The following is a 57671-nucleotide window of genomic DNA, read 5'->3' on the forward strand; positions in this document are numbered from 1 at the left end:
CTGCCGCAAATTGCCGGCTTTGCGCTCATCTGGACAGCCTTGTTCTTCATCTCGCATCAGCAGAGCCGGCAGGTGGTACCGGCAAATCTTGAATTATCCACAACAAAGCGCACCGCCTGAGGGGAGTGACCCCAGGGCCCTGATGTACAACAAGATGCCTCCTAGCCACACGGCCGGGAGGCATCTTTTTTATGGAATAACCAGAGAAGAAGCTCTGTTAAGAATAGTAGACAGCTTGCTGGCGGCTAGCAATTAGTAGTCCAAATTAGGAGTAAGTACAATGGAGCTATAGCCCATCTGCTTCAGTTGTTCACGGGTCAAATACATTCTGCCTCCGGTAATGAAGCTGTTCGAGGGTGTAAGCACTAGACTTGCACTGCTGCCAGCCAGCTCATACCGGTAATCCGCTGCCTTATAGGATGACTCTTGCGGCTGCAGCCGGAGATTCCAGCCAAGAGCAGCGGCCAGAGGCTTAACGGGTAGCCAGGTTGCCCCCTCTTTGGCAAATGCCGCAGGAATTCCGATACTTGTACCATCCACATTAACGAAGTACTCATCCTCCTGTAATACCGGTACCTGGATAACAGGCAATTCATTCACTGCTATTTCCTGCGGAAGCTTCGACACCAGCGGGGGAGTGGTATACGGGAACAAAGCCTTCATTTCGCTATTGCCGTCCAGCAGTCTTGAGGTGCCGGTCTTCAGGTCATAGATCCATGGCAGGCGCTGGGGCTCGTTCTTGACGTATAGCAGTATGCCTTTTGCCCGGTTCCAGTTATATAGTGAGCCTTTCAGCAATTCTTTCCGCTCACCAGTGGCTGGATCATAGGTCCTGATCACATTCTGCTTCGCCGTCTCGAGATAGCCATTCTCCAGCAGGGTATGTCCATTCAGCCAGAAGGCGTCAAACCTTCTTTCGGTGGAATTGTAGATCGAGACAGCACGGGTTTGCATGTTTTTCAGGTAATAGTCACGAATCTTGGCAACGTGACCGCTATACGGCTTAACCCCCGGGACGAAGAGATAACGGGAACGTTCAAGGTATCCCCACTTGCCGTCAGGAGAAACCGTGTAGGGGGTTTTGCGGATAATGGTTTCTTTTTTCACATCATATACATAGCTTTGCTCCGGATCATCATAACCCGACAACCTTAGCAGCCCGCTGCCATCCTGAACAAAGGAATGGAAAGGCTCCTGCCATTTGGCATAGCTCCCATCCGCCTGTCTGGCAATAACTGCAGCATCGAAATGATCTCCATTTAACTGGCTGACAGAGTACAGCTCGATTCCCTTCACTTCATCCTGATAAGTGTCATATACTTGGACCTTGTCGGCAGCGTGAGCTGTAAGCGGAAGTATTAGAGCTATCAGTACAGAAGCCGTCATTCCCAGGCGAATTGTTGTTTTTAGAGCTCGATTCATTGCGGTCACCCTCCCCTTTTGTTAATAACTGTTAATATAGACTGCATTCATTGCTGGAAAGTTTCGCTAAGGTTCCGAACATGCGTGTATTCCAGTGATTACCTTTGCGTCCCTGAAGAAACTTTGTACAATAAGAGCTATCGACTCAGGTGCGGGATGTGAAACAGATGTACAGATATAACTTGTTCAGCAAAATCGTAGGGATTATGGTCATTATGCTCATCCCGATCACCTTTCTATATTTCTTCTCCAACAAAACGACCACCGATGTGCTGCGCAGTGAGCTGAACACATCGAATAATACCCAGCTCCGCTTTTTTCAGAATCAGGTGGAGACCCAGATGGAGCTGCTGTCCTCCTGGCCGATCCTGCTCATTCACGATCCGGATATTTTGACGCTGAAGGATATGGCACCGGAACAAGAAAATTTGAATCTGAAGGCGATTCAGCTTGTTAAGCGCATACAGACCAAAATCAGCATTCAGGAAAGCTCCTCCAATTGGAACAGCAAGCTGTCGCTCTATTCCCCTGCGGTCCGCCGGATGGTGACGGAGAATGATGCGCTGCCGTATAGTGACGACGAGCTCAGGGATGAGGTCAAATCCGGCTGGCAGGTGAATACCATAAAGGATCAGGGCGAAGAGCGCTTCCTGTTCTCCTGGTTTTCCTATACACCCTCCATGCCGCAGTTCACTCCCAGCCGGGCAGCGACGATTATGAAGGTGGAGTTCGACAGCCGGAATATTGAGGATATGCTGGATCAATTCAAGAGCGATGGCCGAAGAGATCCGTTTTATTATAAACAAGGTACAGGACTGATTTTGAACCGCACTGCCGACCGGGTTCTGGCGGAGCAGCTGGTGAAGCAGCTGGAGCCGAAAGAGCTGAGCGGAAGCGGGAACCGGACACTGGAGATTGGGAATAAGTCCTACAGTGTCAATATTGTCTATTCCTCCAAGATGGGATGGGCCCTTATTGACTATATGCCACTGTCTGATATTCTGCAGCCCATCCATACCTCCAATCGGCTGTTTTATTTCTCAGTCAGCGCTTTGCTGCTAATGAGCTGTCTTACCGCCTATTTATTGTACGTACAAGTGCAGGTGCCAGTCAGACAGCTGGTAGGCGGATTTCAAAAGCTCAAGCAGGGTGATTATTCGGTCCGTGTGGGGATCAAGGGCAGAAACGAGTTCAGTTTCCTCTCGATCCGGTTCAACGGCATGGTGGAACAAATGCAGGAACTGATTGAAAAGGTGCTGATGGAAAAGATCCATGTGCGCGAGGCCCGGCTGAAGCAGCTGCAGTCACAGATCAATCCCCATTTTTTCTACAATTGCTTCTCTTTCATTACAAGCATGGCGAAGCTGGACAATACGAAAGCGGTGGTGGGGATGTCCCATCATTTGTCCCGTTATTACAGGTACACCACCCGGCAAGAGCGGGAGATGGTCCCGCTGCCCGAAGAGGTGGAGTTCGTGACTCATTACCTGGAGATTCAGAACATGAGAATGAGCCGCCTGAAATACACCATCCATATTCCACCGCAAATGCGCAGAGTGGACATCCCTCCGCTTATGCTTCAGCCCTTGGTGGAGAATGCGGTGCTGCATGGCATAGAGCCTGCGGCACAGGCAGGGCAGGTGCGGATTACAGGCGTCTGCCAGGGCGGAAAAATGATGTTGACGGTTGAGGATGATGGACAAGGCATGACCCCGGAGGAGATCGCTTTACTGGAGCAGAAGCTGGTCCGGGCAATGGATGAAGAGATGGGCTGCGGGCTCTGGAATGTCCATCAGCGGATGCGTCTGCGCTTTGGTGAAGAGGCGGGGATTGCCTTCGCACCATCACCGCTGGGAGGTCTGCAGGCCACGCTGTACTGGCTGCTGCCCACGGATCATTCCGAGAAGGCTCTTAGGGAGGGACAAGAATGATTGAACTGCTGCTGGTGGATGATGAAACCTATGTAACCGAAAGCCTGGCCCGAACCATCCCCTGGGAGGTGCTTGGGGTGCGGGAGGTATACCAGGCCGCTTCTGCAACGGAAGCGCTGGAGATTCTGGAGCGGCAATCGATTGATATTATCGTTACGGACATTTCCATGCCCGGGATGGACGGGCTGCAGCTGATTGAGGCGGCAACCGCCCGCTGGCCGAATCTCCGCTGTATTCTCCTTACGGGGTATTCTGACTTTGGCTATGCCAAGAAAGCGATCCAGCTTCAAGCCATCGATTATATCCTAAAGCCGGTAAACGATGAGGAATTCATGCAGAGTGTCTCTACTGCCATAGAGTCTTTGAAGGATGAATGGGAAGCCCATGATAAGTATCATCAGCTGCTGTATACCCGGCAAGGGGATTTCAGTGTGCTCCGTGGCAAGCTGATGCACGATCTGTTGCTTGGGAAACAAATGTCTGAACGGTCGCTTGCCCAGAAGCTGGGGGCCTATGAAATCGGTTTTGAGCCCGGAGCTGAGGCCGTACTGCTGCTCATCCAGCTTGGAAGGCATTACTTGACGATGGACCCTAGTTCCATCTCTCTCATGGAATATGCCATCGGCAACATTGCCGAGGAGCTTTTTCACAGCCATTTCCGTGTGTGGTTCTGCAAAGCCCCTCATGATTGCCTGGTGCTGCTCGTGGAACCGAATGATGAAACCAAGCACGAGCTTGTATTGACAGGCAATCACGAAGCCAAACGTCATGAATGGTTACAAGAGGCAATTACGCGTTTTCAGGGAGCGGTCAGCAACTATCTGAAGGGAGAGATCTCACTGACCGTTACGGAATGGTTTATCTTTCCAGACGGAATGACCGCTGCATACCGCAGCGGACTAGGGTCCATGGTGTTGGCTTCGTCTGTGGATTCCGGTTCAGTGGTGTTTCTCAAGGATCGGTATTCACCGGAGCCGCTGGCTTTCAAACCGCTGGATAGCCTATACCGGCCGCCCACCCTGATTCATTTGCTGGAATCGAAGCAATGGGAAGCTGTCCGCAGCAAGCTTGAGGATGTGTTTCGCGACATGGAGCACACCTCTTTTTCCAGAGAACATTTGTATGAGGTATTCCTGTCTATTACCAGCGCATTTATGTACATTGCCCACAAAAGCGGCCAGTTCATGCATCAGATTGACGAGCTTGTCCTGGACCCGCTGCTGGCACAGGATCTTAGCTCATCCAGCGGGAGGCTTAGGGGATGGGCGTTTGAGCTGCTGGACAGACTTCGGGCAGAACTCTCGGAGAGCGATCAATACACGAAAAGCTATATCATCAAACAGGTGCATGCGCTGGTCGGAAGTCCGTCAGGCTATGAATTGTCCGTGAAGACAATAGCCGACCAAGTCTATCTCCATCCGGTATATCTGTCCAAAATCTATAAAGCCGAGACGGGTGAAGCACTCGGGGATTATATTATCCGCATGCGGATGGAACGGGCCTTGTATCTGCTGAAACATACGAATAAGAAGGTCTATGAGATTACTACGGAGCTAGGCTACCAGAACCCACAGTATTTCAGCAAAACGTTCAAAAAGCACTACGGGATGACACCAAATGAATTTCGAGAAGGATAAAGAAAAACAGCTTAATCAGGTTAGGGGGATATGGATGGGTGCGGACGGAAAAATCAGGTTGCTGGTACTGTTCCTGAGTGTCATGCTGGCGGTCGGTCTCGCAGGCTGTAAGGACAAGGATACCGGGGTTATCCCGCCGAATCCCAATTCAGACGTTATCTCCCCTGCGGCGGCTGCGAAGGACAATGCCTACAAGGCCAAGTATGACCCTGAAGTTACGGTCACTACTGTATGGGGGGTTGACCCGCAGCTGAAATTCAAGAACGGGGAATCCATTGAGCAAAATGTTGCCACACACTGGGCCAAAGAGATGTTCGGCATTAAGATCCAAACGCTCTGGTCCATCACCGACACCAATGGTGCATTCGGGACCAAACTGCGCCTTGCGTTGTCGTCAGGCCAGGAAATGCCTGATATTGTGACCATCGGTACAGCAGATACAGCGATTGCCCAGGATCTGATTGATTCCGGGCTGTATGCCGAGGTAGGAGAACTCTTCGATACCTATGCTTCATCTACCTGGAAGGAAGCGATGGCCCAGGACCCCAACGTGTGGAATCCCTACAGCCGCGGAGGCCGGAAAATGGGTCTGCCTGTTCTCGATTATGCATATAATCATGACTATATTTTGTGGTACCGCCAGGATTGGCTGGATAAACTGCATCTTCAGGTACCCGGCACCATGGAAGAGCTTGAGAAGGTCATGGAGGCCTTCAAAGTGCATAATCCGGACGGCTTGGCCCCCGATCAGGTTACTCCGCTAAGCATCGGCTTCAAATCGACGATGAATACATGGATGGGCGACCCTTCCTGGATCTTCGGCGCGTATGGCGCTCTTCCCGACCAATGGAACATCGGCCTGGGCGGCAAGCTGGAGTACGGCTCCGTGAACCCTGTGATCGCGCAGGGGCTTGCGAAGCTGAGAGAATGGCACAGCAAGGGCTACATTCCTCAGGAGGCAGCGCTCTGGGATGAGAACAAGACTGCGGAGCCTGCTGTTGCAGGCACAGCGGGCATTATCCCCGGCCCATACTGGATGAGTGGCTGGCCTTTGCAGGATACACTACAGAATGTTCCGGGTGCAGTTTGGACACCGGGTGTCATTCCCGCCGGACTGGATGGAACCGTCATGCGCCATGGCACACCGTTCTCCAACGGGGTTACGCTGATCAGCAAAGCCATGAAGCACCCGGAAGCCTTTTTTACTTATGAGAATTATCTGTTCGACAACTTCGCTGCTCCGGAGCCGGGGAGCGGGCTGGAGAATGGGCTGTTCGCAGGTTATGACTATGAGCTGAGCGCCAGCGGCAAGATGTTGCCCAGTGACAAAATTTCCGGCGGCTACGTGAACAGCATCCGATATCTGCTGGTCCGCGACGGAGCGCGTGTCCCTTACGCCCAGCTCCAGGCGATGCTCAATCTTGCGGATGGCAAGGAGCCGTCTACCCGGCTGGAGAAGGATATTGCGGTCAATTATGGCAAAAGTACTCCGGCAGCGGCCAAATTGCTTTTACAGCAGAAGGACAAATCCCACAAAGACATGTTCACCGGACCCGCAACGGAAACCATGAAATCGAGGCTAGACTATCTGAACAACCTGGAGAATGAGGTGTTTAGTGCGATCATATACGGAGAACAGCCGCTGACAGCTTTTGATGATTTTGTGGCGTCATGGAGAGCGGGTGGCGGCGAGCAAATCACCCGTGAAGTGAATGAATGGTACGATACTGTAAAGTCTGAAGAAAATGAAGCTGATACTGTACACTGAAGCTAAGCAAGGGGCTGTTACGTATTCCGCTTCTTTCCCAATAAACCTATAACGGCTGTACTTGTCCTTTGAGGACGGGGCAGCCTTTTTCATTTAAAGACAAGAGTTTATATGTTTCACGCTAAAAATTATTCTTCTCTTTCTAGCTGATACGGATGCCATCCTTATAGGGACGGCGTAGCCGTTTCCACTTGTACATTAAGTTTGAAGCAGGGAGTGAGTGGTGGTGTTCCCCCGCATACGATGAGGTCAAACCATAGTTTTGTGCAGTCCAAGAGTAAAAATAAGCCTTTTCTCCCATACTACCGTTATTCTTGCTCGTTGCCGCTTTACATCAGATCCTTTCAGGAGGTGTCCGCGCATGACTGCCCATCCGGCTCCCGCAATTTACATACAGCTCAAAAACCGGGTGACGGTACCCAAAGGCCAAAGTGTTCTGCTGCGGGATGTGGCATATTTGATAACCGATACGGAGTGGAGAGAGCCGCTGTATTCGCTCCTGCTGGTGGACCCTGTGCAAAGCGACGGTAATCTGATCCTGATAGACCTGCTGACAGTAATTCCGAAGATTCATGACCTCCTGCCGGGAGCAGATATTCAGCCGATTGGTGAGGGGCGGACCCTGGTGCAGATTGAAGGACCTGTAGAGTCGCGGAAACCGTCCATTGCTTTGTTTATCCTCGTCTGGCTGCTGCTGTTCTTCGGCTCGGCGCTGACGATTATGAATTTCCATGCCGATGTCAGCATGCTGGAGGTGCAAGTCAGGATTGTTGAGATGCTGACCGGCCGCAGGGATGAACATCCCTATGTGTTTCAGATTGCCTATTCGATGGGCATCGGGTTTGGCATGGTGATTTTTTTCAATCATCTCTTTAAGAAAAAGTGGAACGAAGAGCCGACCCCGCTTGAAGTGGAGATGTTCCTCTATCAGAAAAATATCGACCACTATGTAGTGAACGAAGAGTACAGCAAACTAAAACGCCGTGGAGATGAAGCCTCCGGGCATTCGGAGGAATGAACATGACCGCACAGCTGACGCTTGCGCTGAATCTGCTGCTTGGCATTGCCGGAGGCATTGCGGTAGGCGGCGGGGTGATCGCTCTTTTCATCGTGCTGGATATGGTACCCCGGCTGGCTCAGCTGACCTCCTCCTACGATAAAGTGCATTGGTATGAGGGGGCTATGGTGGGAGGATCGCTGCTTGGCACCATGTCTGATTTCTGGAATTGGCGGATTGCCGCCGGGCCTTTGGCGGAGCTTGCGGTAGGTCTGTTTGACGGGGTATTTGTCGGTATGCTGGCTGCAGCCCTGACCGAGGTGCTGAATGTGCTGCCTATACTGGCCAAACGTCTGCATATGACTCATTTGCTCTTCGGGCTGCTCATGGCAATGGTCTGCGGCAAGGTTGCGGGCTCTTTGTTCGATTGGTTTGTGTACCAACAGTAAAAGGGGGTTATGGAGTGGTAAGGTATGTTCACAGCGGATATTACATGGATGAGCCGCATGACAAGGAACAGGAGTCCGGAAAGGACGGTATGGAAGCAAGGAGTGAAGAAGAAGCAGGAACAACAAATATGGAAGCCTCAGCAGATCTGGGCACCGCTGAAGGAGACTCCCCAGGAGCGGGTGAAAGTGATACAGCCCGGACCGATGATACAAAGGGGTCAACAGCAAAAGACAAGGCAGACGCAGATGCTTCATCGCCTGGGGTCAACCAGACTCAGGATGCTGAAGCAGCGGAGGAACCCGGTACAGAAGAGCCCGAGAACGGTGGAAAGGGATTCCTGGCCTCTTTATTTGGAGACGACGAGACGTCAGAGGAAGCGGATGTAGCCCAGGCGGAATCCGGATCTTCTGGAACTGCAGAAGCTACTGCAGATACAGTAGGAAAAAGTGATTCGGGAGGGGAAGAGGACGCCGAAACACGTGCCGGTGTTGATGCGGTGGCAGGTGAAGGGACGGGGAGACAGGACACTGAAGCCTCTGACGAGCTTGGTACAGAGGGTCCGTCCACTGACAGTCCATCAGCTTCAGCTCTGACAGATGATGAAGCCGGCAATGCCAAGGGCAGTGTTGTGGACAGCGATGTGGATATTGGTGTGGACGCCGGGGCAACCGGATATAGCGACCATGATCTCGAACCATCGGATGGGGCAGGCACGCCGGGTCAAGAAGGAACGGCAAAAAGCGATGAACCTTCCATAACCGATGATTCCGCACAAGGCAGCACCACTGCCGATAAAAGCTCAGCCGGAGATGGTACGCAGGATGCTGAGGCATCGGAGGAACTGGGATCACAGGAGCCGGAGGGTGGTAAAAAGGGCTTTTTTGCCCGATTGTTCGGAGACGACGAGGAGTCTGAAGACGATGGATCAGAGACGGAATCGGATGATCAAGCTGCTCCCAAGCAGTCCGGGGAAGGGTCAGCAGGAGAAGTCCAGGCAAGCCAATCCGATCCAAAAGGAAAAAGTGCAAAGAAGAATAATGAGAATAAGGCCGAGGACAAGAAGAACGATGATCCCCGGCAGGAGAAACGCGATGATCCCCGGCAGGAGAAACGTGATGCGGAGCTGTCCGATTCTCTCGAGCAGTCTATCGTTTACTGGCAGGGTGATGATACGATCCCGCTTAGGCTGGAGGATACCAAAAAAACACTGACCGAAGTGATGGGTCTGGGTTCATCCTTTGATGTGGTATTCCGGGAGATGACCTTTGGCGGGCGCAAAGCGGCCTTGCTGTGCATCAGCGGGTTCGCCAAAGATACAATCATTGATGAAATCCTTAAGCGCTTGACGTATCTTACCCCTGAGAATATTTCCACGGATGTCCTGGCCAGCTTTATGACGGAATACATTCCTCACGTGCAGGTGGAGAAAGGGGAATTATTAAGCGAGAGCATCAACAAGGTCCTTTCGGGAATGAGTGTTTTTTTTCTTGAAGGTGAGACTGAAGTTATCATTATGGATACCCGTTCCTATCCCTCGCGCAGTCCTGATGAACCCTCTATTGAACGGGTCGTGCGCGGAGCGAGGGACGGATTCACAGAGACATTGCTGAGCAACGTTGCTCTGGTCAGAAGAAGGGTCCGCGATCCAGGTCTGAAGTATGAGATGCACCAGGTGGGCCGCCGGACAAGAACGGATGTCTGTATCGCCTATATTGACGATATCGTTGATAAAACTCAGGTGAAGGCTGTTACCGAAAAAATTAAGAGCGTGAATATTGACGGTATTCCGCTTGCCGACAAACAGCTGGAGGAAGCGATCGTCGATGGGGGGTGGAATCCCTACCCAATGGTCCGCTATTCAGAGCGTCCGGACGTTGTCGCATCCCATCTGCTGGAAGGCAGGGTGGTGGTTTTTGTCGACACTTCACCGAGCGTGATGGTTCTGCCGACAACCTTTTTTGATCTATGCCAGCACGCTGAGGAGAACCGGCAGACACCATTTATGGGGTCTTATCTGCGCTGGGTACGCTTCATTGGGATTTTCGCCTCATTGTTCCTGCTTCCGCTCTGGATGCTGCTCGTAATTCACCCTGAGCTGAAACCGGCAATGCTTGATTTCATCGGACCGCAGAAAACTGCCAAAATCCCGCTCCTTGCCCAATTTCTTCTTGTCGAGCTTGGGGTCGATCTGCTACGTATGGCAGCTGTACACACCCCGACTCCACTCGGCTCGGCGATGGGTCTCATTGCCGCCATCCTGGTGGGTGACATTGCCGTTCAGACAGGCCTCTTCGTCAATGAGGTGGTGCTGTATATGGCTGTCGCATCCATTGGTATGTTCGCCACTCCGAGTTATGAGCTGGGGCTGGCCAACCGGATTGTCAGGCTTGCGCTGCTGCTCGCCGTGGCCGCGTTCCAGGTGCAGGGCTTTATGATCGGCTCTACACTGCTGGTGATTCTGTTGACTACGCACCGTTCCTACAATTCTTCGTATATGTGGCCGTTTATACCGTTTAATGCAAAGGCTATGGGCGCGATTCTTCTGCGTCAGCCTGTACTCAGCTCCAAAACAAGGCCTTCCTTCAACAAAACCAGAGACAACACACGGATGGCGCCCGTTCAGAAGAAAGAGGACGAGTCGTAGTAAAATACAAATCAACTGCAAATTAGTCCATTCAATGGTGTTCCCTTTGTCTGCTATACTGAATACACTAAATAGACAGGGTGGAACAAGACTTTCCACAGAAATTGGAGGACTGTACAAATGTTTTTACACGGGACGAGCCGAATTAATGATGCCAATCATCTGGAGATCGGCGGATGTGATGTGACAGAATTGAAGGCGGAGTATGGTACCCCGCTATATATAGTGGACGAGCAATTGGTCCGGCGCCGGTGCCGCGAGTACATGGAGGCTTTTACCGCATCCGGGCTCGGATTTCAGGTTGCTTATGCCAGCAAAGCCTTCTCGGTCATGGCGATGTGCCGCTTGGCCGACGAAGAAGGACTGTCTCTGGATGTTGTGTCGGATGGGGAGCTGTATACCGCACTTCAGGCCGGATTTCCGGCAGAGCGTATCCATTTTCACGGCAACAACAAAACGCCGGATGAAATGGAGATGGCGATTGATGCCGGAATCGGCTGCTTCGTGGTCGACAATCTGGTGGAACTCAGCATGCTGCAGGCCATTGCACAGCGCAAGGAAGTTACAGTTAATATCCTGCTGCGGGTGACCCCGGGTGTGGAGGCACATGCCCATCACGCGTATGCTTCCACCGGCCAGACCGATTCAAAGTTTGGTTTCGATATTGGCAATGGCTCTGCGCAGGAAGCGGTAAGACTGGCTTCGGAGAAAAACAATCTCCACCTGCTGGGCGTTCATTCCCATATCGGTTCACAGATTTTTGAAACGGAAGGTTTCGAGCTTGCGGTAGAGCGGATTGCTGAATTTACACGGAAGGTAAAGGAAGAACTTGGTGTATCGTTCCCCGTAGTCAATCTCGGCGGCGGATTCGGGATTCGTTATGTGGAAGGTGATACACCGCTGAAGGTGTCTGAATATGTCGCAGCTATCACGGGTGCGGTGAAGACGCATTTTGCCGGAATTGGCGAGTCGCTGCCGCAAATCTGGGTTGAGCCTGGCCGCAGCATTGTGGGCGATGCCGGAACTACGCTCTACACTGTTGGCACGAACAAAGAGATTCCAGGCGTACGCAAATATGTTGCCGTTGACGGCGGAATGACTGACAATCCGCGTCCGGCGCTCTATGAATCCAAATATGAGGCGCTGCTGGCCAACCGTGCGGCTGAACCGAATGAAGAAACAGTATCCATTGCCGGCAAATGCTGCGAAAGCGGTGATATGCTGATCTGGGATGTGGAATTGCCGAAGGTGGAGAGCGGGGATCTGCTCGCCGTAGCCTGCACAGGCGCCTATAACTACTCGATGGCCAGCAACTATAACCGGATTCGCCGTCCGGCAGTGGTATTCGTGCAGAACGGGCAAAGTGATCTTGTGGTGCGGCGCGAGTCTCATCAGGACATTATTGCTAATGATGTGATCCCTGCTCGCATTGCGAAGCAGACGGTGATGAAGTAAGTTATTACTGCGGAGATTGTGTAGCAGAAATACAGCAGGCGGATTTCTCTTCCGTCTGCTTTGCTTTGTGCGTGATTTCATAGTAAACTTATAAAAGTGTTCACATCTGTAATTTCGAAAGGGGTATTTACATATGGCAAAGCAAGCGAAAATTACTCTTGAAAATGGCGGCGTCGTGCTGATCGATCTGTTTGAAAATGATGCACCTAACACGGTTGCCAACTTTGAAAAGCTGGCGAAAGACGGCTTCTACAACGGTCTGGTCTTCCACCGTGTGATTCCTGGCTTCGTAGCTCAAGGCGGTTGCCCAAATGGTACAGGCTCCGGCGGTCCAGGTTACACCATCAACTGTGAGATCAACCCGAACAAGCATGAACGCGGTTCGCTGGCTATGGCGCATGCCGGCAAAAATACTGGCGGAAGTCAGTTCTACATTGCCTATGCTCCACAACCACACCTTGATGGCGTACACACCGTATTCGGTAAAGTCGTAGAAGGTATGGACAAGGTAGATGCGTTCCAAGGGCGGGACAAAATGACTTCGGTGGAAATTATCGAAGCTTAATTTTCTTAAACGTTGTACGAGTTCAAAAAAGCAGATCTCTCAAAAGGGGGTCTGCTTTTTTTGCATCCCCTTGTCAGAAATACTATGCATACGTCGACAATCTTAATATATCATGATATATTATTATGTATAATCACGAAAAATCAGAGTCAGGAGATAGTGAAAGTCATGAACGAACCGACTTCTTCCAAGCCGATGTATGAGAAAATATTTGACGAAGTGAAGGAAAGCATATTGACTCAAGTCTATAGGCTTGGAGAACGCGTTCCTTCCGAAAAAGAGCTTGCTGAAACCTATAATGTAAGCCGAATTACCAGTAAAAAAGCACTGGAGCTGCTAGCAGCAGAGCATTTGATCGTCCGCAAGCCGGGCAGGGGGTCTTTTGTGGCTGATCCTGCCACTGAACCTCAGGAATTACCGGTGGGAGCAGGCAGCCGGGGCACTGCAATTAACACGGAGGAGAAAACCATAGGGCTGATCATAACGGACTTCGGCAACAGTTACGGGACCGGGCTGATCTACGGTATGGAACAGGCCTCGCGTGATAACGACTGTTTTCTGGTCTTGCGGAGAACCTTCGGAATTCCTGAGAATGAGGAGCAATCCATCCAGAAGCTGCTCAACCTGGGCGTGGATGGACTGATTATTTTCCCGGCACAGGGCGAATATTTCAACGCTGAGATTCTCAAGCTGGTCATTGGGCAATTCCCGCTGGTACTGGTAGACCGTCATTTGAAGGGTGTTGCCGCGGCATCGATCAGCTCGGATAATCTTCAGGCTGCGCTGGAAGCCACCGAATATTTGTTCGATCTGGGGCATACGCATATCTCGTTCCTATCCCCTCCGCCGGTAGATACAACGGCCGTCGAAGACCGGATAGAAGGCTTCATTCAGGCTCATGCCCAGCGGGGGATTATGGTGGACAAAGAGCTGTGGGTCAGCGACCTCACTTCGACACTTCCTAAGTTTTTTAACCCGGATAATATTGAAAGGGATATAGCGCGCCTGATATCTCATCTGGAGAGCCATCCTTCGATTACCGCCCTGTTTGCCATAGAGTACAATATTGCCCTGCTCGCCAAAACAGCAGTGGAACGCCTGGGGCTGAGAATACCTGAAGACATTTCGATTATTTGCTTCGACAGTCCGCCAACACATCTCGGAGGTGGCTATTCCTTCACCCATATGCGCCAGAATGAAGAGGAGATGGGGCGGATCGCTGTAGAAAATGTGCTAAGTCTTATGAACGGGCATTCCGTACCCAATAAAGTAATGCTGGAAGCGAAGCTGATCCCCGGCAGCTCAACCGGACCTGCGGCCCCGAACAAACGGCATTAGCCAGAAGACCCATTCAACCGGATGGGTTTTTTTGTGGTTTAGAAATGCTTGATGATTCAGGTTCTGTTACTGTTATTGGTATATCATTTCATTAAAAATATTGGTTGACATATTAATTGCATACCAATATACTATTTAATGTAAGCGCTTAATAAAAACATAAACTAGGGAGGTTATCCTGCTGAATACCTCAAAAGAAATACCTCATTCCATTCAGCGTCTGTCCGCTCGGGTCAGAGAGACGCTGCCGGACCGCCCTAAACTGGCAAGCATGTTCGAGCAATGTTTATCGAACACCTGGAATACCACAATTCAACGCCAGCGGGATGGAACGACTTTTGTCATTACCGGGGATATACCGGCCATGTGGTTAAGGGATTCTGCCGCTCAGGTCAGGCCTTTTCTAATCCTGGCCGCAGAAGATGAAGCCATAGCAGATATGATCGAGGGCTTGGTGAAACGCCAGTTTGCGTTTATCGAATTGGATCCTTATGCCAACGCGTTTAACCGAGAAGCGAACGGCCAAGGGCATCAAAAGGACCTGACGGTCATGAACCCGTGGATTTGGGAGCGGAAATACGAAATTGATTCCTTGTGTTATCCTGTCCAGCTCAGTTATCTGCTGTGGAAGAACACCGGCCGGATCACTCCGTTCGATGATGCTTTTGTAAAAGGGGTCTGGCGGATAATCAGCCTCTGGACCACAGAACAGCATCATGAACGTGATTCCGCATATACGTTTCAGCGAACGGATTGTCCACCCACCGATACCCTGGTCCGAGAAGGAAAGGGCAGCATGACCTCCTACACGGGAATGACGTGGTCCGGGTTTCGTCCAAGCGATGATGCCTGCGAATATGGCTATCTGATTCCGGCCAATATGTTCGCCGTCGTTATCCTGCGATATGTATGCGAAATTGCCGGAGAAGTGCTGAATAACCCGGAGCTTGCGGCAGCTGCACAACATCTGCTGGAGGAGATCGATGGAGGCATACAGCAATACGGGCTTGTGAACCATCCTGAATATGGAACTATGTATGCGTATGAGACGGATGGATTGGGCAGCGTGAACCTGATGGATGATGCGAATGTTCCGAGTCTGCTGTCGAGTCCTTATCTAGGCTATACTTCTGCTGATGATCCGGTCTATATGAATACACGCAGATTTATTCTGAGCAAAAGTAACCCCTACTACTTTTCAGGAACTGCTGCAGCAGGTATTGGCAGTCCCCATACCCCCAGCCGATATATTTGGCCTATTGCCTTGGCGGTACAGGGAATGACATCAGGCAGTGCCGAAGAGCGGCAATCCATGCTGGATCTGCTGGAACATTCCGATGCCGGCACCGGATATATGCATGAAGCCTTCCACGCAGACCATCCTGACGAGTATACCCGCCCCTGGTTCTCATGGGCCAATATGATGTTCTGTGAGCTGGTGCTGATGTGCTGCGGGATTGAAATTAAGCGGAGTTAAGGGAACGGCAACAAGGACATACCAAATAGTGTAAGGGGGATACAACAATGAAAAAATGGATGATTACGGCGCTTTCCCTGGTTATGCTCTCGGCCCTGACAGCCGGTTGCGGCGGGAATTCGGACAATTCCGGAACACCCGCAGCCAAAAACAGCGGAACAGACGCTGGCAGCAAAACCGAGAAGACAGAGCTTACCTTCTGGGGGGACTGGGGGGGAGAAGGCCAGAAGCAGTTCGAGACTATGGTCGACGCTTTTAACAAATCCCAGGATAAGATTCATGTGAAATACGTGCTGCAGCAAGATATGATCACTAAGTTTTTGACGGCTGCCACGAATGGCGGCTCCCCCGACGTACTGTTCTGGGACCGTTGGCGGACCTCACTCTATGCCCCCAAAAATGTGCTGCATCCTGTTGATGAGTATTTGACACGGGACGGCATCTCTAAGGATGATTTTTATAGCGAATCGCTGACGGAGCTCTCTTATAACGATAAATTGTACGGCCTTCCGCTTACGGTAGATGCACGGGCCCTCTTTTATAATAAGAAGCTGCTGGCAGAGGCCGGGCTTCAGCCCCCCACAACCTGGGATGAGCTGGAAACCGCAGCCGCGAAGATGACCAAATGGAAGGGCAACAAGCTTGAAGTCGCCGGCTTCTCGATGGCGGACCTGGGTCTGTTTAATATGTACCTCCAGCAGGCTGGCGGTACCATGCTGACCGAGGATGGGAAGACCAACTTTAATAATGATAAAGGCAAGCAGGTCTTGGAATTCTGGGACCGTTTGATGAACAAAGACAAGGTGTACAAAGTTGGCTTCGAATTGGGACTGGGAGAAGGGCAGGATGCCTTTGTTACCGGGAAGGTTGCTATGCTCTATTCCGGTCCATGGATGCTGAGCACCTACAATAAATATGGCAAAGACCTCGATTACGGTGTCGTTCCGCCTCCCGCAGGTCCGAACGGCGACAAGGGCAGTGTAATGGGCGGCTTCGGCCTCGTCATTCCAGAAGGCTCCAAGCATCATGATGAGGCATGGGAATTCATCAAATGGTGGACGGCCAACAAGGACAACGCTTTGCTCTGGGCCAAGACCAGTCTCAATCTGCCGGGCTTCAAGCCCTCCATGGAGGACCCGTTCTTCCAGAATGATCCGCTGTGGAAACCGTTTTTGGAAACGCTGGAATTTGCCAAAGTCCGTCCTTCGCATCCCGGCTACTCTGTAATGGAGACGGACGCTCTGGCACCTAATCTCCAGCTGAACCAGCAGAACAAGCTGAGTATTGAGGATACCCTGAAGAAATCCCAGGAGCAGGGGGACAAAATGCTCAAGGATAATGAAGTTGTAAAATAGACAGTTGCCAGCAGCAGGGGGATAACCCCCTGCTGCCATGGAGTCTTGCTGCATGATGAAGGGGGGAAGTTAGATGGCTTCCATGAGAAAGGTAGAAAGACACCAGGCGCGGACAGCTTATTTGTTCATCACGCCAACGGTGCTGCTGTTCGCGGTGTTTACAGTCATACCTGTAGTGATGGCCTTATACCTAAGCTTTACTAATTATGACGTGCTCAGTAGAAATGACTGGATTGGACTCGACAACTACCGGCGGCTGATCAATGATGATCTGCTATGGAAGACATTCCGCAATGTCTTTTTGTATTCGGTGATTTTTGTCTCGCTTAATATTCTGATTTCATTGCTCCTAGGGCTGCTGCTAAGCCGGGCGTGGCGCGGGGTCAAGCTGTTCCGCACCTTCTATTATCTGCCTACGCTGACTTCGGCTGTTGCAGCAGCAACCGTATGGATCTGGCTGCTGCATCCGGAATTCGGGCTGGTCAACGGTCTGCTCTCCTATGTCGGGATTACCGGACCTGCCTGGCTGTCTGAGACGAGAACGGCCATGCTGTCCATTGTCATGCTGACCCTGTGGCAGTCGGTCGGCTCCAATATGATTATTTATCTGGCCGGTCTGCAGGGAGTGCCGGATTATCTATACGAATCGGCGCGGCTCGACGGAGCAGGTAAACTGGACTGCTTCCGGTTTATCACCTGGCCGCAGCTCCGGCCAACCACTTTCCTTGTCAGCACTATGGCCATTATCGGTGCGCTGCAGCTGTTTGACCAGGCATTCGTTCTGACACAGGGTGGTCCGGCGAATGTTACCAAAACACCGGTCTATCTGATTTACCAGCAGGGCTTCAACCAGTTGCAGATGGGATATGCTTCAGCTCAGGCCTTTGTGCTGGCCATGGCTATTCTGGTGTTCTCACTAATCAACATGCGGATATCCAAAGCCGAAGAGCCGGTCGTATGAGCAGGATAGCCCGGAAAAAGGAGGTATACAGCCATGGGTGTTACCGGCGGCTCTGCAATGAAGCGGGGCTTTAACAAAACTGTGTATTATATCGTGTGTATTCTTATCGCTATAGCTATGTTACTGCCATTCTACTGGAGCGTACTGACGTCCCTGAAGCCGGATGATGAGATTTTCGCTATGCCCATTAAGTGGTTTCCGGATCATTTAACCTTTGAACATTACCGTAAAGCGTTTACGACTGTACCTTTTGCCCTTTATTTCTGGAACTCGCTGGTCCTGGCTTTAGCCGGTGTACTAGCTAATCTGTTCTTTGGCTCACTTAGCGGCTATGCCTTTGCGAAGCTGAAGTTCAGACTGAATAAGCCGATCTTCCGCGTGCTGCTCGCCGCCATGATGATTCCTGGTATCGTAACCATGATTCCGACGGTATATGTCATGCGCCATATTCCGTTTGCCGGTGGCAATGACTTCTTTGGCAGTGGCGGGAATGGCTTGATGAACTCGTTTTGGGGCATTATTCTGCCGGGTGCATCCGGTACTTTTGCGGTATTCTTCATGCGTCAATTTTTCCTCACCTTACCCAGTGACATGATGGAAATGGCCCGGATCGAGGGCTGCAGGGAATTTATGATCTTTTGGCGCATTTATCTGCCCCTGACCAAGCCGGCGCTGGCTACCTTGAGCATTTTTACCTTTCAGGCAGGCTGGAACGGCTTCCTATGGCCGATGATCGTGCTGAATGACCCGGACAAGGCGACCATCCAAATGGGACTGCAGGCCTTTTCCTATAATTTTCAGACGGATTACGGGCCCATGATGGCGGGTGCGCTGGTGGCTATTTTGCCAATACTGGTGTTGTTTCTGGCCTTGCAGCGTTATTTTGTACAGGGCATTGCGTTCAGCGGTATCAAAGGTTAGCGGCGGCTGGCAATAGATCAACAGATATGGGGAGAGAGCCTAATGAAGCAAACGAAGCTTGAAGCTGCACAATGGGAGGAACGGGCAGACGAGGCGCAGGAAGCGCTGGATCATTTCTTCTGGAATGAGTCCATAGGAATGTACAACATCGCAACGCCTTGCCCGGACGGGGAGTGCAACACTGTATTTCACTACTGGTGGATGGCGCATGCCGTGGATGTGCTGGTGGATGGTCTGTTGCGGACGAAAAACGGACGTTATGAAAACCGCCTCGCTTCGCTGCATGAAGGTTTATTGCGCCGCAATGGCGGAGTATGGCCGAATGAGCTCTATGATGATATGGAGTGGATGGCCTTGGCCTGGCTTCGCGCCTATCAGGCAACCGGGAAGACTCGCTACAAGGAGACAGCGCTGTTGTTGTGGCAGGACATCCAGACCGGCTGGAATACCCACATGGGAGGGGGGATTGCCTGGCAGAAATCACAGCTTGATTACAAAAATACCCCGGCCAACGCACCGGCTGCTATTTTGGCCGCCCGGTTGTATCAGTCCTTCGCCGATCCGCAGGATCTGGAATGGGCAGAGAATATTTACCATTGGCAAAAGCGCCATCTCGTAAACCCGGAGACTGGTTTTGTCTGGGATGGTATGAACCGTATGGGTGACGGCTCAACCGATAAGGATTGGAAATACACCTACAATCAAGGGGTATATATCGGTGCGGCCATCGAGTTGTACCGGATTAAGGCGCAGCCCGCTTACCTTGAAGACGCCCGGCAGACCTTCACCGCTGCTGTTAAGGAGCTGGCCGATCCGCAGTCCGGTATTTTGCCGGATGAGGGGGATGGGGACGGCGGGCTGTTCAAGGGTATTCTGGTCCGCTATGCTGCGGAATGGGTGAAGGCTGATCCGGAAGCAAGTGAAGCCGTGGCTTTTCTGCACAGAAATGCAGAACGTCTTTGGGGGAGCGGAAAGGGGGCGGATGGCGCCTTGTTTGGTACAGACTGGAGCCGCCCGCCTGCCGGCATTGTCCAGCTCAGCTCCCAGCTTAGCGGCATCAAGCTGTTGGAACGGCTGGCTGAGCTAAGCAGGATAACTGGTAACTAAGTTATACCAGTATTGTTAGTCCTATTGGCATACCCATCATCCTGATATATGAGGTGATCTGATGGACATTTCCGCTGAAGCGGTAATGAAGGCGGATTGGCCGGCGCGTGCGGACGAGGCCCAGCGGAGCCTGAAGAAGCATTTTTACAATGAAAAAACCGGAATTATGAATCAGTGGTTTCCGCGAGAGTACTTCCGGTCGGATGACAACTTCTATTATTGGTGGCATGCTCATGTGCTCGATGTTCTTATAGATGCTTATGAGCGTAATCATGACCCTGAATTAGCCATACAGATCCGGGAGTATAGCCGCAGTCTGCGTGCTTATAATGGCGGGACCTTTCTCCACAATTATTATGATGATATGGAATGGACTGCGCTTGCGTTGCTGCGGGCGTTCCAGGCTACCGGTGAAGAGGAGTACAAAACCGCTGTATTGGAACTATGGACGGATATTCAAACCGCGTGGAACGATCACTTCGGCGGAGGAATGGCCTGGAAGAAGGATCAGCTGGATTACAAAAATACCCCGGCTAATGCGCCTGCCGCTATTTTGGCTGCGCGTCTGTACAGCCTGCTGAGGAATCCGGATGATTTGGAGTGGGCGGTCCGCATATTCGAATGGAATCAGGCTCATCTGGTGGATCCGGGTTCAGGCTTGGTGTGGGACGGGATCAACCGGCTGGGAGATGGCAGGATTGACTATGATTGGGCATTCACTTACTGCCAGGGCGTATTCTTGGGGGCAGGAGTGGAATTGTACCGTGTTACCGGGGAACAGAAATATGCAGATGCTGCTCTCCGCACGGCCCATGCCTGTATCAACCGTCTGTGCGACCAGGATACTCTGCTGCTGCCTGATGAAGGCATTGATGACACCGGTTTGTTCAAAGGAATTCTGATCCGTTATTTCGCTCAGCTGGAGAAGCAGTTCCCCGGAGCAATACCTGTCCGTGAGGTTATTCTGGCTAACGCGGATGCTTTATGGAATACAGGACTGGACCACCGTTCAGGGTTGTGCGGGCCCTCTTGGGAATTGAAGCCTGTACTGCCGGTTCAGCTTAGTGTCCAGCTCAGCGGACTGATGCTGCTTGAAGGAGCGGCCATTATGCAGAAGACATCTATATAAGTGAACTTGAATAATAACAGAATCATATTCTTTAGCTTTGGAAATGATCCAAGGAGATGATGTGATGAGGAAAAGAGTTAACGGCAGGGTCGGATTGGGTTTAAGATGTATCCTGGCTTTCCTGCTGGTCTGGCCCCTAATGATGGGTACCTTCACTGTGCCACAGGCATCCGCATTAAACAATGGTCTTGCACAGACTCCGCCGATGGGCTGGAACAGCTGGAACTACTACGCCTGCAATGTGGATGAGAACAAGATTAAGGAAGCGGCCGATCTGCTGGTCAGCACCGGGATGAAGGATGCCGGCTATAAATATGTCGTGATTGACGACTGCTGGCAGACCGGCCGCGATGCGAACGGAAATATTCTGGCTGATCCGGTCAAATTCCCCAGCGGTATGAAGGCGCTTGCAGATTATGTTCACAGTAAGGGACTGCTGTTCGGGCTCTATACGGATGCAGGTTATACCACCTGCGCAGGAAGGCCGGGGATGTACAACCATGAGGTTCAGGATGCCCTGACCTTCGCGTCCTGGGATGTAGACTATGTGAAAGTGGACTGGTGTGATAACAGGGGGATGGACCCGCAGACGAGGTATACACTGATCCGGGATGCGCTTTTGAACTCCGGGCGCGATATCCTGTTCAGCATCTGCAACTGGGGCATCAACAAGCCTTGGGTATGGGGTCCTGAAACAGGGAACATGTGGCGGACAACAGATGATATCTTTGATTTCTGGCAGCGGGTGACCTGGATTATCGATCAGAACTATCCCCTGGCTAACTTTGCCGGACCGGGCAGGTGGAATGACCCCGATATGCTAATGGTAGGCAATTATGGAACGGGGGCTGTTTTTGGAGAGGGCATGACAGATACGGAATACCGTTCCCATTTTTCAATGTGGGCGATTATGGCTGCACCGCTGATCGCCGGGAATAACCTTTCCAGCATGACCGCATATACCCAGGCAACCCTAATGAATTCCGAAGTGATTGCTGTAGATCAGGACCCGCTCGGCAGACAGGGCGTACTGGTTAGCGATGTAGACGGCAAACAGGTATATTCCAAACTGCTGCAGACCCCGGGCACCAGGGCCGTTGTCCTGTTCAACCGGTCGGAAACAGCTGCCTCCATGACCGTGAATTTCACCAGTCTGGGACTAGGCTCATCAGCTGCTGTCCGGGACTTGTGGCAGAAGTCGAATCTGGGCAACTATAACGGAAGTTATTCAGCAACCGTTCCCCCACACGGCACAGTGATGCTAAAACTGACCGGCACGGAAGCAACGACGAGCCCTATCGTCTCCGGTAAAACCTACCGGATCATCCCCAAATCAACCGGACTATCGGCGGCAGTCGAAGCTTCCTCCACACAAAATGGAGCCAAGGTGCTGCAATGGGATTACGGCATTTCCCAAAATGACAAATGGACCGTTACTTCGACTCCTGGAGGATTCTATAAGCTCATTAATGTGAACAGTGGCAAAGCGCTGGCCGTAGAGAACGGGGATCCCAACAACAACGCAAAAGTCATTCAATGGGACTATGGCATAACCGGCAACGACCAGTGGCAGATTGAAGGCATTGGCCAGGGATATTACAAGATCATTAACAAGCTCTCCGGCAAATCCCTCAATGTGGCGGATAATTCGTTGATCAGCGGTGGCGGATTCATTCAATGGACCTATGGAGCGGCGGATAATATGACCTTCCAGATGGTTGAAACCGATGTGACCTATGAAGCGGAAGCGGCTGTGCTGCATTCTCTTTCCACGGAATCCACTCATCAGGGCTATACGGGCAAAGGCTACATCTCGGGATGGAACGCAAACGGTAAGTGGGTGGACTTCAATGTCATTGCCGATACGGCCGGAGTCTACAATTTGACCTTCCGTTATTCCGGCGGAGCGGGTAACGCAGGGCGTTATCTGTATATAAACGGGGCAGGGGTTGTCAATAATGTGGTGTTCAACGGGACGGGGAGCTGGGATTCCTATAACACCGTTACTATACCAAATGTAACCCTGAACAGCGGCAGCAACACAATTTCATTAATTTTTGATACCGGTAAGGGAAGCACGAATTATCTGAATCTCGATCATCTGAAAGTATCCCACTGATATTGAAAGGGGCAATGAACGTGATCCACTGGAAAAAACTTTGTTCCGCCGCTTTACCTGCCGTGCTGGCCCTGTCTCTGCTCACTCCTGGTGCGGGTTCAAAAGCGGAGGCCTTCACTGCTTCAAATGCCGATGATGCCATGACCGCGCTGGTGAATGTGTTCTACGACTCATCCGCGAAATACTTCTTTGTCAATAGCGACCATCAGATTCACCCGGAGCATGCATACGGGCCGGATAGCGGCCTCTATACGGATTTCTGGTGGGAAGCACAGCTGTGGGAAACGGTAATGGATGCATATGAACGAACCAACAGCCCGGTATACCGGACGATGATTGACGATATCTATACCGGCTTCAACACCAAGTATCCTGACATGATGGCCAATGCGTTCAATGACGATCTGGGCTGGTGGGCACTGGCCTGTATGAGGGCTTACGAACTAACCGGAACTGCTGAGTACCTCAACCGCGGGAGCTATCTGTTCGACCATATTTATTTGGAATGGGACACGGCGTATAACGGGGGCATCTGGTGGAGAAGGGACGCACATACTCCGGGTCAGGCGAATGCCCAAAAAAACATGGCGACCAATGCTCCAATGGTCATGACTGCCGTCAAGCTCCGCAATGCCTATAATAATTCTGCTTATCTGACCAAAGCCACCCAAATCTACAACTGGACCAAGTCAACCCTGGTGAACGGCAGCAAAGTTAACGATCATATCGAAGGTACGGCTAACGGCATCGTTAAGGATTGGGACTTTACCTATAATTATGGAACCTTTCTCGGGGCCGCCGTTTCTATGTACCAGGCTACCGGAACTTCCGCTTATCTCACAGATGCCAATACCGCAGCGCAGTATGTTGTGAACAAAATGGTGTCCGCTCAAAGTCTAATGTATGAAGGGGAAAATGATGCCGCCGGCTTCAAAATGGTCTTTGCCCGCAACTTGAACCGTTTGCGTGTACTAGGCGGTCAAACGCAATATTTAAGTTTTCTTCAGCAAAACGCGACACAAGCCTGGAATCACCGGCGGGTTTCCGATCAGATTATCGGCAGCGACTGGCTCCGTCCGGCAGGCACCTCCTATGTGCAAAGTCTGGCTGCGGCAGCGGGGGCTTCGATTCTCCAGCTTGTACCGGCTGACGGCTACACCGGCTATATTGCCGGGAATGGCGCATATGAAGCGGAAAATGCGCGGCGGACCCTGGCCTCTGGCGGTGGGATGATTAATGAAAGCACCAATGCCGGTTTTAGCGGAAGAGGCTATGTGGGAGGCTGGAACACGACCGGAACATCCATCGACTTTTATGTTAACCAGAATACATCTGGTTCCAAAACAGTGACCTTCCGTTACGCTGCAGCCGCCGGCAATGCTTCACGTTATGTAAAAGTGAATGGAGTTGTGGTTGCAGCCAGTCTGATGTTCAATTCTACCTCGAGCTGGAGTACCTACGGAACCGTATCCGTGACGATACCGCTGAATGCAGGCTCCAATACGATTCAACTGGGGTATGACAGCACATTGGGGAATTCGAATTATCTGAATGTGGATTTGCTGAGCGGTTTGTAAATCGTTAACAGAGGGTGACCCAGAGCCTGGAAACAGGCTGTGGGTTACCCTCTTGACTATCATAGCATGGTATAGAATGCGACAATTATCCATACTTATCTGGTCTTTCTCCATATGCTTTGTAGACGCTATCATCTATATTAATAAATGAATAGTGCAGCTAATGAGGAGGAAAATGAATGATGTCCAAAATTACATTTATCGGTGCCGGAAGTACAGTTTTTGCCAAGAATGTGTTAGGTGACTGTATGGGGACAGAGGCCCTGCAGGGCTTTGAGCTTGCTTTGTTCGACATCGATCTGGAACGGCTGGAGGATTCCAAAAGCATGCTGAACAATATCAAGGCCAGCACCGGCAGCACATGTATGGTGAAGACCTATACCGACCGGAAGGAAGCGCTGCGCGGTGCCAAGTACGTGATCAATGCGATCCAGGTAGGCGGTTACGATCCTTGTACGATTACAGATTTTGAGATTCCCAAGAAATACGGACTCCGGCAGACAATCGCGGATACTGTCGGTATTGGCGGCATTTTCCGCAATCTGCGCACGATTCCGGTGATGCTTGACTTTGCTGCAGATATCCGTGAGGTGTGCCCGGATGCTCTGTTCTTGAATTATACGAACCCGATGGCTGTACTGACCAATGTAATGAATACGTATGGCGGAGTACAGACGGTTGGATTGTGCCACAGTGTGCAGCACTGTATTCCAGGCTTATTCGAAGCGCTTGGGATGGACCAGACAGGTGTACAGGCGAAGATCGCCGGTATTAATCACATGGCTTGGCTGCTGGAGGTTACGAAGGATGGGGAGGATCTGTATCCGGAAATCAAGCGCCGGGCCGCCGAGAAGCAGCAGAAAGAGCGTCATCACGATATGGTACGGTACGAAATGATGCTGAAATTCGGATATTACATTACAGAATCTTCAGAGCATAATGCGGAATATCATCCTTATTTCATCAAAAGAGGCTATCCTGAGCTGATTGAACGATTTCAAATTCCGCTGGACGAATATCCGCGCCGCTGTGTGGAGCAGATTGGCGAGTGGAAGCAGATGCGTGCGGAACTGGTCAATAATACATCGCTTCATCATGAACGCTCCCAGGAGTATGCTTCGTATATTCTGGAAGCCATTGAAACCAATGTGCCTTTCAAAATCGGGGGTAATGTATTGAACACCGGACTAATCCCTAATCTGCCGCGTGAAGCTTGCGTAGAAGTGCCTTGTCTTGTCGATGCCAGCGGAGTGACTCCTACCTATGTGGGCGATCTGCCGCCGCAATGTGCTGCGCTGAACCGAACGAATATAAATACGCAGCTGCTGACCATTGAAGCGGCAATAACCGGCAAAAAAGAACATATTTATCACGCAGCGATGCTGGACCCGCATACGTCTGCCGAGCTGTCATTGGATGATATTGTATCCATGTGCGATGATTTGATAGCAGCGCATGGGGACTGGCTTCCAGAGTTTAAATAAACCGGATAACGAATTTGGATGAACAAATCATCTATTTTTCTGAAACAGGCATAACCCGCCAGATAAGCGGAGTATGCCTGTTCCGCATGCAGATAAATCCCCCTCTTCCACACCTCCTGAGTGATGTACCCTAGCTGGAATACGCTCCCCGATAATATCAACACAGCTATAAGCACTGTCGGATGGACTCCCAATAATCCCGGGTTCGAAACGGATTTTCCGGCAAGTCCGTAGATGCCGCGCAGAAACATGCGACTAAAGTCAGGGGAATCTATATGCGAAGCTGAGAATATTATGAAATCGTTAGCACACTGGCGGTCAAAAAAAGCTTGACGGTTCAGGGGATTCCCCCTTGGGTGACATGGATTTTTAACAAAAAATAAAAATACGGAATTTTAACAATTTCTGATTCTAATGATCTATACTACGGTGATATAAGTATATATCGCAGACTCTGGCCAGAGAAGAATAACATAGAGAGAATTCACATAAGATGGCGCAGGATATTCCGGAATACATAGCTGGCTTCCAAGCGGAGTAGGTCTATACCTGGGCAGTTCTGCGGTAATCTTGGGCAGCGGAACGGCAAGAGGATTTGCGAAGTTAAAAATCAATGGGGAACGGGGGCTTTTGAGTATGGTGAAAAAAAGAATTAGTGTAGCCTTGGTCATCCTCATGCTGTTAGTGCAATATGCATACGGCATAGGGTTTACTACGCAGGCTACGGCTGCGGGAATTGAGAATGACCGGGACATTATTACCAGTGTGTCGATGTCTGTGTACGGGCCAGATGGACAGACGGTGACAGATAATGTGTATGAGGTGGGTTCGAAAGTCAAACTGGACTATACGTGGTCTCTTCCTAATGGACACGGATACGTTGCTGGAGATACGTTTGCGTTTCAGATTCCCGCACAATTCCAGCTTTTCAACGACATTAACGGATCGCTGATTTCGGATGACGGGGAGGTAGGCACCTTCACGGTCAGCCAGTCTACCCATCAGGTGCTCATGAGCTTCAACAGCTACATCGAGACTCATGACAATGTTCAGGGGACTTTAAGAATCCAGACTCAATTTGACAAACAGGTCATTTCGGGCAGTACAACCCAGGAAATCGTGTTCCCTGTCAACGGCGGCTCCCAGACGGTTACGGTGAATTTCAAGCCATCCGTGGGTTCAACGATTGAGAAGAAAGGCGTATCGGGCGGCTTCAACGCGGATCATATTGATTGGACCGTAGATGTCAACAAGAAGCTGGAGCCGGTAACGGGTGCTGTGATTACGGACCCGATTCCTGAAGGTTTATCTATGGACAGCACCGTTTCGCTGGCCGTATATCAACTGGGCATTCAACTGGATGGCACAGTCACTGTAGGTGCATTGGTTGACACCAGCAAATATTCGGCTGAAGTCACGGGCGGACTACTGACAGTTCGCTTCACGGATCCTGTAATTAGCGGCGCTTACCGTATTGCCTATTCGACGGCGGTAGTCAGTGATTCGCTGAGCAGCTTCACGAATACGGCCACTTTTACAGGGGCAGGACGTGATCCGGTAAGTTCATCTGCTACCGTAACCATTGAGCGTGGCGGAAGCCTGAATAAGGTGGCAACGAACTATGAATGGGGTAAGCAGATCATTACCTGGGCGATCGAGTACAACTATAACAATAAGGCGATCCCGCAAGGCAGCGCGGTACTGAAGGACTACTTTAACTATACGCAAAGACTGGTTTCGGATTCGCTAGTGGTCTATCCGGTGACACTGAATTCTGCAGGTACGGCGATCAAGGGAACTCCTCTTCTGCCGAACGTGGATTATAAAGTAACTGGCTTAATCGATATTGAGAAAAACGGTTTCAAGCTGGAGTTCCTGAACGATATCTCTTCAGCTTACCGTATTGAATACAAAACCAAGTCCTTAAGTCGTATATTGAAGGACACCACCATTACCAATAATGTCTCGGACAGCACCTACAGTGTGGACGCGACACAGAAGATCCGTCCGGCCATCATCTATAAAACTCTGTCAGGTGTAGATTACACGAATCATACTACCGAGTGGAAAATCACCGTGAACGGTGACAACTTTCCCATGAGCAACGTAGTGGTGACGGATACTTTTCCGCAGGGAGGACAGAAGTTCATTCCGGGAACTCTGGTCGTAAGGAATGCAAGCGGCACAGTCCTGAGTGAGTCCGATTACCAGTGGGAACTGAATAAACCGGGTGAGCCCAAATCCGGGTTCAAGCTCAAGTTTACGAAGCCTCTCTCAGTAACCCATACCATCACCTACCGCACAGAATTCAACAATGATTGGCTTTATGGCAACACCGATAATTTTGTGAACAACGCCCGGGTGGATTGGCAGGACATTGAAGGCCCGCCGCTATGGACGGAAGCCCAGGGATTATTCATTCCCCGTGCCGAGGTGAAGAATAACGGTTTCAAAACCGGAGCCTATAATGCAAGTAATAAAATGTTTACCTGGAAAATTGGAATCAATTACAACAGCAAGGCGATTGCCAACCCGAATATAACCGATATCCTGACCTCCGGACAGACCATGGGGGATGGCTCGCTCAGGGTCTATAACATGAATATCAATGCCAATGGTGAACCATCCCAGGGATCAGAGATTCCTAAGAATGCATATATTTATTCTGTCGATGCCAGCAACGAACTAAAGATCAAATTTTTAAATGCCATAAATACACCTTATTATGTTGTGTTCAATACATTTCTGGAAGGTCAGCTGATTGATTCCAAGGTGACTAATACAGCGAAGCTCTTGGATGGCACCCAAAAAGTATCCAAGGATTTAACCGCTTCTGTAAACATTCCTTATGGAGGGGAATATGTCTTCAAGGATGGCCTGCAGAATGGTGATAAGCTGAATTGGACAATTGTTGTCAACCGCTCACAATCCACTGTGAAGAATGCGGTTTTGACAGATATCCCAAGCTCCAACCAGATCCTGCTTCCCGATTCCTTCCACCTCTATCCTACTACAGTAGGAGTGAAAGGGGAGGTTAGCAAGAGCTCTCCGGAGCTTGTAAAGGACACGGATTATACCTTGAACATCAGCGCAGATGCTGACGGCAAGCAGAAATTCATCCTCAGCTTCCTCCATGATATTCATTCCGCATATATTGTGGATTATCAATCGCTGATCGTTGCGAATACCGGTGATAAACTGATCAATACTGTTAACCTCAGTGGTAATAATGTGAAGCTGGTCACCCAGGACACTACCAAAGAGATTATTGTGGGTGTCTCCAGCGGTTCGGGAACCGGCAGCGGTGTACGTGGAACACTGACTGTTCAAAAACTGGACGCAGCAGACAGCGGACTTAAACTTGCCGGGGCAACTTTCGATTTATATCGTCTGAACGGCTCAGAACGACTGCTTGTTAATACCCGGACCACAGACGTAGAGGGTCGTGCGGTATTCAACAATATCTGGCTGGGAAGCTATGTATTGATTGAAACGGCAGCTCCTTCAGGATATACGCTGGATACTCGTGAGTATCCGGTCACCATTGGCTCTTCAGCCAATATCAATCTGACTGTGCTTAATACGAAGCTGGCAACGGCTACGCCGACGCCAACCCCATCAACGGTGCCAACGCCAACACCATCTACAGTACCTGGCGAGTCGCCGTCACCGGCTCCATCCGCGTCCACAACGCCGACAGATTCACCGGCCGTGTCGCCGACACCGCCACCGACGGCAGTTCCAACAATAGTACCAACGCCAAGCTTTATTCCGGGAGAGCCTGTACCAACACCTGTAGTGACTCAGGTGCCGGGTGTCATCATTGAAGATCCGCAGATCCCGGCAGGTGCTGTAGTTACTCCAGGAGCTACACAGTCATTATCGCCTTCTTCTTCACCTTCGGCATCACCGACGGCTGTAACATCGATTGATGATGACATTCCGCTTGGCGGAGTGGAGGTCGACGACGACGATGTTCCGAAAGGAACTGTTGCCGAAGCGTCAGGCGGCAAACTGCCGCAGACCGGCGAGAGAAGTCCTTTGCCTATTTATATGGCAGGTCTGGGTCTGATCCTTGTAGGCTTTATCCTCAGCATGGTATTCAGAAGACGCAAACAGTAAGCTTCACCCTCATATCGTTATTAATGCACGCGGCAGAGTGATTGCCGCGTGCATTTTTAATATAACCAATCGCAAATTTTATTCCGTAAAGATTCCATCCGGTTCTTGCTGATATGAAGCTTTCTACTAAGCTATCCGGCGGTCTTAGCAGGTGAAGCTCCCTCATGCATGAATCCGTGCTTCGGCTTCTCGGTTCTGCACAGCCTCCTGCTCATGGCTGTTGATAAGTCCTTTGCGTCCCAGTAATGTGACAACTATAATCGAAATTCCGGAGGCCATCAGTAGGAAAGCAGCCGGAATGAGGTCCAGGAGTACCCCGAAGAGAAGCATCCCTACGGGTGCAATTGCCCCTGAGGCAGTCTCGACAACAGCAAACACTCTGCCGCGATATTCCTCTTCCACTGTCTGCTGCAAATAGACCTGAACCGGAATATTGATATTCATTACAGTGATGCCGACCAGAAACATCAGGACAAGAAGGAAAATATAAGCGAAGGTGCTGCTGAAGGGCAATATCAGCGGAAGCGCCATCGCGAGAAGCAGGAGGCCGAGCACGGACAGGCCCCGGATCAAGGAGCCTGAGGGATTGCTGTTTTGCCGGCGGATGGTCAAGAGCAGGGACATAGCCAGCATGCCTGCCGCCAGCATAGCATTAATTGTGCCGTATTGGCCGGAAGAGAGGGAAAGGGTCCGCACGGTAACAAAGGGTAGAACAACATTGAGCGATACTACGAAAAAATTGACCCAGAAAACAATAATAATGACCGCACGGATAACAGGCTTACTAAGAACATGCGAGATGCCTCCGGCAAGACTTTCCCGTAACTCCGCCAGGACTTTGAATGGCTTCCCCTTAGATTGACCTGATGGAACCGGATGAGGCGGTATACTGGGGCTTGCCATGTCTATCGAGGGCTTAAACCGCAGGCCGCAACTCATGAGAGTGGAAATGGTGAAACCTACAGCATTCAGCAGCATGAACAGCTTGAGGGGGACAATGGTATAGAGCATGCCGCCTAGTACTGGAGCGAGCAGGTTACCGAGTGAACCCGCGATTTGATTAAGCGAGCCGGCGCGCTGGATATGGTTGTGATCCACAAGCTGAAGCAGGGATGAGGAGACGGAGATTCCATAGAAGGTAGAGCATATGGACAGCAGAATCAAAGATGCATAAATAGATAATAAGGAGACACCTGAAAGAGATACCGTCAGATAGGTGAGCAACAGGGTCAGGACGGCGGCAAGGTCAGAGCAAATCAGCAGCTTACGGCGGTTTACCCGGTCGGCCAACACTCCGGCGAAAGGAGCAAGCAGAATCCGGGGCAGCAGCCCGCATACCATCGTTACAGCAAAGGTGCCCCCGGAGCCTGTGAGATTTAGAATGTATAATCCCACTACAAAAGTGTACATCCCGGAGCCTAGGACAGAGGCCAATTTGCCGGAGAAGAACAGGAACATGTTTCGGATGCTGGGAACCTTGGAAATGGCGCTATTTACAATCATGAGAAACACCCCTTACATAAAGTTAAATTAAATTAAACTTATTGTATGAGTCTCATGGCGAAAATGCAATAAAAAGTTTAGTGTAATTTAACATAACTTTTTCTCAGCGATCTGTTACGCTATACTGAAGAAAATAGATGGATAGAAGGATGGCACGGCACATGACAAGCAAACAGACGATTGGAGATAAAATTAAACATTTACGCACAACCAAACGCCTCACTCAGAGCGAACTGGCCGGAGATGATCTGACCAAAAGCATGCTCAGCCAAATTGAAAACGGCCGTGCACTGCCCTCCATGCGCAGTCTGCAAATTTTGGCTGCACGGCTTGGGGTGGATGCGGGCTACTTTCTGGAAGAGGAGCAGAGCGCAGACCTGGCCCGTCTGGTTCGAGATATTGAAACGCAGTTCAAACAAAAAAAGTACCAGTCGATTATTTCCGCCGTTAAGCCTCTGATGGACGGGAATCTTCCTATGACCGTCGATGCCGCACGGCTTATGGGGTTTTATGTGAACGCTTGCTATTATACAGGAACAGAAGGCGGCGAAGAGGCGATCCGGCGGGCTGCGGCCATCTACGAACGGTTTAATTTATATGTGGAAAGTGCCAAAGTTCAGTATTTAGCCTATGCCCTGTTGTTCACGCAGAGCCGGTATGCTGAAAGCCTCGAATTGATTCTCCGCGTCAGAGAAGACTATGTGAGCAAAAAGGTGGGCAACGACTTTTTATTCGAAATAGACCTCTATTATGCACATAGCGTTACCTTATCAGCGTTGGGGGATTATGACGGGAGCAGGACAGCCGCACTCGCAGCAATAGCGCTCTCACGGGAAGAGGGCGTGTATTATTTAGCGGACCATCTGTACCGTGTGCTATCGAATCTTGCTCTGATGTCCGGGAATCTGGAAGAGGCTAAGCAATATCTGGACAAGGCAAGGCTGTTTGTGGAGTTTACGGAAGATGAGCAGTCTGTGCAGCTTGTCCATCTGGCTGAAATTAGACTGGCTAATGTGGAGCAGCGGTATGAAGAGGCCTTAATGCTTGGACAGCAGCATCAAGCCGAAGGGAGCAGGTATGAATCCAGCCGCTGCCTTCAGATGGGAATTGCCCTGTATTATTTGGGCCGGGATGAAGAAGCGCTGGCGTCTCTGTCAAAAGTTACCCTGCCTGACGATGCCCACCATCCGCTGGACCGTGCCGGTGTTTTCACTTCCTATGCCTACAAAGCCAAGATCTACGCCAGACAGGGGAAGATGGAGGAAGCGCGTCAGCAGGCACAGATCGCTTATGAACGGGTACAGCAGTATCCGCCTTCGGTTTACAGCCGATTCATTGAAGCCACTTACCGGGAGCTGCATCCTTAGGTTTCTGCACAAGATAAGCTAAATACTTACTTAAAAAGGTTTTAGTGATGATATAATAACTTCAAATTCAAAACATTGGAGGAATTCAAATGTGGTCGGAATTTAAAAAGTTTGCCCTGAAGGGCAACGTGCTTGATCTGGCAGTAGCGGTGGTGATTGGTGCAGCCTTTGGGAAAATTGTATCCTCGCTGGTTGCCGATATTATTATGCCGCTGATAGGTATGATAACCGGTGGCATTAATTTAAGCGGTCTTCATTTCGCTCATGGAAAGGCGGTTGTGACTTATGGTGTGTTCCTGCAGTCAGTGGTTGATTTCTTTATCATTGCCTTCTCCATCTTCATGGTGGTCAAGCTGGCTAGCCGCTTTAAGCGCAAGGAAACGGTAAAAGTTGAGGTCGTCGAGCCGCCAGCGCCCTCTCCTGAAGCAGCATTGCTGATCGAGATCCGTGATTTATTGCGTGCAGATACTCGGTTTCAAAAAGATAATTAAGTTACATAAATAAAGTTAATTTCATAAACGCACTTGCATTTCCTGTGTCAAAGTGATAATTTTGTTGTAGGCAAAACTTGAAACTAATTAAATATGATCAATCCTTCAGGGCAGGGTGTAATTCCCTACCGGCGGTGATGCTTCTGCGGTTGGCTGAAAATGCCGATGGCGCTGCTAAGTCCGCTACCCGCTTCGTATGTCTCATACGGACGGTGGACCCGGTGCAATTCCGGGACCGACAGTATAGTCTGGATGGAAGAAGGAGAGATTGACTGACGTGCTGTGCTTATCTATAGACAGGCGTGCTGCAGTGTTACCTAATATTATGTGCGAACTTTCACATTTGGATTTTTTGACTGTGAAACGCACAGTTTTATTTAGTACTGCCAGTAAACTCTCGTATAACCCGTCTTGAACTCCACCTGGAGATTGAGGCGGGTTTTCTGTTTTGATCGGAATCAGGAAAGATACAGCTAGGATCGGAGGCATGACATGGATACAATGAACGATGAATTTTATATGTCACTGGCCCTGGATATGGCGGAAAGAGCGCAAGGGCAGACGGGGATTAATCCGGTCGTCGGCTGCGTTGTTGTGAAAGACGGTGCCATGATCGGTCTGGGCACCCATCTGCAGCGCGGAACAGGCCACGCTGAAGTACATGCGCTGAATATGGCAGCAGGGAAGGCGCAAGGCAGTACAGCCTATGTAACCCTTGAGCCCTGCAGCCACTACGGCAAGACCCCGCCTTGCAGCCAAAGGCTGATCGATGAAGGCGTAGCCCGTGTGGTTGTGGCTTGTGAGGACCCTAATCCTCAAGTTGCTGGACGAGGCATTGCGATGCTTCGCGGACAGGGGATTGAGGTTGAAGTGGGCCTGCTTAGCAGCCGTGCACAACGTCTGAATGAGAAATTTATCAAGTATATTTTGACAAAGCAGCCTTTTGTCACCCTAAAGAGCGCCAGCACTCTTGATGGAAAGTTGGCGACCCGGACAGGGGACAGCAAATGGATATCCAATGGCCAGGCACGGGAGATCGTACATACGCTGCGGCACCGTCACCAAGGAATCATGGTCGGTGTCAATACAGTGCTTGCTGATAATCCGTCCTTAACGACCAGAATGGATGTACCTGGACTGAATCCGGTTCGCATCGTGATTGACTCTTTGCTGAGGATTCCGCTTGATTCCGCTGTCGTTAGTGATGGCGAGGCACCTACTATTGTCGTTACTACAGAATCCGCTGATCCGGTAAAGCGGGCGGCACTGCTGGACGCTGGTGTACAGATCGTTGTCAGCGGCACCGGACCGCGCGTGGATCTAAAGGCGGCGATGCGTGCGTTAGGTGAACTAGAGATAGGATCGATCCTGCTGGAGGGTGGTGGAACACTCAATGGCGCCATGCTGGAGAGCGGGCTGGTGGACCGCGTGATTCTATTCTTCGCTCCGAAGATTGTCGGTGGTGGCGCGGCTGCACCTGGAACCTTCGATTTTCCCGGTGTAGAGCTAATGAAGAGCGCGATCACACTCGAAGGATTGGAAGTCGAAGTGCTCGGGGATAATGTGTGTATCAGCGGGACGCCTATCCGTTAAAGCAAATTTCAGGAGGGGATCACATGTTCACAGGCTTGATTGAGGAGGTCGGTGTCCTGCGCGGGGTTACCAGCGGCGGCGAAATGATGGTGCTGAATATCGGCGCTTCCCTCATTATGAATGATTTGAAGATCGGCGACAGTGTGTCCGTCAATGGTGTTTGCCTGACGGCGACATCGCTCGGAGATCATTCTTTTACCGTAGATGTTATGCCCCAGACTTACCGCAACAGCACACTCAAGGAGCTGCGCAGCGGAAGCAAGATGAACCTGGAGCGTGCCATGGCTGCTGGTGGCCGATTCGGAGGACATATTGTTCAAGGACATGTGGATGGAACCGGTGAGATTCGTTCGGTCAAACGGGATCAGAATGCGGTGGTTTTCGAAATAGCGCCGGAGCGTAAAACGCTTTTCAAATTCATCATTCCCAAAGGTTCCATTACGATCGATGGCATCAGCTTGACCGTGGTAGACACTTCGGCCTCTACGTTTACAGTTTCAATCATTCCCCATACGCTCGGTGAAACGGTCCTGGCTCATAAGCGAAACGGGGACCGGGTCAATATCGAATGCGATGTGCTCGGCAAATATGTGGACCACCTGTTGAATTATGGTTCACGTTCAGGGAATGCAGAAGAAGAGAACAGCTCCCGGATCAGCCACGATTTTCTCGCGGCGAACGGGTTTGTATAAATTATGATCAGGCTTACGACGAACCCGCATGGGTAACCGTATAGCTGTCAGGAGGACAGAAAGATGAGCCAGCAAGCAAAGAACGACAGTGTTCTGGACCCGATTGAGGACGCGATTTATGATCTGATGCGAGGCAAGGTCATCATCGTGGTGGATGATGAAGACCGTGAGAATGAAGGAGACTTTATCGCACTAGCCGAACGCTCTACACCGGAAGTGATCAACTTCATGATTACCGAGGGCCGCGGACTGGTCTGCGTGCCGATTACGGCAGAGCGGGCGGAGGAGCTGGATCTCCAGCCTATGGTGGCGAATAACACCGACAACCATGGCACTGCCTTTACCGTCTCCGTCGATCACAAGGATACGACCACAGGCATCTCTGCCGCAGAAAGATCAAAAACCATTCAGGCCCTGATGGACCCGAATGCGAAGCCTTCCGATTTTCGCAGACCGGGCCATATGTTCCCGCTGATTGCGAAGAAGGGCGGCGTCCTGCGCCGGTCCGGCCATACGGAAGCTGCTGTGGATCTGGCCCGCATGTGCGGCGCCTATCCAGCCAGCGTGATCTGTGAAGTCGTTAAGGAAGACGGGACGATGGCCCGTCTGCCGGATCTGGTGGAGATTGCACGCAAGCATGATCTCAAGCTGATCAGCATTAAGGACCTTATTCATTACCGCAATGAGAAGGAGCACCTGGTCAACCGTGAGGTGTCGGTTAATCTGCCGACCGACTTCGGCGTTTTCCAGACGATCGCCTACACGAATGAAGTCGATGACAAAGAGCATGTCGCGTTAGTCAAAGGTGATATTTCCGGTGAGGAGCCGGTGCTGGTGCGTGTGCACTCTGAATGCTTAACCGGCGACGTGTTCCATTCCCACCGCTGCGACTGTGGTCCGCAGTTCGAAGCAGCGCTGCGTCAGATTGAAGAGGCAGGCCGCGGTGTTCTGCTCTACATGCGCCAGGAGGGCCGGGGTATTGGTCTGATCAACAAGCTCCGCGCCTACAAGCTTCAAGAGGAAGGTCTGGACACTGTAGACGCCAACCTCAAGCTGGGCTTTCCTGCCGATCTGCGTGATTACGGAATTGGAGCACAGATCCTGAAGGATCTGGGAGTGAGCCAGATCAGGCTGCTTACCAACAATCCGCGTAAGATCAAGGGACTGGAAGGTTACGGTCTTGAGGTTGTGGAACGTGTGCCGATTCAAATGCCGGAGAACAAGGACAACACGAATTATCTCCATACCAAGCAGGCCAAGCTGGGCCACCTGCTGACTTTTGACAACATTGAGCAAAATGAGGATTCCAAGCTGTAACATCCATAACACTTACTAATGAAGGGTAGATGAATACAATGCCGAATTATTTAGAAGGACATTTAGTATCCGAGGGACTGAAATACGGGGTAGTTGTAGGGCGTTTTAACGAGTTCATTACAAGCAAGCTGCTGTCCGGTGCACTCGATGCTTTCAAGCGTCATGGTGTAGATGATGATGAAGTGGATGTAGCCTGGGTTCCGGGAGTGTTCGAAATTCCTTTGATTGCCCAAAAAATGGCCGAAAGCGGCAAATATGATGCGGTAATTACGCTTGGCACCGTCATCCGCGGATCTACGACACATTATGATTATGTGTGCAACGAGGTTGCTAAGGGTGTAGCGGCAATCAATCTCAAGACCGGCATTCCGACTATTTTCGGTGTAGTTACAACCGAGAATATCGAGCAGGCCATTGAGCGCTCCGGAACCAAAGCCGGTAATAAAGGCTGGGACGCTGCGACCGCTGCTATTGAAATGGCGAACCTGAACAAACTCTTTAAAATATAAATTTATTTGCTTTGTGCAATAAATTATCCCTCTAATTCCCGCTGAAATGGCACCTGAAAGCGATACTTTTTCGCTGCTTCGGAAGCATAGGCTTCCTTATAAGGACGGTGAAGCCGTTTCTACTTGAGTAAGGGAGCCTCTTGACGAATCGGCTGAAATCGTGCTTATTTATATGTATAAGAAGAAAGCATGAACTATAAGAACTTTCTACTTGTGTAGCGCCCGGGCGGCGCTGCACTTTACTTTTTTTGGCGGGAGGAAACCGCGTGACTGTACTGTATAAGCTGGAGACGTTCGAAGGTCCGCTCGATCTGCTCTTGCATTTAATTGACAAGGCGGAAATCGACATCCAGGACATTCCGGTCAGCGAGATCACCGAGCAGTACATGGAATACCTGCGGAGCATGCAGGAGCTTGAACTGGATATTACCAGCGAATTCTTAGTAATGGCAGCAACACTCTTGTCGATCAAGAGCAAATTGCTGCTGCCGAAGCCGCCGGTGATCGAAATCGAGGATTTCGAATATTACGAGGATGACGGCTACGACCCGCGGGCTGAGCTTGTTCAGCGGCTGATCGAATACCGCAAGTTCAAGAGCATTGCCGTGCAGCTGCTGGATATGGAGAGTGAACGAAGCCTGATTTTTACCAAGGAGCCGGAGGATCTGGGTCCTTTTGTGCCGGCCCAAATCGACAATACGCTCAAAGGACTGCATACCGCCGATCTGATCGCCGCATTTCGTAAAGCGCTTAGCAAGGCCGCCAGAAGATCCTCTTATCAGCGTATCACACGGGACGAAATTTCGGTGAAGGACAGAATACGGGATGTGTCGGAAGCTCTCCAGCGCAAAGGAACAGGCGGCAGAATGCGTTTCTCTGCCCTGCTGGATGATGAGATGGCAAGGCATGAAATCGTGGTTACCTTTCTCGCAATCCTGGAGCTGATGAAGATGAAGGCGATTTTATGCTATCAGGAGAAATTATTTGATGACATCATCATGGAGTGGAGAGGAGGAGAAGCACTTAGTGGAATACAAAACGCTGAAATCGATTATTGAAGGCCTGCTGTTCTTATCCGGCGATGAGGGGCTGTCCGTCCGTCAGATCGCTGAGATCACCGAGCAGCGGCCGGATATTGCCGGCAAAGCGCTGGAGGAACTGAAAGAAGATTATGTCTCACAGGAACGTGGTCTGCAGGTGGTTCAGATTGCCGGAAACTACCGGCTTGCAACCCTGCCGGACCATGCGCCATATTTTGAGCGGCTCGCCTATTCGCCCTCACGTTCATCGCTGTCGCAGGCAGCGCTTGAGACGCTGGCTATCGTCGCCTACCGCCAGCCGATTACCCGGATAGAGATTGAAGAGATCCGTGGTGTGAAGTCGGAGCGGGCCATTCATACGCTGAACAACAAGGATTTGATCCATGAGGTGGGACGTGCAGAAGCAGTAGGACGTCCCATCCTCTATGGAACAACCAAATCGTTCCTCGAAAGCTTTGGGCTGGCGGACCTGAAGGAGCTGCCGGAGCCTTCAAGTTTCGATGGTTCCTCCGATGATCTGGAAGAGGAGACACAGCTCCTGTTCAGCAAGCTGGACAGCCAGATGAATTTTGAGGATACAGAGCAGGCATAAAGCAACGTAATTGTATATGAATTACCATAGCCCAATATCCCCCGTTATGATGCAGGATGACAGCATGATGGAGGTTATAGGGCTTTTTTGCATGAATACAGAATGTTTTCCAGGTGAATAGCCATACTAAACCAAAGGCTCCTAATTATAGGGTTGCATGGAGGTTACTCTCGTGACGTTATGGCTGGCAATACCCCTGGCGCTGCTGCTGCTGGTGATTGTACTGCTGCTGGTGATACTGACTTCATACATACATTTTCATTTCCGGCTGTGCAGGCTGGGGACAGATGACCGGATAGAGCTGGATATCAAAGCCGTCTTTGGTTTGGTCAAATTTCATTATGAATTGCCTGCGCTAGTGTTTCAGGGAATGGAAAAGGGTATCAAAGTGAAGCTGGAGGAAAGTGGTATCGCACCGGTCCGCACAGACAAAGATGAAGATGAGCAAATCGACAAGGAACTGGTTACCGTATGGCTGCGGAATATCCGCAAAGCACTGAAGGCGACATATGGTCTGAAAAAATGGCTGGCAAGTACGCTGTCCCATCTCCAGATCACGAAGTTTGACTGGTCCACTGATTTCTCGCTAGGTGATGCGGCAGGTACTGCAACGGCAGTGGGAGCACTCTGGGGGATGAAGTGGACGCTTGCAGGTTGGATATCCAGTCTGGTCCGGTTGAAAAAAGCCCCGAAGCTGTTTGTTGCGCCGGTTTTCCGGGATGACTTGTGCTTTTCCACAGAAGCAGTAATCGTAGGGAAGCTGTCTATGGGCTTCACTTTATTTGCAGGGCTTGTGCTCCTGCGGCGAATTTCTAAAGTGGAAGGCGGACTGCGGCGCTGGAAGGAGCTGTTAATCCGCAAGTCCCCAAGTCCCCGTGAGGAAGAATAGTGAAAGCTAAAAAGGCAGAGACGCAGTATATACCGCGTCCTGCCTTTTTTTATTGTCTTTTAGCGACTTATACATGCACCGGGGTTTTGAACCTGGGGGAGAAGCTCTGCGGATTTTTAGCAGTATCTTCCGTTCTGTACATCATTAAGTCAAAAGCTTCTCCGTTAAGCTCCATGGGGATTTGCGCTCGGCCATCCAGATAGGCCACTGTCCCCAGGGCCATCAGGCCTTCTGCACTGGTGCCTACAAATAATCCCCCAAGATCCCTGACCTGTTTCTTTTTGCTGCCGTTACTCATCATTTCTTCAAAAGTATAGGTTAACGTAATGACTTCTGCCAGATTACTTTTTTCGGTCCGGCCAACATCAATATGCTTAATAAGGAGAGTAGAGTTCTCATTCCGTACAGACTCATCAGGACCATTGACACAATAATGGTACCAAAAATGATGTTCGCCCAATGTCCGGCGGTTACCACCCGGTTCTCCGATAAATACTTGCTCAAAATAGGAGGGGCTGTCCCCTTTACTTGTGCTGAACCAGATCGAGCGGATCGTATCTATCCATTCTTCCTTGGAACAGCCTGCCCGGATATGATGGTAATCCTCAGCATACTTGCGGGCAAGGCGCATAGGGGCCGTAACGGCAGCGTATTCCAGAAACTCATTGATTTCCCCGATTTTTTTAGGTGAGGCCGGATCACTCCGGTTGAAGCGCTGATCATAATAATTATGAAGCTGCATGAACAGATCGTAGGACAGCCGTTTGCCGTCTGGAATGACGACCTCCTTGAAGACAGTGATTTCATTCCTGTCGTCTCCCTCTCCAGCATTCTGCCCGGGCAGGGGATTCATATCTACGACCACATATCCTTTGTGTAAATCCTTTTGCCCGTCGCTTAAGCCCTTGACCAAAGGAATCACGCCGCTGCCTTCCATATCCGCCTGCCAGATCTTTGCGAAAATCATATCTCAGCCTCCACATACAGATTTTTCTGCTTAGGCATCATTTTGGCCTCCCCGGCGGTTTTTATGTGAGGCGAATTGGCGAAGGCTAGATCTGGGAAGATCACCAAAAGCTTTATTATAGCCGCTGTATTTTTATTATTACCCGTTGTACATATCATGCGCGATATATGAGCAAACTGTAACAAGAGTAGGCATTTCCCTTATCTTTTCAGACCGCAGAGGAGGAGTACTTAGATGTCAGATCACCCGATTCAAGGTCTCATGCAGACCGCAATGGAAAATATTAAAGGCATGGTGGATGTCAATACGATTGTTGGCGATCCGGTAGAAACCCCTGATGGCAGCGTGATCCTGCCTATCAGTAAAGTAGCCTTCGGCTTTGCCGCAGGCGGCAGTGATTTCCGCGTGGAAGATGATGCACCAAGTGTTAATGGCACGGGGTCCGGCGTTAAAATGCTTCCGTTCGGCGGCGGTAGCGGCGGCGGGGTATCCATTCGTCCGATCGCTTTTCTCGTAGTGGGTAAGGAAGGTGTGCACATTGTGCCACTGGATAATCAAACCCATTTGTTTGAGAAAATTATCGACGCTACCCCCGGGCTTATTGACAAAATTCAAACTATGTTCCAGAATGGCTCGCAAAATGGTACTCCTGTAGGTGCAGAAGTGGTACCAACCCCTGTGGTCAAAAAAGAAGTGATCAAGCACGAGACGGTCACTTCGGATTCGTCCACGCACTAGCTGTTTAGGTTTGCTTCAAAATGGAATAGCAGTCGTGGGGGATATCGCTTAAACGGCGGTGTCCCTTTTTGTGAAAATATACGAATCTCTATGTTTCACGCTATAAATTATCCTTCTATTTCTCACTGAAACGGATACCGTCCTTAATAAGGAAGGTATCCGTTTCAGCTTGTGATAAAGAAGGACATACCTGTCCATGGACCCGCATACACTTGTACAACACAAGCGAACTGATAAGAAGCCGGAGGATGAACATGAATACACCAAATTTTAAATTGCCGCTGATCCTTATATTATGTGCTCTGCTGCTGGGCACAGCTTCACAGCCTGTCGTCAAGGCCGAGAATAGCTCCATCTCCACCCATGCCAGGGCTGCAGCGCTGATTGATGTGGAATCCGGCAGGATTCTGTACAGCAGCCGTGGGGACGAGCCTATGCTGATTGCCAGCCTGACCAAGATCATGACTGCGCTTGTGGCTATAGAGAACGGAGATTTGCATTCCAAGGTCAAGGTCGGCAAAAATGCCTTTGCCAAAGAAGGCTCGTCCCTGTATTTGAAACAAGGAGAAGAAATGACCCTGGAGGATATGCTGTACGGGCTGATGCTGCGCTCAGGAAATGATGCGGCAACGGCTATTGCGGAGCATGTTGGAGGAACAGAAGAGGGCTTTGTCTATCTGATGAATGCTAAGGCGGAGGAGCTGGGGCTTCAAAATACCCATTTTGCCAATCCGCATGGGCTGGACGCAGAAGGGCACTATTCGAGCGCCAATGATCTGGCTGTGCTCACAGCCTACGCCATGCATAATCCAGTATTCAAGAAGATTGTCAAAACCCGGGAGAAAACGGCTGACAATCCATATGAGAAATGGGACTACAAATGGCTTAACAAAAATAAAATGCTGCGCTTGTATGAGGGGGCAGACGGAGTGAAAACAGGATATACCAAAAAAGCGCTGCGCTGTCTCGTCAGCTCCGCTACCCGCGGGGGCCAGCAGCTTGTCGCCGTCACGCTGAATGACGGGGATGACTGGAATGATCATGCGGCGCTGCTGGATTTCGGGTTCAATCACTATCCGCTCAAGAGACTTGTCGAACGTGGTGAAGGAATTAGCGGCTATGGTTTTGTGACAGGCCGGACATTTTCGTATCCGCTCGGTCAGGGTGAGGAAGCGCGGCTTGTAACCAAGCTTGTACTTCATCCAGAGACAAAGGCAGCTGATCAGCAAGGGACACGCGTCAGCGCAAACTTTGGCCTCAAAGGAATCCTGGTGCTGCAACTCGGCGGGAAGGAGATAGGCCGTGTTCCAGTCTATCCGGCGGATCAGCTGCCGCCAGAGCAATCAGCTTATGAGAAAAAATACAAATCGGCAGGAGCAGCTGCCTATCCGGTGAACAACTGGTTGCAGGCATTCGGAAGCGCACTGCGGGCGCTTCTTCAAATGGGTGACGCAAGAAAATGACCTGAAGGCAGTACAGAATGGGGAGGGAATCACATGATTAATGGGATCTGGCTGGGTATGATCCTCATCGGCTTTGTATTCGCGGCTGTGAACGGCCGTATGGACGCATTCACAGCCGCTGTATTTGACGGAGCAAAAAATGGGGTCACCGTCAGCTTTGGCCTAATCAGTGTCCTGGTGTTCTGGATGGGGATCATGCGGGTTGCAGAAGATGCAGGCCTGCTAAAAAAAATTGCCAGAGTGCTTGGGCCGCTTGTTTCTTTTCTGTTTCCCGATGTACCTAAGGGCCATCCTGCCATCGGCTACATTCTTTCCAACATGAGCGCCAATCTGCTCGGTCTAGGGAATGCGGCCACGCCTATGGGTATCAAAGCGATGCAGGAACTGCAGACCCTGAATCCGGACAAGGAGACCGCGACTCCGGCGATGTGTACCCTGCTCGCATTGAACACGGCCAGCATTACCCTGATCCCGGCGACGCTGATTGCCATCCGGCTGAACTATGGATCGGCAGATCCGGCGGCTATTGTCGGCACGACGCTGGCCGCAACAGCGGTGGCGACGCTGGCTGCTGTTGCGGCAGATAGGCTGTGCCGCCGCCTGGCTCTGCTCCGCAAGCCGCCGGGGCCGCCGCCTGCCGTGCGTCCTGTACATTCTGCGCTGCCGCATTCTTCCGTGAAAGGGTGAGCCTGCCTTGTTTCAGCTAATCAGCCTTATCTCGGCCTGGGCAATTCCGGTCATGATTACCTTTATTCCACTATACGCATTTACGCGCAAGGTCCCGGTCTATGAGTCCTTTGTCGAAGGGGCCAAGGACGGCTTCGGCACCGCTATTGCAATTATTCCTCATCTTGTGGGCATGCTTGTCGCTATTAGTGTTTTTCGTGCATCGGGTGCACTGGACTTTCTCATGAGTTTCATCGCACCCGCCCTTAAAGGGATAGGGGTGCCGCCGGAAGTATTGCCGCTCGGCTTGCTGCGTCCACTTACAGGTACCGGCTCGCTGGCTTATACCACAGATCTGATCAGTGTCCATGGGCCCGACTCCCTGATTGGTATGATCGCCTCCACGATCCAGGGGAGCACCGATACCACCCTGTATGTGTTGACCGTCTACTTCGGTGCCGTAGGCATCCGCAACGGGCGTTATGCTCTTAAGGTCGGCCTCTTTTCCGACATTGTCGGCTTCATTGCCGCCATTGCAGTGTGTCTGCTGGTGTTTGGATGATGCTTCCTGCTGGTCCGTTAAGGTAGTGGCCTGCTTTATAAGCAGTGCGAATTTTTAGCCAGCCCAGCAAACCTAGCAAGCCTGGCAGCAATGCGGGTCTTGCTGACCCCACAAGCGCCTGTAAGGCCGCTTGTAAGCCCTCTACCCTCCCCCTTTGAGCGGGTGAGGGCTGTTTGGTTTTTATCTTTGAAAGTGTCTACCCGCGTTGACGGAGTAACGAAGAGGAAGTTTGGAACTGTAGGAGCGTCAGCGACCGCCTTTATGTTTGGGTTTCTACCGCAATCAGCGGAATAGAATCAGGAAATCCAAACATAACAGCGGCCGGAAGTCCAAACATTCCTCGTAGTTACAATTAGTCAACGTTTTTTGCCCAACCCGCACGGCATCCCTCAAAGATTTTCAAACAGCCCCTCACCCTACTCCCCCCTGCATCATATGCTATTGCAGCATTACGGAGGGAGTCTGATAGACGATGGAGTATAAAGGTTTTATTCTGCATCATTCCCGCTGTCCGTCCATTAATGGCAAGGGCTTTGACTTCTGGGTAGGAGCAGATGGTTCGATTTATGCCGCACCACTGTTGACGGACCCGGAATATGTTCATGTTTGCCTGGAAGGCAACTACGGGGAAGAGGATACATTGCCGCCTGTGTCTGAGCGTGGGGTTCAGTTGTTTGCGGCCAGCAAACTCATATTGGAATTGGCTTCGCGTTATCAAATGGACCCGTTAGTGGTGGAAACCCACACAAAAACCTGTCCAGGAGCATTTTTTCCATGGAATGAACTTGTGATTTATCCCGCTGATGGTTATCATTAACCTGAGGTGAATAGTCGAAAATGGAAAGATTACAGAAAATATTGGCGCAGGCAGGTGTAGCGTCGAGACGCAAGTGTGAAGAAATGATTTTGGCCGGTAAAGTGGAAGTCAACGGGGAACTCGTAACTACGCTTGGCACGAAGGTGGACCCCGCAACAGATATAATCAAGGTCGCTGGTAGACTAATCCGGGGCGAGAACAAAATATACATTATGTTCAACAAGCCTAAAGGTGTAATTACAAGCGCATCCGACGATAAGGGACGCAAGGTGGTAACGGATTACCTGAAAGGGATCAAAGAACGCGTATACCCTGTAGGCCGTCTGGACTATGATACGGAAGGGCTTCTGCTGCTTACGAATGACGGGGAGTTTGCCAACCTGCTCACGCATCCGAAGCACCATGTGCCCAAAACGTATCTTGCCACGGTCAAGGGGGTTCCGCATGGAACCGCGCTGGACAAGCTGAAAGCCGGTATCAAGCTGGAAGATGGTATGACCGCTCCGGCGGAAGTCGAATACAAGGATATTGATGAAGTAAACAAAGAAACAGTCATCAGCATTACGATTCATGAAGGCCGCAACCGTCAGGTACGGCGTATGTTCGAAGCGATTTCCCATCCCGTCATCCGTTTGAAACGGATTTCCTTTGGGGATATCCTGCTGCAGAATCTCAAACGCGGCTCATACCGCCATTTGACCAAGGATGAAATCAATCATCTCCAGCAAATCGCCAAAGCAGGGATGCTAAAAGCTAACCCGACCCGCAAAGACACATAAAGTTCACAATTGCCCCTCCTAAAACTGTGACAATATTCGTTATAATGTTCATAGGATGTTCACACCTAAGAACTAAAGTAATGAGTTGCGTCACAGAAGGGGGCCTGGCGTGTGGGCAAAGCGAGAAAGCCGGTTCAAATCATCATTCTGTTCGTAATACTTCTGCTTGGAGGTTATGCAATCGGTTCCTCGGTATTTGGAGGGGATGGCAAGCCTAAGGAAGGCGGAAAAGCTCCGTCTTTTGAACTGCTCGGGCTTGATGGCCAGACCCATACGTTGAACGAATACAAGGGCAAGTCCGTGGTGCTTAATTTCTGGGGGTCCTGGTGCGCCCCTTGCGTCAAGGAGATGCCTGCACTGCAGGCACAGTGGGAGAAGTGGAAAGATCAGGGTGTAGTGGTTGTAGGCGTAAATGTCGGTGAGGATCAGATGACAGTCGAGAATTTTGTCAAGCTCGTTGATATCAATTTTCCCGTGGTGATGGATAGCGGCCGCGACGCCGTCCGCAGCTATGGTGTGTCACCGCTTCCAACCACCTTCTTCATTAATGCGAAGGGCAGGGTGGACAGCATTCATATCGGACAGCTGGATCTCGGCACGCTTGATGACCAGATCAGGAAGCTGGTGGAGCCGTGACGGATAAGAGACCCCTGATTACTAATACCAAATGTGAATGCGGGCATCAAAATCCGGTGGGAACGGTCCTTTGCGAGGCCTGTGGTAAGCCGGTCGACGGTGGAGAACAGCTCTCAGAGGGCAATCTGGAAATGCGGTATGACGGTGTAGCCCGGCGTTCACAGCGTGTAAATCCCGGGGTGATTGACCTGGTGTGGAATTTTTTCTCCTCGGTCAAGATCGCTATTTACCTGATCGTGCTGACATTGCTAGGCTCCATGCTGGGAACGATATTTCCCCAGGAGAGCACTTTTCTCAATATTGATGCATCAACCTATTATCAAGAAACGTACGGAACAGCCGGGGAGATTTACTATAAACTCGGCCTTTCGCACACCTATGAATCCTGGTGGTTTGTGTCGCTGCTTGTGCTCATTGGAGCTTCACTGGTCATTTGCAGCCTGGACCGCGTGCTCCCCCTGTACAAGGCCTTAACTCGGCAAAAGATTCGCAAGCATAGGCAGTTCCTGACCCGCCAAAAGGTAGTGCTTGTGACTGAACTGCTGGATGAACCTGAAGCCTGGGTCGCACGTCTGGTGAAGCCCCTTCAGAAGAAGGGCTACCGTGTCCGGACAGAGGGAGGCGCGCTGCTCGCCGAGAAACACCGTTTTAGCCGTTGGGGGCCTTATGTGATACATATTGGCCTGATTATTTTTTTACTGGCTGTATTGGCCAGAGGTCTTCCGGGACTGAACATGGATCAGCATCTGGCTTTTCAACAAGGTGAAGCCGTGAGGATTCCAGACACTACCTATTATCTCAAGAACGAGAAGTTTACCGTTGAGTTCTATACGGAGGATGAAATGCCCAAGGAATTCCGCGGGATCAAAATCCTTCCGAAACTTTACGAAACTAAGGCTGTTCTCTATGAATGTACTGCGGATTGCACGGATCCCTCGAAAGAGCCGCAGCTGGCCGAGGTGGCCAGACATAATATTCAGGTGAATTCACCGCTCAGCTACAATGGTTTGAAAGCGTATCAGTTTGACTATGACCTCACCCCGGTGCTGCGCTCGGTGCAGCCGGAACTCACAAATTCCAAGAGTGGTGAGGTCTATGGCAAGTTCAAGCTGGACATGAAAAATCCGCAGCGGACAATTCAGGCTGGCCCCTATACGCTGGAACTAAAAGAGAAGTATATGGATTTCGGTTTGAACGATAATGGTCAGCCGGTGTCCAAATCTCCCTATCCGAATGCTCCGGCTTTCCTGTTCCTGATTACGGGGCCGGATCTGCCGGCCGGAGGGCAGCAATATTTCTATTTTCCGAAACAGGTGGACAAAGAAAAGTTCCAGATGGAAGCCATCAATGACAAGCTTGGCGGCAGTGGCCGGTTCCTGGAGCTTGAGGTGCGCAGCATGGGCGATGTGGATTTCTCGGAGTCTACGGCATACTTGAACATACGTGTGGACCGGGCGATGCCTTTTGTATGGATAGGGGCAGGGATTGTCATGCTTGGCTTGGTCCTTGGCTTCTACTGGCAGCATAGACGGATATGGCTGGCTATCGACCATGGAGAGCTGGTACTCGGAGGCCATACGAACAAGAATTGGTTCGGCTTCCGCCGTGAGATCGTTTCGATTCTGGCGAAGGCAGATTTGACCGTGGATGAAAAATCTCTGGACAACGGGGGAGGCCTGGCATGAGCTTGCTCGACTTCAGCAGTGACGTCTTTATTGCCGCATTTTTTTTATACAGCGGGTCGTTCATGTTGTATACCATTGCGATCATGGGCCGGAAATGGTCCGGCAGGAAGCCAGAGGAGCATACCGCCCGCTGGGGAAGGATCGCCTTTATCGTATCCTCCTTGGGTCTGGTCTGTCATCTTGCTTATTTCTTCACCCGCTGGTCCGGTTCAGGGCATATTCCGGTCAGCAACATGTACGAATTCATGACGTTTTTATCCATGATGGTCATGGTAGCTTTTACCGTGATTTTCTCAATATACCGCAAGATCATTCTTGGAGTCTTTGCGGTGCCGATCTCGATCATAGTCATGGCCTATGCGGCAGTATTTCCCCAAGAGGTTCAGCCGCTGATCCCTTCACTTAAATCGATTTATCTGAATATCCATGTCACGCTGGCAGCACTGGGCGAATCTTTCTTTGCCGTTGGTTTTGCCGCCGGCCTGATGTATCTCCTGCGTACCGTGGATTTCACCAGCAAGGAGAAGAGTGACCGCAAGCAGCAGCGTCTGGTCGAATTTACTCTGTTCTCAATCATTGTTATAATTGGGTTCCTTGGATCGGTTTTTGCATTTCGCGGCGCAGGATACGAAACGGTTTTCGTTCGTTCTAACGTTACGATTGACAGCCCCGGGCAGGGAGATAGTACAATAGAGAAAGTGAGTTATAAAATGCCACCAATCGTGGCACCTTACCATAGCGAAATTGAGAGCTTTCAGCCGTTTCTTGGAATGAAGGAGCCGCTTTTCGAAGCGCCATCCTGGATGAATGGCGTCAATGCCGGACGTAAATTCAACACGGTTCTCTGGTCGCTGATTTCCGGTGCGGTTTTATATGGAATTCTGCGTCTGGCTGCCCGCAAACCGCTGGGCAGAGCGATTCATCCTGTCCTGGATGGAATTGATGAGAATGACCTCGATGAAATTACGTACAGGGCGATTGCCATTGGCTTCCCGATCTTTACACTGGGGGCTTTAATTTTTGCAATGATATGGGCACAAGTGGCCTGGGGCCGGTTTTGGGGATGGGACCCCAAAGAAGTCTGGGCACTGGTCACTTGGCTGTTCTACAGCGCCTACCTGCATTTGCGGCTGGCCCGCGGATGGCAGGGGCGCAAATCCGCATGGCTCGCCGTACTCGGCTTTCTGGTCGTAATGTTTACCCTGGTTGGAGTTAATCTGGTGATTGCCGGACTTCATTCCTACGCCGGAACAGACTAAATCAACAATCTGCCGATGAAGCGCTAATACTTGAGGGTAACGTTGTACTGTAATTGATGAAGGGGTTGTTGTGAAATGGCAGAGCATTTGAACAGAATACTGGTGGTGGATGACGAGGAGCGCATTCGCCGCCTGCTCAAGATGTATCTTGAAAAAGAAGGTTACGAGATTGATGAAGCTGAAGACGGAGAAATCGCACTTCGCAAAGCAACGGCCAATGACTACGGCCTGATTCTGCTGGATGTGATGCTGCCTGGAATCGATGGCATTGAAGTGCTGACGAGGCTCAGAGGTGTTAAATCGACACCTGTTCTGATGCTTACAGCCAAAGGTGAAGAGATCAACCGGGTGCAGGGCTTCGAGATGGGGGCGGACGATTATGTCGTCAAGCCTTTTAGTCCCCGTGAAGTGATCTACCGGGTGAAGGCGATTATGCGCCGCTCTTCTGCGACAGCCTTTTTGTCCAAAGAGAGCAATTCCAGCAACAATATCGTATTTCCCCATCTCATCATTGAACATGATGCACACCGGGTAACCGCCGGCGGCCAGGAAGTAAGCCTGACTCCGAAAGAGTACGAGCTGCTGCATTATTTGGCTATTTCACCGGACAAGGTGTTCTCGCGCGAAGAGCTGCTGAAGGATGTGTGGAATTACGAATTCTTCGGGGATTTGCGAACAGTGGATACACATGTCAAAAGACTTCGCGAGAAGCTCAATAAAGTATCACCGGAATCTGCAGCGATGATTACCACGGTATGGGGAGTAGGCTATAAGTTAGAGGTGCCCAAATAAGTGAAATTCTGGAGAAGTCTTGTCGGGAAGCTGTGGATCACGATCATCTGTCTGGTTGCTGTCGTGCTTATCACACTGGGATTGTTCCTGCTGCCCTATATTGACAGCAACTTCGCCAATTCCGGGGCGATCAAACGCTTGTTCACTTATGTCTGTATGATAGGGTTTTCCTTAACGACGTTTTTTGCTTTGTTCCTGTTCACCAAGATCACACAGCCGATGCAGCAGGTCATTGAGGCGGCGAATAACATTCGCAAGGGCGAATACGGGACGAGACTCACACTGGTGACCAGTGACGAAATCGGCCAGTTGGCTACCTCCTTCAATCATATGGCGGAAGAACTGGAAGAAAATATCCGCAGCCTGAATCATGAGAAGGGTCATCTGTCTAGTGTTCTGCGCAGCATGAGCGACGCGGTGCTTACCTTTGATGTCGAGGGGCAGATTATATTGACCAACCCGCATGGCCAGGCTCTACTGGAGACGTGGAGTGATCTGAGTTGGGAGCAGGAGAGTGAATCCGAGGTCTATCCGCAAGTGGGGGTTGACAGCGCAGTACCACCTCCCTTACGGCCCTTGTTCTTCAGTACCCTGAGTGAGGGAGGGGATCAACGCTCCCAGGTGCATGTACGTCAGGGAGTCTGGTCAGTTCACATGGCTCCGCTATACTCGGACGATGCCATTCGCGGAGTAGTGGCTGTATTGCGTGATGTGACTGAAGAGGTGAAGCTTGAGAAGATGCGCCGCGACTTCGTCGCTAATGTTTCACACGAGATCCGTACTCCTCTATCGATGATGCAGGGTTACAGTGAAGCCTTGCTGGACGGCATGGCTTCTTCTCCTGAGGAGAGCAGTGAGCTGGTTCAAGTGATTCATGACGAGTCACTGCGGATGGGGCGGCTGGTGAAGGATCTGCTCGATCTTGCACGCATGGAAGCCGGACACACTGATATGATGAAGGTGCCGGTGGATATGGAGGCACTTCTGGAACGGGTATACCGCAAATTTTCTGTTCGGGCCAAGGAGCGGGGAATCCACCTTGAACTGAACTTCGGGAGCGACACACCGCTCCTCAAAGCGGCTGACGAAGACAAGCTGGAGCAGGTGCTGACCAATCTGCTTGACAATGCGTTTCGGCATACACCTGCGGACAAGCACATCAAAGTTCTAACAGGCTCTGCTGTACTAGAAGGCCGCCGTTATCTGGAGATTACAATCCGCGATGAAGGGGTAGGTATTCCTCCGGAGGATCTTCCATTTATTTTTGAACGCTTCTACAAAGCGGACAAAGCCCGTGTGCGGGGAGAAACCGGGGGAACCGGGCTTGGACTTGCGATAGTCAAAAATATCGTCGAGTCGCATCGCGGAACCATCTCGGCTTCCAGCAGGTTGGGCGAAGGAACCGAGTTCATTCTGCGGCTTCCTGTCGAAAAACAGTAAACCCAAGACAATGTATGACAGCGCCTCTGACCGCAGAGGTGCTTTTTGTTGAAACCACCACATTATTCTTGTTCATCGTGGAACATACGCTATGCTTACGAAGCCAGTTTTAGGAGGCCTATAGAGATGATTTTATCATTAGACCAAGGAACTACAAGCTCGCGCGCGATCTTGTTCGATTATGAAGCAGGGATGATCTCTCAGGGGCAATATGAGATTAGCCAGTCTTTTCCCCGGCCGGGATGGGTAGAGCATGATCCGAATCAAATCTGGGAGACACAGCTGGCGGCAGCCAGAGAGGCCATAAGAGGAAGCGGGAGGCCCGCTGACGAGATATCAGCTATCGGTATTACCAACCAGAGGGAAACCGCTCTGATCTGGGAGAAGGCCAGTGGGAAGCCTATCTACCCGGCCATCGTCTGGCAAGACCGCCGTACGGCCGAGCAGTGTGAAGAACTGAAACGGCGCGGACTTGCGGATGTCATTGCTGCCAAGACCGGTCTTGTAGTGGATGCCTACTTCTCAGCAACCAAGCTGGCCTGGATTCTGGATCATGTTCCTGGGGCGCGTGAGCGCGCGGACAGAGGCGAACTGCTGGGAGGAACCATTGACACCTGGCTGATCTGGAAGCTCACAGGAGGAGCCGTCCATGCAACGGATGTGACGAATGCCTCGCGCACCATGCTCTACAATCTGCATGAGCGGACATGGGATGAGCAGCTGATTGCGGAGCTTAGGATACCGCGTTCGATTCTACCTGAAGTCAGAATGTCCGGTGGGGAATTCGGATCAGCAAGCAGTAAATGGTTTGGAGCTCAAATTCCAATTCGCTCGGTGCTGGGAGATCAGCAGGCCGCCTTGTTTGGGCATACCTGTCTTGAAGCCGGAAGTGCCAAGAATACATACGGCACCGGCTGTTTTATCCTTATGAATACCGGGACTGAGGCGGTAGCCTCCAGCCATGGACTGCTGACAACGGTGGCCTGGGGCATGGGAGAGGAATTGTATTATGCTCTTGAGGGCAGCGTGTTCGTAGCCGGAGCGGCGGTGCAATGGCTGCATGAAGGCCTGGGGCTGATTGAAGGTCCTGCAGACTCGGAGGGAAAGGCGGGAGAAGTGGAGGATAGTGAAGGTGTTGTAGTCGTTCCGGCCTTCACAGGACTGGGAGCGCCCTACTGGGACATGTATGCCCGCGGAGCGGTGTTTGGTCTGACACGCGGAACTACGGCTGGTCATCTGGTGCGGGCTACCCTGGAATCCCTTGCTTTTCAATCAAGAGATGTAATCGGTGCGATGGAAAAAGATGCAGGCATGCCGCTCACGGGGCTGCGGGTCGATGGCGGAGCGGTTCGCAACGATCTGCTTATGCAGTTTCAAGCGGATATTCTCGGCAGCGAGGTTACACGTACCATGTATGCAGAGACGACCGCACTGGGGGCAGCACTGCTTGCCGGTCTGACGTCAGGGATTTGGACCCGGGAGCAGCTCGAGAGCTTTAATAAGGCTGAGAAGGTATTCTCGCCTACAATGGAGCCGGCAGAGCGTGAGCTTCGTTACCATGCCTGGCAGGATGCTGTGTCGCGAACCATGGGCTGGGAGAAGCATGAAGGTCACCGTTAAAGCGTGTGGGAAGAATCACGAGCAGAGCAGCGAACTTATATATGGACTAATCGCAAATGGCCCGCGAGCAGATTGTCTGCTTGCGGGCCATTTTTTATATTCACATGAATGAGGGCTTAGTATTCCATTACAAAAGCTACATTTTGCCAGCCTGCGCCAACGGTCCAGAAGAGCACTTTGTCACCGCGATCAATCATTCCAGTAGTCACTGCTTTGTGCAGGGCTACAAAAGGACTGCTTGTCGAAGTATAGCCGAATTCATCGCCGATGTAGACCGCTACATCGGTGTCGATGCCTGTTTTGTCGGATACGGCGCGAATATTAGGAAGGGACAGCTGTGAGAAGCAGGCGGCTTTGATTGACTCGGGAGCAATCTCATTATTGCTCAGCAGTGTATTGATTGATTCCGAGGCTGCGTCCACACAAATGGAGTCATCAAAAGGAATGAACTTCACATTGAACTCTCCGGCACCTACACCACCACGTCCAAGGTTGGCTAAGCCTTCTGCAGGAAACATCGAGTTCCCATAGACACATGTGTCTGTCTGGTAAATAGAATCAATGAAGCCTACCGAATTCTCGTCCCGCTCCAGAATAACGGCAGCGGCAGCATCACCAAAGTTAGCATAGTAGACTGGATCGTTTTTATCCGCATGCGGAGCAACGTGGTCTGAGCCGATCACCAGCGCGCGGCGGATTCTTGGATTGGCCATCATTTGACGGCTTACCTGTTCCACCGAAGCGGTCATACCTGCACAGTTGGCGTTACTATCGATGCAAATGGCGTGGGATGCGCCACCGATTAAACGGTGAATCATGAGTGAGTTCGTCGGGAAGATGTATTCAGGAGTCTGACTGGCATAAGCAATCAGGTCGATGTCGGCCCCGGTAAGCCCGGTCTTGTCCAGTACGTTGCTTGCCGCCTCAAAAGCCATGGTCAGAGAGTTCTCTTCATTGCTGTCGATGCTATAGCGGTTATCACGGCCAAGAGTAGCCAGGAGGCCACGGATATCAATACCTTTTTCGTCAAAATGCTGTATGAAAAAGTCGTTGCCAATCTTTTTGCTTGGATGATAGATATCAATGTCCTTAATTCGTATCCCGGCCATGGTAATCCTCCTAAAAGTTAATGAGCGATTCTTCCCGTCCTCAAGTTTTGTACAAAACTTGCTTCTCAACCATCATTCAGGCTGGTGAGCCTTGAAACAATACTTAAGATTGAACGGTCGAAGTAATCTCCAGGTTTTCAAGTCCAGCCTTGCGGCCGAGACGCGCGAGCTGCATTTTAAGGATAGGGTTATTTTCAAGGGTCAGGCTTACCTTTTCAAAACCATCTGCTTTGAACATGATAAAGCAGCCTTCCAGCAGAGGCACAACATCAGGAGCTGTAACATTTAATTTTCTGCAGTCAATTTGCAGTGCATATTCTGAAGGTGTGATCGGGTTAACGGTCTGCTGATAAGCTTGAATCGATTTGAGACCATCCTCATTGGAGAAAGTGCCTTCTAATTCAATATTAATGACCTTGTTAACAGAATCGGTTTTCAAAATAAATTTACCCATGTGCTCATCTCTCCCAAAATTAAATGTGTGATACGAATAACGGAATGTCGACTGTACGTTGTCGTTCAGTCATAGAATATATCCAAAATAACTTGTAGTTTTACGCCTGGATTCGACACAAAAACCATAGTTTTGGGATATTTTCCCTCTAATATAATCATATATTTCTCAAATAAGCAAGAAAAAAGTCGAATTGTGTATAAAATTGTTGAAAAAGAATTTATTGGATTTCCTCAAGCGTTGCTAGCAGCACATTAAAAGCAGTAATGACTCTTGGAGCGCCGATACAAGGCACCAGATGCAGTAAGATCCCTTTGATCTGATCCACAGTCATTCCGACGCTGAGCGCCATCACATAATGGACCCCGAGCTGCTCGAATTGCCCCATAGTAATCAAAGATGAAATAACAGCAATTTCCTTCCAGTCGGAACCAATCGTTGTGCGCTGAAAAATGTCCCCGTAGGCGTTGCCCATGATGTACTCGGCCAGTTCGGGAAAATGCTCTTTAACTGGAGCCAGTGCTTTGGCGCCGTAGTCGCCGGACAGGTTGGTAAAATGCTTTAGACCGCTGTTAATGGTGTTATCCACAGAGATGCCTCCTGAATTTTAATGAGCGGCAAGGATCGGCCATGAAAAGCATGATTCTTACCGCTGCTAAATCTTAGTTGAGATTCAACGTCCTATGGGCCGTTGGAGGCACTTCATCACGGTCCGTCAACAATTCAATGACAGCTACACGGTTTGACGCAACAGCGGCTTGTACAGCAATGTTGAATTGCTCCGCAGTTTCGCATTTGTAGCCTGTAGCTCCGAGTGACTCAGCGAATTTCACGGCATCCATAGGTACCTCGAAGATCGTGCCGTCAATTCTGCCTGTGGTCTTCTCCATCCCCTTAAGCGCCATATCCAGCTGCATGTTATTCACTACGATAAAGATTACCGGAATATTCTTGCAGACTGCGGTGTTGATTTCAGCACCAAGCATCATGAAACAGCCATCCCCGGTTATGCAGAAAATGGTTTCTTCAGGGGAAGCCACCTTAGCGCCAATAGCCATGCCAATGGAGTTGCCCATACAGGCAAAATAGGCATCGAAGACAAAACTGCCCGGTTTTTTCACGTTGTACCATTTCACAGCGTTGAAGCCATGGCTGCCGTCATCCACAAAAACGGTGTTGTTGTAAGGAATCAAATCGCTCAAGGTACTCATGACCGAAGCTAATGACAGCTTGGAGAGAACAGGCAACTCTTCCGCATAATGAACATCGGTTTCTGATATGTGTTTTTTTATAGCAGCGGTATCAATATTCTTTAGATAAAAAGCCAAGTTGTCGCGTAAATCGCCGCCTATAGAGATGGTCTGTGAAGATAAAATTTTTCCTACGAAGGTAGGGTCTACGTCAAATTGGATAAGTGTCTTCGGGTGATTTTCAGCCTTTAGATTGCAGATGGTCATGTCACTCAGACGTGATCCAAGCACAATGAACAGATCACTGCGGTTCAATAAATCTTCACCGTGCTTGCAGCCGCCAACACCAATTGGTCCATGATACAACGGGTGATCCCAAGGGATCGCACCTTTGCCTCCCGGTGAAGTAACGACAGGGATGTTAAAAGTTTCAGCCAGCTGAATGAGCTCTTGGTGTGCAGTAGAACGGTTAACCCCTTTGCCGGCAATAATAATAGGATGGCTGGAGGCATTGATTGCTGAAATCACGCGTTCGAAATTAGCAGTGCTTACGAGATGTTCACGCTCAGGGATCACTATCCGGCATTCTTCCAGCATTTCCGTCTGCACATCAAACGGGATACATAAATGGACCGGACCGCGCTGTCCGCCTAACGCGATAGAAATAGCATGGTTAAATAGGGTGCTAAAATGATCGCCGCGCTCCACCATTTTACTAAAGAGTGTAGCGGGTCTGAACATGTCCGCCAGGTCGGCCAGATAAGACGAAGAATCCTGGCACTGGGGAATTCCCAGTTCTTTGATAGATTGATGTCCGGTAATGAACAGCACAGGCAGGTTGTTCGCTTTAGCATGTGCTGCAGCAGTAAGGAGGTTGGTTCCGCCTGGACCCGAGGTCCCAAAAGCTACACCCAGCCTGCCGGTTTTGAGAGCATAGCCTGCTGCTTCGAACCCGGAACTGGACTCATGTCTGCCAGGAATAAATTCAATCCCGTAATCAACCATTTTCAGAACTACGGGACAAATAGACTTACCGATTATG

The 57671-nt window shown here is 50.7% G+C and carries 47 protein-coding genes, 1 pseudogene and 1 riboswitch (2 of these 49 running past the window's edge); of the genes and pseudogenes, 41 read left to right on the forward strand and 7 right to left on the reverse strand.

Annotation, left to right across the window (positions count from 1 at the left end; translation table 11 throughout):
* On the forward strand, positions 1 to 120 hold the 3' end of the coding sequence (locus ACTJKB_RS09625) for a DMT family transporter (protein WP_440833533.1). It extends 867 nt beyond the left edge of the window; only the last 120 of its 987 coding nucleotides appear in the window; its start codon lies off the left edge, out of view; the stop codon is at positions 118 to 120.
* A gap of 132 nt (positions 121 to 252) precedes the next feature.
* On the opposite strand, the gene ACTJKB_RS09630 is transcribed toward ACTJKB_RS09625, so the two are convergent.
* On the reverse strand, positions 253 to 1422 hold the full coding sequence (locus tag ACTJKB_RS09630) for a hypothetical protein (protein WP_440833534.1): 1170 nt from the start codon (positions 1420 to 1422) through the stop codon (positions 253 to 255).
* Between the two features lie 167 nt (positions 1423 to 1589).
* Between ACTJKB_RS09630 and ACTJKB_RS09635 the strand changes: the two genes are divergently transcribed.
* The 19 genes and pseudogenes from ACTJKB_RS09635 to ACTJKB_RS09725 all read left to right on the forward strand — a co-directional run bounded on the left by ACTJKB_RS09635 (position 1590) and on the right by ACTJKB_RS09725 (position 30459).
* Complete coding sequence (locus tag ACTJKB_RS09635; protein WP_440833536.1) at positions 1590 to 3353, forward strand: sensor histidine kinase; 1764 nt, start codon at positions 1590 to 1592, stop codon at positions 3351 to 3353.
* Complete coding sequence (locus ACTJKB_RS09640) at positions 3350 to 4990, forward strand: response regulator transcription factor (RefSeq protein ID WP_440833538.1); 1641 nt, start codon at positions 3350 to 3352, stop codon at positions 4988 to 4990. The genes ACTJKB_RS09635 and ACTJKB_RS09640 overlap by 4 nt, the downstream gene beginning before the upstream one ends.
* 34 nt (positions 4991 to 5024) lie before the next feature.
* Positions 5025 to 6758, forward strand: a complete 1734-nt coding sequence (locus tag ACTJKB_RS09645; RefSeq protein WP_440833882.1) for a sugar ABC transporter — start codon at positions 5025 to 5027, stop codon at positions 6756 to 6758.
* A 361-nt stretch (positions 6759 to 7119) separates the two neighbouring features.
* Positions 7120 to 7776 carry a stage V sporulation protein AA gene (locus ACTJKB_RS09650; protein ID WP_440833540.1) on the forward strand — a complete coding sequence of 219 codons (657 nt, stop codon included), beginning with the start codon at positions 7120 to 7122 and terminating at the stop codon, positions 7774 to 7776.
* Positions 7777 to 7778: 2 nt separating this feature from the next.
* Positions 7779 to 8204, forward strand: coding sequence for a stage V sporulation protein AB (locus ACTJKB_RS09655; protein ID WP_440833541.1), 426 nt, complete (start codon positions 7779 to 7781; stop codon positions 8202 to 8204).
* A 1118-nt stretch (positions 8205 to 9322) separates the two neighbouring features.
* Positions 9323 to 10849 (forward strand): annotated as a pseudogene (locus ACTJKB_RS09660) (spore germination protein); the annotation flags it as partial.
* A gap of 120 nt (positions 10850 to 10969) precedes the next feature.
* Positions 10970 to 12304: a diaminopimelate decarboxylase gene (gene lysA / locus ACTJKB_RS09665; RefSeq protein ID WP_074107529.1), complete on the forward strand. Its 1335-nt coding sequence runs from the start codon at positions 10970 to 10972 to the stop codon at positions 12302 to 12304.
* Positions 12305 to 12437: 133 nt separating this feature from the next.
* A complete protein-coding gene (locus ACTJKB_RS09670; protein WP_074087558.1) occupies positions 12438 to 12869 on the forward strand; it encodes a peptidylprolyl isomerase in 432 nt (143 codons plus the stop codon).
* Between the two features lie 168 nt (positions 12870 to 13037).
* Positions 13038 to 14207: a GntR family transcriptional regulator gene (locus ACTJKB_RS09675; protein WP_440833544.1), complete on the forward strand. Its 1170-nt coding sequence runs from the start codon at positions 13038 to 13040 to the stop codon at positions 14205 to 14207.
* A gap of 181 nt (positions 14208 to 14388) precedes the next feature.
* Positions 14389 to 15684 (forward strand): glycoside hydrolase family 125 protein, encoded by a 1296-nt coding sequence (locus tag ACTJKB_RS09680; protein WP_440833884.1) that lies wholly within the window; start codon positions 14389 to 14391, stop codon positions 15682 to 15684.
* A 47-nt stretch (positions 15685 to 15731) separates the two neighbouring features.
* Positions 15732 to 17039, forward strand: coding sequence for an ABC transporter substrate-binding protein (locus ACTJKB_RS09685; RefSeq protein WP_440833546.1), 1308 nt, complete (start codon positions 15732 to 15734; stop codon positions 17037 to 17039).
* A gap of 73 nt (positions 17040 to 17112) precedes the next feature.
* Positions 17113 to 18000, forward strand: a complete 888-nt coding sequence (locus ACTJKB_RS09690) for a carbohydrate ABC transporter permease (protein WP_440833547.1) — start codon at positions 17113 to 17115, stop codon at positions 17998 to 18000.
* Positions 18001 to 18057: 57 nt separating this feature from the next.
* Entirely contained in the window at positions 18058 to 18921 is an 864-nt protein-coding gene (locus tag ACTJKB_RS09695) for a carbohydrate ABC transporter permease (RefSeq protein ID WP_440833885.1), read from the forward strand.
* A gap of 42 nt (positions 18922 to 18963) precedes the next feature.
* A complete protein-coding gene (locus ACTJKB_RS09700) occupies positions 18964 to 20028 on the forward strand; it encodes a glycoside hydrolase family 76 protein (RefSeq protein WP_440833549.1) in 1065 nt (354 codons plus the stop codon).
* A gap of 61 nt (positions 20029 to 20089) precedes the next feature.
* Positions 20090 to 21157: a glycoside hydrolase family 76 protein gene (locus tag ACTJKB_RS09705; RefSeq protein ID WP_440833551.1), complete on the forward strand. Its 1068-nt coding sequence runs from the start codon at positions 20090 to 20092 to the stop codon at positions 21155 to 21157.
* Positions 21158 to 21221: 64 nt separating this feature from the next.
* Entirely contained in the window at positions 21222 to 23276 is a 2055-nt protein-coding gene (locus tag ACTJKB_RS09710; RefSeq protein ID WP_440833552.1) for an RICIN domain-containing protein, read from the forward strand.
* Between the two features lie 20 nt (positions 23277 to 23296).
* On the forward strand, positions 23297 to 24853 hold the full coding sequence (locus tag ACTJKB_RS09715; RefSeq protein ID WP_440833553.1) for a glycoside hydrolase family 76 protein: 1557 nt from the start codon (positions 23297 to 23299) through the stop codon (positions 24851 to 24853).
* A 182-nt stretch (positions 24854 to 25035) separates the two neighbouring features.
* The gene (locus tag ACTJKB_RS09720) at positions 25036 to 26337 is read left to right on the forward strand and encodes an alpha-glucosidase/alpha-galactosidase (protein ID WP_440833554.1); all 1302 of its coding nucleotides are present in this window, start codon (positions 25036 to 25038) and stop codon (positions 26335 to 26337) included.
* A gap of 636 nt (positions 26338 to 26973) precedes the next feature.
* Entirely contained in the window at positions 26974 to 30459 is a 3486-nt protein-coding gene (locus ACTJKB_RS09725) for a collagen binding domain-containing protein (protein ID WP_440833556.1), read from the forward strand.
* A 162-nt stretch (positions 30460 to 30621) separates the two neighbouring features.
* Here ACTJKB_RS09725 and ACTJKB_RS09730 read toward each other — a convergent pair whose 3' ends face one another.
* The gene (locus ACTJKB_RS09730; RefSeq protein WP_440833558.1) at positions 30622 to 31962 is read right to left on the reverse strand and encodes an MFS transporter; all 1341 of its coding nucleotides are present in this window, start codon (positions 31960 to 31962) and stop codon (positions 30622 to 30624) included.
* A gap of 161 nt (positions 31963 to 32123) precedes the next feature.
* Between ACTJKB_RS09730 and ACTJKB_RS09735 the strand changes: the two genes are divergently transcribed.
* The 9 genes from ACTJKB_RS09735 (at position 32124) to ACTJKB_RS09775 (ending at position 40452) form a co-directional block, all read left to right on the forward strand.
* On the forward strand, positions 32124 to 33329 hold the full coding sequence (locus ACTJKB_RS09735; RefSeq protein WP_440833560.1) for a helix-turn-helix domain-containing protein: 1206 nt from the start codon (positions 32124 to 32126) through the stop codon (positions 33327 to 33329).
* Positions 33330 to 33418: 89 nt separating this feature from the next.
* On the forward strand, positions 33419 to 33820 hold the full coding sequence (gene mscL / locus ACTJKB_RS09740; protein ID WP_440833562.1) for a large-conductance mechanosensitive channel protein MscL: 402 nt from the start codon (positions 33419 to 33421) through the stop codon (positions 33818 to 33820).
* A 97-nt stretch (positions 33821 to 33917) separates the two neighbouring features.
* Positions 33918 to 34088, forward strand: a riboswitch (FMN riboswitch).
* Between the two features lie 224 nt (positions 34089 to 34312).
* Positions 34313 to 35413 (forward strand): bifunctional diaminohydroxyphosphoribosylaminopyrimidine deaminase/5-amino-6-(5-phosphoribosylamino)uracil reductase RibD, encoded by a 1101-nt coding sequence (gene ribD, locus ACTJKB_RS09745; RefSeq protein ID WP_440833564.1) that lies wholly within the window; start codon positions 34313 to 34315, stop codon positions 35411 to 35413.
* Positions 35414 to 35436: 23 nt separating this feature from the next.
* Entirely contained in the window at positions 35437 to 36105 is a 669-nt protein-coding gene (locus ACTJKB_RS09750; protein WP_440833566.1) for a riboflavin synthase, read from the forward strand.
* 63 nt (positions 36106 to 36168) lie between these two features.
* Positions 36169 to 37422: a bifunctional 3,4-dihydroxy-2-butanone-4-phosphate synthase/GTP cyclohydrolase II gene (locus ACTJKB_RS09755; RefSeq protein ID WP_440833568.1), complete on the forward strand. Its 1254-nt coding sequence runs from the start codon at positions 36169 to 36171 to the stop codon at positions 37420 to 37422.
* Positions 37423 to 37460: 38 nt separating this feature from the next.
* Positions 37461 to 37931: a 6,7-dimethyl-8-ribityllumazine synthase gene (ribH, locus tag ACTJKB_RS09760; protein WP_440833570.1), complete on the forward strand. Its 471-nt coding sequence runs from the start codon at positions 37461 to 37463 to the stop codon at positions 37929 to 37931.
* 266 nt (positions 37932 to 38197) lie between these two features.
* A complete protein-coding gene (locus ACTJKB_RS09765) occupies positions 38198 to 38989 on the forward strand; it encodes a segregation and condensation protein A (protein WP_074087574.1) in 792 nt (263 codons plus the stop codon).
* On the forward strand, positions 38958 to 39563 hold the full coding sequence (gene scpB / locus ACTJKB_RS09770) for an SMC-Scp complex subunit ScpB (protein WP_074113753.1): 606 nt from the start codon (positions 38958 to 38960) through the stop codon (positions 39561 to 39563). The genes ACTJKB_RS09765 and scpB overlap by 32 nt, the downstream gene beginning before the upstream one ends.
* A gap of 172 nt (positions 39564 to 39735) precedes the next feature.
* Positions 39736 to 40452: a DUF2953 domain-containing protein gene (locus ACTJKB_RS09775; protein WP_440833572.1), complete on the forward strand. Its 717-nt coding sequence runs from the start codon at positions 39736 to 39738 to the stop codon at positions 40450 to 40452.
* Positions 40453 to 40519: 67 nt separating this feature from the next.
* Here ACTJKB_RS09775 and ACTJKB_RS09780 read toward each other — a convergent pair whose 3' ends face one another.
* Positions 40520 to 41419, reverse strand: a complete 900-nt coding sequence (locus ACTJKB_RS09780) for a hypothetical protein (protein ID WP_440833574.1) — start codon at positions 41417 to 41419, stop codon at positions 40520 to 40522.
* Between the two features lie 234 nt (positions 41420 to 41653).
* Between ACTJKB_RS09780 and ytfJ the strand changes: the two genes are divergently transcribed.
* The 12 genes from ytfJ to glpK all read left to right on the forward strand — a co-directional run bounded on the left by ytfJ (position 41654) and on the right by glpK (position 53876).
* Positions 41654 to 42157, forward strand: a complete 504-nt coding sequence (ytfJ, locus tag ACTJKB_RS09785; protein WP_440833576.1) for a GerW family sporulation protein — start codon at positions 41654 to 41656, stop codon at positions 42155 to 42157.
* A 248-nt stretch (positions 42158 to 42405) separates the two neighbouring features.
* Positions 42406 to 43620 (forward strand): D-alanyl-D-alanine carboxypeptidase family protein, encoded by a 1215-nt coding sequence (locus ACTJKB_RS09790; RefSeq protein ID WP_440833578.1) that lies wholly within the window; start codon positions 42406 to 42408, stop codon positions 43618 to 43620.
* A 33-nt stretch (positions 43621 to 43653) separates the two neighbouring features.
* Positions 43654 to 44307: a nucleoside recognition domain-containing protein gene (locus ACTJKB_RS09795; RefSeq protein WP_440833580.1), complete on the forward strand. Its 654-nt coding sequence runs from the start codon at positions 43654 to 43656 to the stop codon at positions 44305 to 44307.
* A gap of 52 nt (positions 44308 to 44359) precedes the next feature.
* Positions 44360 to 44848 (forward strand): spore maturation protein, encoded by a 489-nt coding sequence (locus tag ACTJKB_RS09800; protein WP_440833886.1) that lies wholly within the window; start codon positions 44360 to 44362, stop codon positions 44846 to 44848.
* Positions 44849 to 45320: 472 nt separating this feature from the next.
* Positions 45321 to 45665, forward strand: coding sequence for an N-acetylmuramoyl-L-alanine amidase (locus ACTJKB_RS09805; RefSeq protein ID WP_440833581.1), 345 nt, complete (start codon positions 45321 to 45323; stop codon positions 45663 to 45665).
* Between the two features lie 20 nt (positions 45666 to 45685).
* Positions 45686 to 46444: a pseudouridine synthase gene (locus tag ACTJKB_RS09810; protein WP_074087583.1), complete on the forward strand. Its 759-nt coding sequence runs from the start codon at positions 45686 to 45688 to the stop codon at positions 46442 to 46444.
* Positions 46445 to 46555: 111 nt separating this feature from the next.
* Complete coding sequence (gene resA / locus ACTJKB_RS09815; RefSeq protein WP_074087584.1) at positions 46556 to 47080, forward strand: thiol-disulfide oxidoreductase ResA; 525 nt, start codon at positions 46556 to 46558, stop codon at positions 47078 to 47080.
* A gap of 14 nt (positions 47081 to 47094) precedes the next feature.
* Positions 47095 to 48765 (forward strand): cytochrome c biogenesis protein ResB, encoded by a 1671-nt coding sequence (gene resB / locus ACTJKB_RS09820; protein WP_440833888.1) that lies wholly within the window; start codon positions 47095 to 47097, stop codon positions 48763 to 48765.
* A complete protein-coding gene (gene ccsA, locus ACTJKB_RS09825) occupies positions 48762 to 50024 on the forward strand; it encodes a cytochrome c biogenesis protein CcsA (RefSeq protein ID WP_440833583.1) in 1263 nt (420 codons plus the stop codon). Before resB ends, ccsA begins: the two co-directional genes overlap by 4 nt.
* Positions 50025 to 50099: 75 nt before the next feature.
* A complete protein-coding gene (locus ACTJKB_RS09830) occupies positions 50100 to 50816 on the forward strand; it encodes a response regulator transcription factor (RefSeq protein WP_020427515.1) in 717 nt (238 codons plus the stop codon).
* A complete protein-coding gene (locus tag ACTJKB_RS09835; RefSeq protein ID WP_440833586.1) occupies positions 50817 to 52256 on the forward strand; it encodes an ATP-binding protein in 1440 nt (479 codons plus the stop codon).
* 126 nt (positions 52257 to 52382) lie between these two features.
* Entirely contained in the window at positions 52383 to 53876 is a 1494-nt protein-coding gene (gene glpK / locus ACTJKB_RS09840) for a glycerol kinase GlpK (protein ID WP_440833587.1), read from the forward strand.
* A 116-nt stretch (positions 53877 to 53992) separates the two neighbouring features.
* Here the strand turns inward: glpK and ACTJKB_RS09845 are convergent, their stop codons facing one another.
* From ACTJKB_RS09845 to ACTJKB_RS09860, 4 genes are all read right to left on the reverse strand, one after another.
* Positions 53993 to 54985 (reverse strand): 3-oxoacyl-[acyl-carrier-protein] synthase III C-terminal domain-containing protein, encoded by a 993-nt coding sequence (locus tag ACTJKB_RS09845; RefSeq protein ID WP_440833588.1) that lies wholly within the window; start codon positions 54983 to 54985, stop codon positions 53993 to 53995.
* A gap of 103 nt (positions 54986 to 55088) precedes the next feature.
* The gene (locus ACTJKB_RS09850) at positions 55089 to 55439 is read right to left on the reverse strand and encodes a hypothetical protein (RefSeq protein WP_074102591.1); all 351 of its coding nucleotides are present in this window, start codon (positions 55437 to 55439) and stop codon (positions 55089 to 55091) included.
* 220 nt (positions 55440 to 55659) lie between these two features.
* Complete coding sequence (locus tag ACTJKB_RS09855; RefSeq protein WP_440833591.1) at positions 55660 to 56028, reverse strand: carboxymuconolactone decarboxylase family protein; 369 nt, start codon at positions 56026 to 56028, stop codon at positions 55660 to 55662.
* A 73-nt stretch (positions 56029 to 56101) separates the two neighbouring features.
* On the reverse strand, positions 56102 to 57671 hold the 3' portion of the coding sequence (locus tag ACTJKB_RS09860; protein WP_440833592.1) for a thiamine pyrophosphate-binding protein. 44 nt of this gene lie beyond the right edge of the window; the window shows 1570 of its 1614 coding nt (coding positions 45-1614); the start codon falls outside the window, past its right edge; the stop codon is at positions 56102 to 56104.

The organism is Paenibacillus sp. 22594 (assembly GCF_052044425.1).
GTDB lineage: Bacteria > Bacillota > Bacilli > Paenibacillales > Paenibacillaceae > Paenibacillus_AQ.

Bases quoted from the DNA above. Each gene is read 5' to 3' on its own strand.
- ACTJKB_RS09670 (WP_074087558.1), top strand. From the start codon at position 12,438: ATGGCAAAGCAAGCGAAAATTACTCTTGAAAATGGCGGCGTCGTGCTG.
- ACTJKB_RS09725 (WP_440833556.1), top strand. From the start codon at position 26,974: ATGGTGAAAAAAAGAATTAGTGTAGCCTTGGTCATCCTCATGCTGTTA.
- ACTJKB_RS09640 (WP_440833538.1), top strand. From the start codon at position 3,350: ATGATTGAACTGCTGCTGGTGGATGATGAAACCTATGTAACCGAAAGC.
- ACTJKB_RS09705 (WP_440833551.1), top strand. From the start codon at position 20,090: ATGGACATTTCCGCTGAAGCGGTAATGAAGGCGGATTGGCCGGCGCGT.
- ACTJKB_RS09810 (WP_074087583.1), top strand. From the start codon at position 45,686: ATGGAAAGATTACAGAAAATATTGGCGCAGGCAGGTGTAGCGTCGAGA.
- ribD (WP_440833564.1), top strand. From the start codon at position 34,313: ATGGATACAATGAACGATGAATTTTATATGTCACTGGCCCTGGATATG.
- ACTJKB_RS09795 (WP_440833580.1), top strand. From the start codon at position 43,654: ATGATTAATGGGATCTGGCTGGGTATGATCCTCATCGGCTTTGTATTC.
- ccsA (WP_440833583.1), top strand. From the start codon at position 48,762: ATGAGCTTGCTCGACTTCAGCAGTGACGTCTTTATTGCCGCATTTTTT.
- ACTJKB_RS09755 (WP_440833568.1), top strand. From the start codon at position 36,169: ATGAGCCAGCAAGCAAAGAACGACAGTGTTCTGGACCCGATTGAGGAC.
- mscL (WP_440833562.1), top strand. From the start codon at position 33,419: ATGTGGTCGGAATTTAAAAAGTTTGCCCTGAAGGGCAACGTGCTTGAT.
- ACTJKB_RS09645 (WP_440833882.1), top strand. From the start codon at position 5,025: ATGGGTGCGGACGGAAAAATCAGGTTGCTGGTACTGTTCCTGAGTGTC.
- ACTJKB_RS09710 (WP_440833552.1), top strand. From the start codon at position 21,222: ATGAGGAAAAGAGTTAACGGCAGGGTCGGATTGGGTTTAAGATGTATC.
- ACTJKB_RS09730 (WP_440833558.1), bottom strand. From the start codon at position 31,962: ATGATTGTAAATAGCGCCATTTCCAAGGTTCCCAGCATCCGAAACATG.
- ACTJKB_RS09685 (WP_440833546.1), top strand. From the start codon at position 15,732: ATGAAAAAATGGATGATTACGGCGCTTTCCCTGGTTATGCTCTCGGCC.
- lysA (WP_074107529.1), top strand. From the start codon at position 10,970: ATGTTTTTACACGGGACGAGCCGAATTAATGATGCCAATCATCTGGAG.
- ACTJKB_RS09850 (WP_074102591.1), bottom strand. From the start codon at position 55,439: ATGGGTAAATTTATTTTGAAAACCGATTCTGTTAACAAGGTCATTAAT.
- ACTJKB_RS09800 (WP_440833886.1), top strand. From the start codon at position 44,360: ATGATTACCTTTATTCCACTATACGCATTTACGCGCAAGGTCCCGGTC.
- ribH (WP_440833570.1), top strand. From the start codon at position 37,461: ATGCCGAATTATTTAGAAGGACATTTAGTATCCGAGGGACTGAAATAC.
- ACTJKB_RS09700 (WP_440833549.1), top strand. From the start codon at position 18,964: ATGAAGCAAACGAAGCTTGAAGCTGCACAATGGGAGGAACGGGCAGAC.
- ACTJKB_RS09780 (WP_440833574.1), bottom strand. From the start codon at position 41,419: ATGATTTTCGCAAAGATCTGGCAGGCGGATATGGAAGGCAGCGGCGTG.
- ACTJKB_RS09695 (WP_440833885.1), top strand. From the start codon at position 18,058: ATGAAGCGGGGCTTTAACAAAACTGTGTATTATATCGTGTGTATTCTT.
- ACTJKB_RS09790 (WP_440833578.1), top strand. From the start codon at position 42,406: ATGAACATGAATACACCAAATTTTAAATTGCCGCTGATCCTTATATTA.
- ACTJKB_RS09735 (WP_440833560.1), top strand. From the start codon at position 32,124: ATGACAAGCAAACAGACGATTGGAGATAAAATTAAACATTTACGCACA.
- ACTJKB_RS09750 (WP_440833566.1), top strand. From the start codon at position 35,437: ATGTTCACAGGCTTGATTGAGGAGGTCGGTGTCCTGCGCGGGGTTACC.
- ACTJKB_RS09720 (WP_440833554.1), top strand. From the start codon at position 25,036: ATGTCCAAAATTACATTTATCGGTGCCGGAAGTACAGTTTTTGCCAAG.
- ACTJKB_RS09675 (WP_440833544.1), top strand. From the start codon at position 13,038: ATGAACGAACCGACTTCTTCCAAGCCGATGTATGAGAAAATATTTGAC.
- ACTJKB_RS09690 (WP_440833547.1), top strand. From the start codon at position 17,113: ATGGCTTCCATGAGAAAGGTAGAAAGACACCAGGCGCGGACAGCTTAT.
- ACTJKB_RS09635 (WP_440833536.1), top strand. From the start codon at position 1,590: ATGTACAGATATAACTTGTTCAGCAAAATCGTAGGGATTATGGTCATT.
- glpK (WP_440833587.1), top strand. From the start codon at position 52,383: ATGATTTTATCATTAGACCAAGGAACTACAAGCTCGCGCGCGATCTTG.
- ACTJKB_RS09630 (WP_440833534.1), bottom strand. From the start codon at position 1,422: ATGAATCGAGCTCTAAAAACAACAATTCGCCTGGGAATGACGGCTTCT.
- ytfJ (WP_440833576.1), top strand. From the start codon at position 41,654: ATGTCAGATCACCCGATTCAAGGTCTCATGCAGACCGCAATGGAAAAT.
- ACTJKB_RS09830 (WP_020427515.1), top strand. From the start codon at position 50,100: ATGGCAGAGCATTTGAACAGAATACTGGTGGTGGATGACGAGGAGCGC.
- ACTJKB_RS09805 (WP_440833581.1), top strand. From the start codon at position 45,321: ATGGAGTATAAAGGTTTTATTCTGCATCATTCCCGCTGTCCGTCCATT.
- ACTJKB_RS09650 (WP_440833540.1), top strand. From the start codon at position 7,120: ATGACTGCCCATCCGGCTCCCGCAATTTACATACAGCTCAAAAACCGG.
- ACTJKB_RS09845 (WP_440833588.1), bottom strand. From the start codon at position 54,985: ATGGCCGGGATACGAATTAAGGACATTGATATCTATCATCCAAGCAAA.
- ACTJKB_RS09655 (WP_440833541.1), top strand. From the start codon at position 7,779: ATGACCGCACAGCTGACGCTTGCGCTGAATCTGCTGCTTGGCATTGCC.